Genomic DNA, 43,736 nt, shown 5'->3' with positions numbered 1-43,736 from the left:
GAAACAGTTGACGGCCAGCCGGTATTGCATGTTTCGGGTGAGATATTTGGTGGTTTTAGTACCAAACAAGAATTTGGCAACTATCATTTGAAAGTTGAATTTAAATGGGGCGAGAAAAAGTATGAGCCCAGGTTAACCGTAAAAAGAGATAACGGCATACTATATCATGGTAAAGAACCCCACGGGCAGTTTTGGCATGTTTGGTACCGTGCGCCTGAATTTCAGGTGGAGGAAGGTAATATGGGCGACCTATATACATTGGCCGGTGTAGGTGCTGATGTACGGTCAAGATTAAAAGATACTACCAACAAAAGATTAGGCTATATATATGATCCGGCTGCTCCGCCACGTGCATACGCAACAACCGGTACACCCGAAACCCATCTATCGCATTTAAAAGGTGATTTTGAAAAGCCAAATGGCGAGTGGAACACCATTGAACTTTATTGTTTTGGCGATAAAGCGGCTTACGTAGTTAATGGCCATGTGGCAATGATTCTGGAGAATATTCGTACTGTATTACCGGGAGTTGACCCAACGCCCCTTACTAATGGGCATATCCAATTCCAATCAGAAGGGTCAGAATGTTATTACCGTAATATACAGATAACTAAACTGGATAAAATGCCTGATTTTAAATAACGTGAGTTATAGAAAGAGACATTGACCCGTAGGGTCTACCTATTTGTAGAATATTTGTCCAAATGGATATTGCCCCGTTAGGGGCTACCCAAGTTTGAGAAGGGTAGACCCTATGGGTCATGATAAATTGTTTTAACGAGGTGCTACAAATAGGTAGACCCTACGGGTCATATTAAGTATCATAAATTTAAATATGGGGAAAGTTAAATCACCAAAAGTCAATTACGCCACTCCTGGAGACGTTATAGATCAACAGGAATTTGAGCAAATGATCCGTAAAGCTGAAAGCGGCCCCTTCCATAGTATTAAATCAGGTAAATCTGAAGTGGCGAAACGGAAAGCCAAAAATCTTAAGATGAGTACATAATATCTATTGTCATTTCGACGAGGTACGAGGAGAAATCTATACATAAACATCGCTTCATAGATTTCTAGCCATGCTCGATGACAAGGGGCTAGTAGTTGTATCCTTTACAATTTCACCCCTCTCAAAAACTCTTCAATCCCCATACGCTTTTTGCCTTCTAACTGCACATCAAGTACGTTTATAAAGCCATCCTGCGCGGCAAATTTTAAGTGAGTTTTGCCATCAGTTAAAAAGCCGCCGGGTTGTATGCCGGGTTGTTCATCCTGGTATTCGGCGGCATATATTTTAAAGGTTTTTCCGTTTAAGGTGGTGTAAGCAGTAGGTGCAGGGCTTAAACCGCGTATCAAGTTGTAAATGCTGTGTGCCGGTTTATTCCAGTCAATGTTGCAATGTTCTTTAAATATTTTTGGCGCGCTTCTCAATTCAACACCTTCAGCCAATTGCGCCTGCGAGTGTTCGTTATACCGCCCGCTCTCCACCGCTTTAACGGTTTTTACCAGAAGGCCCGCGCCCTTGTTCATCAGGCGGTCGTGTAGGTCGCCGGCAGTTTCGTGGCCAGTAAGGGTTATTTTTTCGGTAAACAAAATATCTCCGGTATCAATTTCCTGTTTTAAAAAAAAGGTAGTAACGCCGCTTTCTTTTTCGCCATTTATTAATACCCAGTTAATAGGTGCAGCGCCCCGGTATTGTGGCAATAATGAGGCATGCAAATTTAAAGTGCCCTTTGACGGCATGTTCCAAACGGCTTCAGGTAGCATCCTAAAGGCAACTACCACTTGCAGGTCGGCGTTTAAAGCTTTTAACTCTGCCAAAAAAGCGGGATCTTTTAAATTGGTGGGTTGTAAAACCCTTAACCCGTGTGCCTGTGCGTATTGTTTTACAGCCGACTCGCTAACCTTTTGCCCGCGCCCAGCTGGTTTATCGGGTGCGGTTATAACGCCAACAATGTTGCTGCCTGCTGTAATTAACTCATCTAATGATGGTACTGCAAATTGGGGCGTGCCCATAAATACAATTCTCATATTAACCTAACGTTTTTGTATCAAATTCAATTTTACTGATATAATAAATATTTTTTCCGCGTTTGTTTAAACCGGCTTAAGCCGGGTTCCCAGCTTTGGCGTATTTGCTGTTCGGTTTCACCATTCTCAATTTGCTTGCGTAAGGTTTCGTTACCGGCCAGTTTGGTAAAGTAAGCGTTAAAAAAATGCGCCTTATCCGGAAAAACTTTGTATAGTGCTATCAGCCATACTAAATTAAGCCGCCCGGTTAATCGTAACGTTTGCGTATTGTAATTTTTAAGATCAATGCCGTAACAAACCATGTTTTTTTGCGGTGGGTCCTCGCTCATGCCGGCAATACTTACCGGGGTAAATGAATAGCTGTATTTGCCCTTTAATGCCGGGTGCCCAACCACCTGAAACGGAAACATAGTGCCGCGCCCCAAGCTTAACATAGTACCCTCAAACAAGCATAAGCTTGGGTAAAGCAATACAGACTGATTGGTATTTAAATTGGGCGACGGGTTTACCGGCAAAACGTATTTTAAAGTATGATTATAATTAGCCACTTTAATGATCTTTAACCTGCATTTCTCCCTGTTTTGCAGCCAGCCCTCGCCGTTTATCATTTGGGCATATTCGCCAATGGTCATGCCGTGGGTAATGGGTATGGGGTGCATCCCCACAAATGATTTATATGCCGTATCTAAAACTGGTCCGTCAACCGAGTAGCCGTTGGGGTTTGGCCTGTCCAATATCATCAATTCAATATTGTTTTCGGCACAGGCTTCCATCACATAATGCAGCGTTGATATATAGGTATAAAACCGTGCGCCAACATCCTGTATATCAAAAATAACCAGGTCAAGTCCCTTTAAATCGTCGGCAGTTGGTTTAAAATGTTTGCCGTATAATGATATTACGGGCAGGCTGGTTGCGGGGTCGGTACTATCATTCACAGCAGCGCCGTTACTGGCAGTACCCCTAAAACCATGCTCGGGGCCAAATATTTTTTTTACGGCGATTCCGCGTTTTAGCAAGCTATCAACACTTACCATTCGGCGCTTGCCTATAACAGAAGTTTGATTAATAACCATGCCGATATTTTTTCCCTTAATATAGTTAATATATAGCTCGGTTTGGTCGGCACCGCAAATTATTTTTTGTGGTTTTACCGGACGTGTATTTGTTTGTGCCGAAACAGGGCTTAGCGCTGTATGACATAGGATAGCCAGCGTTAAAAAAAATCTTATTCTCACCATAAATAATAATACCGATCAGTTTAAAATAATGCTGTTTTTGCCCATAAAAACGCATCTTTGCTAAGATACAAAAAAACCATTGCTTTGAGTTTCGCCACCTTTATAGCCCGCAGGATAACTTTAAAATCTAAACGTACCTTCTCTAAGTTGATTGTGCGTATAGCTATTGTGGGCATTATGCTGGGTTTGGGCGTGATGATATTATCCATTGCTGTAGTTAAAGGTTTTAAGCGGGAGATACGGGAAAAAGCGCGGGGTTTTGACGGCGACATGAAGGTTGTAAAGTATGGGCCAGATAATTCGTACGAAAACTCGTCTTTTCAGGCTGACACTGTATTTGAAAAAAAGGCTATAAAAAATCCGCTTATTACTGCTGTTATGCCATTTGCCTCCAAGCCCGGTATAATTAAAGTGAATAATGAAATTGAAGGGGTAGTGCTAAAAGGGGTTAACAAAAGTTATAACTGGCAGTTTTTGAAGAAGAATATGGTGGCAGGTAAAGTGATAGACTTTAGTGATACCACACGGTCAAAAACCCAGCTTATGATATCTGACGTTACAGCCAACCGGCTAAAGTTGAAAGTGGGGGACAAAGTTTTGATGTACTTTATACAGCAACCCCTGCGTAAGCGTCCCTTTAAAATAACAGGTATTTATAGTTCGGGAATTGAAGATATTGATAAAACGTATGTTATAGGCGATATTAATTTAATAAGAATATTAAACGGTTGGGATAAAAATGAGATTGGCGGCTATGAATTAAAAATTGCCGATTTTAACAGTATGCCAGTTGCCGCGGCTTTTATTGACGATATATTGCCCGAGAAATTAAAAGAGTATACGGTTATGGAAACATATCCGGCATTATTTGAGTGGCTAAACCTGTTGGACGTTAACACCCAGGTAATGCTCATATTAATGGTTATTGTGGCGGTTATTAACATGATATCGGCACTGTTGATCATGATACTGGAACGTACCGCCATGATAGGTATACTTAAAGCTATGGGGGCCGGTAATTGGGGCATACAAAAAGTTTTTTTATATAACGCAAGCTATATAATTGGAATAGGGTTAATTTTAGGAAATGTGTTTGGTTTAGGATTAAGCTTTATACAGCTTAAAACACATTTTTTTAAATTGGACCCAGAATCGTACTATATGAACTTTATACCAATTAAACTTAACGTATGGGATGTATTGCTATTAAATGCGGGTACCATGACCATTTGTTTATTGGTGTTAGTTATCCCTTCCATGCTGGTATCGCGCATCTCGCCTGTTAAAGCAATAAGGTTTAAATAAGTGGGCGCTTTTATTTTTTTGTAGATTGAAAATTTGCCAATAGATATTATGATACTTGCTTCGCCCAAAAATCAAGCTATTATTGGGGTTGCAGATTATAAGAAACGTATAAAGTATCATTTGATGCACCAAACTGTAACCTGGTATCCGTATAAACATAATTGAAAATACCAGCCAGGTGTGTTTTGCCCGGATATAATGGGGTATTAGGCTTTAAAGTTTGATCTATAAATTGAATATTATAACCATCAACCACATAACTGCCATGGCTGCCCGCATGAACAGTAGTAGTATCGCCGGTAACGGAATAACCTGTTGAAGCAGAAAGGTTTAAAGTTAAATTGGCGGTTGCAGTATCCAATTTGTGGGTGGTATTGCTATAATGTATACGCGTAAAAACACCGGTAAATTTACCTACGGGCAATGGAGGTGGTGCTGTTGTGACTTTTTTACATCCTGCTGCTGAAACTAATGCGGTTAACAACAGTAAATACAAATTTTTTTTCATGGGATTTATTAATGTAACTAATCGTTAGTACGTACAAAAATATTAATACGCTACAATTATAATTTTATTTTATAAGTTTTTTGCCTCGTTCCAAAATACATCCATCTCGGCCAGGCTCATTTCATGTAGTTGTCGCCCATTTTCGCGGGCCTTATCTTCCAGGTATTGAAAACGTTTTATAAATTTCCGGTTGGTTTTCTCCAGCGCGTCTTCGGGGTTAATATTTATAAAACGGGCGTAGTTTATCAATGAAAATAAAAGGTCACCAAATTCGCTTTCGGCTTTCTCCTGGTCAATAGCGCTCCCATCTTCTGTATTAAACTCTGCCTTAAACTCTTGTAACTCTTCTTCTACTTTGGCCCAAACCTGACCTTTTTCTTCCCAGTCAAAGCCAACGCCACGAGCTTTTTCCTGTATACGCGATGCTTTAACTAATGCCGGTAATGATGCCGGTACACCGCCTAAAACCGAGCGGTTACCCTCTTTGAGTTTTATCTGCTCCCAGTTACGTTTCACATCATTTTCGTCATTTACATGGGTGTCGCTATAAATATGGGGATGACGGTTAATCAGCTTGTCGCAAATGCTATTAAGTACATCTGTAATATTAAAATCGTTGGTTTCTGATCCTATTTTGGCATAAAAAACCAGGTGCAGCATAATGTCGCCAAGTTCTTTTTTTATCTCTGGCATATCGCCGCTTAGTATAGCGTCCGATAGTTCGTAAGTTTCCTCGATGGTTAAATGACGCAGGCTCTCCAATGTTTGTTTTTTATCCCAGGGGCAATTTAAACGGAGGTCATCCATTATGGTTAATAAACGTTCAAAAGCGCCGGATGGAGTGGGAGAGGATATTGGTGGTATTATAGCCATATTTTATGATGTGCAAATTTTTTAAATGTGCAGATATGCAAATGTGCGGATTTTTTTAATGAGGGTCAATTTGAATAGACTATGGATAAACAGGCATCTGCACATTTGCACATCCACGCATTTGCACATCTATAACGTCGCCCGCAGCATTTCGCGTTTACCTGCCGCGCCGGGTATTTTTTGTATGGTTAGGCCAAGCGTTTTAAGCATACGTTTTAAATTGCCGGTTATAGCATAGGTTACAAACACCCCGCCGGATTTTAAAAATTTTATGGTGTGGGCAATTGCTTCTTCGCCCCACATTTCGGGTTGGTGTGCCGCGGCGAAGGCATCAAAGTATATGATATCATACTTGTTATTATTGTAAAAGTTTAATAATGGGGAGTTGGCAATTTGCAGTGTGCAGTTTGCATTTAATTGTATTTGCCCTTTTAAGCCATCTTCATATTTGTTTATAAAGCTTTCCCAAATTAATGCAGATACATATTGGTCATACCCGGTTTGTGCTATCATATCAGCACTTAAAGGATAAGCTTCTATGCCTGTATACGCTAAATTAATGTTATGACTGGTGCAATAATCAGCACTCAATAAAAAATTAAGCCCGGTGCCAAAGCCGACTTCCAAAATATTGGCTGTTACTGATCCCGAGGTTTCTAAAAAATAGGTTAATCCGGCTTTAATAAATACATGCAAACTCTCCTGTAGGGCACCATGCCGCGAGTGGTAATTTTCGCCTACCTGCGCGTTGTATATGGTGTTTGAGCCATCGGCGGTTGATACAATTTGTAAATCGCTTTTATATGCAGTCATGTAATTATTTAAGATAGCGAAGATAAGCATTCGCTGCAAAACGTTATTTTTGCAGGCTATGAGTATTTCTAAAACATATTTGCCTAAAGAGGCCGAAGAAAAATGGTACAGTTACTGGCTGCAGCATAAATTTTTCCGGTCGGTGCCTGATGACCGCGAACCGTACACTATTGTAATTCCGCCGCCTAACGTAACCGGTGTTTTGCACATGGGACATATGTTAAATAATACCATACAGGATGTTTTGATACGCCGGGCCCGTATGAAAGGTAAAAATGCCTGTTGGGTACCCGGTACCGATCATGCCAGTATTGCTACCGAAGCAAAGGTTGTTGCTATGCTGAAAGAGCGTGGCATAGGCAAAAAGGATTTAACCCGCCCCGAGTTTTTAGACTATGCCTGGGAGTGGAAAGAAAAATATGGTGGTATAATACTGGAGCAATTAAAAAAGCTGGGAGCATCCTGCGATTGGGACCGTACCTGCTTTACTATGGATGAAGAACTATCGGCAGCGGTAATAGATACGTTTATCCATCTATATAAAAAGGGTTGGATATACCGCGGTGTACGCATGGTTAACTGGGACCCGCAGGGAAAAACTGCTGTAAGTGATGAGGAAGTTATACGTAAAGAAGTTAACCAAAAACTATATTATATTAAATACAATGTAGTACCTGATGAGTTATCAATGATGAGTGAGAGCCTTGCTACTCACCACTCACCACTCACTACTCACTACTTAACCGTTGCTACCACGCGCCCGGAAACAATTATGGCTGACGCGGCAATATGTATTAACCCTAACGACGAACGCTACCTGCATTTGCATGGCAAAAAAGTATTTATACCATTAATAGGCCGCGAAATACCGGTGATTTTGGATGAATACGTAACTATGGATTTTGGTACAGGCTGTTTAAAGGTAACCCCGGCACATGACCTGAACGATTACGAACTGGGCCAAAAGCATAAACTGCCGGTTATTGATATTTTAAATGACGATGGTACGCTGAACGAAAAAGCTACTATTTTAATAGGGGAGGATCGTTTTGCGGCGCGCAAAAAAATAGCGGTATTGCTGGAAGAAGCCGGAGCGTTGGATAAGGTGGAAGAGTATAAATCGCAGGTAGGATTTTCTGAGCGTACCAACGCGGTTATTGAGCCAAAATTATCCATGCAATGGTTTTGCAAGATGGACGAAATGGCCAAACCTGCTTTAGATTATGTATTGAACGGCGAGGTAAAATTAATACCCGAAAAATTCATTAATACCTACCGCCACTGGATGGAGAATGTGAAGGACTGGTGCATCAGTCGCCAGCTTTGGTGGGGGCAGCAAATACCAGCCTGGTATTTACCTAACGGCGAATACGTGATTGCTAAAACTGTTGAGGATGCTTTGGTAGAAGCCAAAAAACTAACTCAAAACCCATCACTTACAACTCAAGACTTAAAACAAGATGAAGACGTGGTTGATACCTGGTTCTCGTCATGGTTATGGCCCATATCTGTTTTTGACGGGTTTAAGGACCCTGATAATGCCGATATTAATTATTATTATCCTACTAACGACCTGGTAACTGCACCCGAAATATTGTTTTTCTGGGTAGCCCGTATGATTATGGCCGGGCACGAGTTTAGGGGCGAAGCGCCGTTTAAAAACGTGTACCTAACCGGTATTGTTAGGGATAAGTTGGGCCGTAAAATGTCAAAATCATTAGGCAACTCGCCCGACCCGTTGGACCTGATTGAGAAATTTAGTGCCGATGGTGTACGGGTAGGTATGTTGCTATGCTCGCCTGCCGGTAATGACTTGATGTTTGATGAAAGCTATTGCGAGCAGGGCCGTAATTTTGCCAATAAAGTGTGGAACGCGTTTCGCCTGGTAAAGGGCTGGGAGGTTGATGATAAATTGGCAAATCCTAATAAAATAGCTATAAATTGGTTTGAAAGCCGCTTTAATCAAGCATTGGTTGAGATAGAAGATGACTTTGCCCAATACCGTTTGTCAGAAGCACTTATGGCTACTTATAGGTTGGTTTGGGATGATTTCTGCGCATGGTACCTGGAAATGATCAAGCCGGTTTATTTACAGCCAATTGATTGCGAAACTTATATACGCACCATAAGCTTTTTTGAGAATATACTGAAGATATTACACCCTTTTATGCCTTTTATAACAGAAGAGCTATGGCACGATGAATTGTTTGGAGGCAGGACTGAAAAAGATTGTTGTATTGTTGCCCAATTACCTGATAATGGGGAAGTAAATACACACTTGTTGAATGATGTTGAAACAGTTAAATTGGTTATCACTCAAATCAGGAATGTCCGTAATGGTAAACAAATATCACCCAAAGAAATATTATCCTTATCAGTAAAAGCAAATTCGGCAATAAACTATGATCAGTTTGAGCCGGTAATAAAAAAATTAGGCAATGTTGACAGCCTTACAAAAGTGGCTGATAAACCTGGCGGCGCCATCAGTTTTTTAATAGCTACTGATGAATTTTTTATCCCTTTCAGCGAAAATATAGATGCTAAGGCCGAAACGGAACGTTTGCAAAAAGAGAAGGAATACCTTAATGGTTTTTTAAAATCGGTTAATGCAAAGCTATTGAACGAACGGTTTATGAGTAATGCAAAGCCCGAAATTATTGAAGCCGAATTAAAGAAAAAAACGGACGCCGAGGCGAAGTTGAAAATACTGGACGAAAGTTTGGCTGGTTTGGCAACCTAATTGCATAACCATAGTGTTACAATGATTGGGATTTGTTTCAATCAGTCTATCGAATTATAGATTAGTAAACACAAATGGATAAAGGAATTAGTTTTTTTAACTTTTCTATTGCTAAAATTACGCCTAAGGACGAACTAAGTCTTGATAGCACGCGCATACGTATGCTGTATTATGGTTTGTTGATGGCTATTTATGTGCTTGCCGTACTGCAGGTTAATATATATTATCAGCAATTGGTTAAGCTTGCTGTTACTAACGCGATTATTCTTGGCGGGGCAATTATTTTATTTAAGTGGCTCACTTACCGGGCCAACTGGAAAGCCATTACCCATTTATTATTAATTACAGGAACCCTTTTAAATTTAGCGGATGTATTTATAGTGCTGCAAAAGGTTGATAAAGTTACCGTTGGTGTTATTTTAATGGTGATGGCATTTAGCTTTTATATGCTGGGTAAAAAAAATGGGTTTTTATATTCATTTTTAAATATAGTACCCATTGTGTTATTTGCAGTTTTGCAAAATTACTATACTTATAATATCGGTATAGTTGCGGAACATCCGGGTACTTCAACCCTCATCATCGGCCTGGTAAGTTGTTTCAGCATTATTGCTTTAATTCATAGTCATTTTTACAGTTCGTATTTGAGCACCAATAACCTGCTTAAAGAAAATTACGAACAGCAAAAAGCGCTAAACGAAAAATATAAGCTGGCTATTGAAAAAGCCGAAAAATCTTTTGAAGAGAAGGCCGAGTTTTTATCAACTATGTCGCACGAGATACGTACGCCGCTTAACGCGGTTATTGGTATGAGTAACCTGCTTATTATGGGCGGCCCGCGGCCAGATCAAAAGGAGAACCTTGAAGTATTAAAATTCTCGGCAAGCAATCTCCTATCTATAGTAAATGATGTGCTTGATTTTAATAAGATAGAATCGGGCAAACAGGTGTTTGAAAATGTAAAAATAAACCTGGGTGAACTGATGCAGAATATTTGTGCCGGCCAGATTATATCGGCACAAGAAAAAGGGCTGCATTTTAGTTTGGAAGTGGATGAAGTGTTGAGCCAAAAAGAAGTATTTGCCGAACCTACACGTATTACCCAGGTTGTATTTAACTTAATAAGTAATGCCATTAAATTTACCCACCAAGGTAATATACAGGTAAGAGTTAGCTGCCTTGAACAAAAAACAAGTTTGCTTACTGTTAACTTTGCTGTTAAAGATACAGGCATAGGTATTGAACAAGACAAACTAAAACTAATTTTTGAACCTTTTACCCAGGAATCATTAAGCACAACAAGGCAATATGGCGGTACAGGTTTGGGCCTTGCCATAGTTAAACGTTTACTTGAATCGCAAGGATTGCGCATACAGGTGGCCAGTAAACCGGGCGCAGGGTCTGAATTTTCATTTAACATGGAGTTCACGGTAGCTACCGAAGTTCAAAATGCTGCCGCAGAAATACAGGCCGACGCCATACAGGTAATTACCGCCGCTCGTGAAAATAACTTAAATGCCTTAAAAGTGCTTATTGCCGAAGATAACCCCGTTAACGTAATGCTGATGAAAAAGCTGCTTTCAAAATGGAAGATAGTACCTACCATAGCCGAAAATGGTGAACGGGCAGTTGAACTGATGCACTATGGAGAATTTGATATTGTATTAATGGACCTGCAAATGCCATTGATGAATGGGTTTGACGCAGCTGTTGAGATACGTAAAATGCACGACCCTAAAAAAGCAAATGTGCCCATAATTGCGTTAACCGCATCGGCTTTGTTTGATATAAAGGAAAAGGTTTATGCTTCGGGTATGAATGAATACGTATCAAAGCCATTTAAGCCAAGCGAGTTGCTCGAAAAAATGCAAATACTTACCGCTGCGGTTGCCTAAGTTTTTTTATCTGTACGCGGGTAGGTCATCAATAAACCTATACTGCTGTTTGTCAAAATCTATTTCGCAATAATAATGTTGCAGGCCGTTGCTTACTGCCAGTAATGCTATTTTATGCACAATGTTATAACGCGCTATCTGGTCAAAAACCCTTTGATCAATACGTACCGATGGCGCCTTGCACTCCACCAATAAAATTTTCTCCCCGGCAGGGTTAAAAATCAAAATATCCGATCGTTTAGCCATGCCATTTAACCGGTGCCCGCCTTCCAGTTTAATTAGTGTTTTAGGATAGTTTTTTTGATGTATAAGATATTGTACAAAATGCTGGCGCACCCACTCTTCGGGGGTAATAATAATATTCTTTTTCCTGATCTCATCAAACAAAGTAAGCTGCCCACCCTCGTCCGTTATTTTAAATGGATAGGGTGGAAGGTTGAGCGGCTGCAGTTGGTTCATGATTAAGTCAAAAGTAAAAATTCAAAATTAAAAAGCTGTTCTTTTTAAACCCCTCTCTAGAATAGAGAGGCTGGTCGAGCGAAGCTATGACCGGGTGAGTCAAGAATATATTTACAAACATACCTGATTTTTGACTTTTGAATTTTTACTTTTGAATTCAATGACTGCCGCTGATATAATTAAAGATCTTAAAAGTCGAAAATACAAATCCATTTACCTTTTACACGGCGATGAACCCTATTTTATTGACCAGGTAAGTAATTATGTTGAGCACCATTTACTATCAGATGCCGAAAAAGGTTTTAATCAAACCGTGTTATACGGCAAGGATACGGATGTAATGACGGTATTAGGCGCAGCCAAACGCTACCCCATGATGGCCGACTACCAGGTAGTGCTGGTAAAAGAAGCGCAGGATATGAAATGGGGTAATGATAGCGACGACAAAAAAGCTATTAACCCGCTATTAAACTATTTAGAGAACCCGCTACCCAGCACCATATTGGTTTTTTGCTATAAGTACGGCAAGTTTGACAAACGCAAAAAAACATACAAAGCCATTGAAAAATCGGGGCTGATATTTGAATCAGCTTCGCTATATGATAACAAGATACCTGCCTGGGTAGAGAGCTATCTTACCGAAAAAGGTTATAAAATTAACCAGCAAGCTTCGTTGATGCTGGCCGAATACCTGGGGAATGATCTATCCAAAATTGCCAACGAGTTGGATAAGCTGATGCTTAATGTATCCGCCGGGCAGGAGATCACCCTTAAGCATATTCATGATAATATTGGCATTAGTAAAGAGTACAATGTATTTGAATTGCAAACAGCTTTAGCTAAGAAAGACGCGTTTAAAGCCAACCAGATCATCAATTACTTTGAAGCCAACCCTAAGGCTAATCCTATAGTTTTGGTATTAGGTAACCTGAACAACTTTTTCAGTAAAGTGCTGGTATATCATTACGTGCGCGATAAATCGCCACAAAACCTGGCCCGCGAAATGGGGGTGAACCCCTATTTTATAAAAGACTACGAGCAAGCGGCCCGAAGCTATCCATTAGGCAAAACCGTACAAATAATAAGCTACCTGCGCGAGTACGACGTTAAAAGCAAAGGCGTTGAATCAAACACCGATCATGGCGGGTTGATGAAGGAGTTGGTGTTTAAGATATTACATTGAAGTAAACTTAGTATAAAGTATATGAATATAAAATTTGATAAATTAATTTGGTTGGTGTTGGTAATGGCATGTCAAGCCTGTAAAAAAAGCACTGTTCAAAATGTAGATGTAAAAGAGAAAACTGCCATCGTAAGTACGTTTGCAGGAAATACAAATATAACGTCATCAGTTGACGGAACGGGTGAACAAGCCGGCTTTGGATATATAACAGGGATTGCTTTTGATCCATCAGGTAACCTATTTGTCGTTGATGATGCTAATAAGATTAGAAAGATCACCGCTGGCGGAGTTGTAAGCACATATTTTTTAAATCTTGTTAATGGGTATGCAAATTTAAATATTTCGAATCCTGCGGATATGGTAGTGGATGGTGCAGGGAATATTTTTGCAACAACAAGTTACGGTAAGATAACAAAAATCTCGCCTGATAAAACGGTAACATTATTGGCAGGATATTCTGACGGGAGAAATGACGGTACAGGAGCCAATGCAAGTTTTAGAGAACCTTTCGGGATAGTACAGGATGTTTCAGGAAACTTTTTTATTGCTGATGCCGGAAATGGCTTGATAAGAAAAGTTACCCAGGCTGGGGTTGTTACTACTTTTGCTGGGAACATTACCTCTGCCACAATTGACGGAACAGGTACCTCTGCCAGTTTTAAATCGCCAACTGGAATTTGCATTGATAGTAAGGGTAACATCTTTGTGTCTGATAACGCAGCTAATGTGATCAGGAAGATTACCCCAGCTGGTGTTGTTACCACTTTTGCCGGTAACGGTACAAAAGGATTTGTTGATGGCACAGGTACTGCTGCAAGCTTTAGTATACCTCAAGGTATGACTATTGATGCCTTAGATAATTTATATATTGCCGATAGTGGTAATTATGCCATAAGAAAAGTAACACCCAACGGAGTTGTCACTACCGTGGCCGGTACCGGTAAATTTGGTTTTGTAAACGGTCCCGGAGCGACAGCTCAATTTTCAATGCTAATAGATGTAGCTGTTGACAAACAAGGTAATTTATATGTAGGAGATACAGGCAATAGGCAAATTAGAAAGATTACGTTTCAATAAAAAGTTAATAAATACTGATTGTAGCGTTTGTTGAAGGAGTGGGTGTTAAAATATTGAATTAACGATTGAAGATATTTTGTTTCCCATTGCCTGTTGCAATCAGGACATTAATCTTCTACAGTAAATTCTTTTTTTAATTTAATATCTTCTGATGAATGACCTATCATCACCTGAAACTTTCCGGGCTCTACCGTCCAGTTCATATTTTTATCTAATAAGGCCATATCATCGGGGTGCAAAATAAAGCGCACGGTTTTGGTTTCACCGGGCGTTAGTGTTACCCGTTCAAAACCACGAAGATCAAATTCATAAGTGGTAACACTGCTTAATTCATCTTTCAAATATAATTGCACTACGTCATCACCAACTAAATTACCGGTATTGGTTACATCCACACTTACTTCTACATCAGCCTGATTATGAACTTTTTCGGTTACCTTTAAGTTGCTGTAGTCAAATGTAGTATAGCTTAAGCCGTATCCAAATGGGTACAATGCGCCATTTACACTGGTTTTACCCCAGCCGTTTGAACCAGCTTGATTTGCTTGCGATGCAGGTTTGAAAGGAAAGTTTAATTCGATCTGACCTGTGGTTTTGGGGAATGTTATGGGTAGTTTACCGCCCGGGTTATTTTCGCCAAACAATGTTTCGGCAATTACTTGTCCACTTTGCGGGCCCGGGAACCAGGCTTCTAATATCGCAGGCACATATTTATTTTCCCAGTTTATAGTTAAGGGTTGCCCGTTTATCATAACCATTACAACCGGTTTACCAGTAGCCTGCAATGCTTGTATCAATTTTAGTTGCCTGCCGGGCAGATTTAAACTCGTCCTTGAAAGACTTTCGCCAACCTGATCAACACCTTCGCCTACCACCGCCACAATAACGTCAACATCTTTAGCTTTGTCCACAGCATCTTTTATATCTGCCTGTTCCTTTTCGGTTAATGGTGTTTCAATAATTTCGCTTTCCGGCCAGGTAGCATCAATTATATCACAACCTTTTGCACTAACTACCGTGCCTTTATTACCAACGTAATCTTGTATACCCTTTAATACGCTGGTAACTGGTTGATGGGACGGACCGTAACGGCTGGTAGCATATTCAACGTTTTCGGCAAGGGGGCCGGTTACTAATATGCGCGGAGTCTTTTTTATATCAAGCGGAAGCAGATTGTTTGAATTTTTAAGTAATACCATACTTTCCCGGTTCATTTGTAATGACATTGCTTTTGCCTGCTCATTGTAAACAATTTTGTCTGCCGCCTTAGGATCTTTTACGTAAGGATCATCAAATAAACCCAGCCTAAACTTTACCCGTAGCACATCCGCAACCCGTGAATCAAGCGTTTTTTTGGATACTTTACCTTCGGCAAGCAATTCCCGCAACGGTATAATATAAGTTTGTGGCATACTAAAGTTGGTACGCACATTCAACCCGGCTTCAAATGCCTGCCGCACTGCCTCTTTACGATCATTGGCTACATGGTGTTTGCTGTATAAATATTCCACGGCTTCGCTATCTGATACCACATAGCCGTCAAAACCAAATTTTTGACGTAAAAGTTCAGTTAAAAAATAATAGCTGCCGGTTATGGGCTCGCCATCCCAGTCGTTGTAACTACTCATTACCCCCATAGGGTGTGCCTCCTGTATAACACGTCTAAAAGGATATAAATAGATCTGGTACATTTCGCGCGGGGCAACATGCGGGTCAGTTCTTGCCGAACCGTCTCTGCCACCCTTTGGTACGCTATAAACGGCATAATGCTTTAAGGTAGATGCTACGCCTTCTTCTTGTATGCCCAGGGTCATTTGTTTACCCATTTCTGCAATATGGAAAGGGTCTTCACCATAACATTCAACTACTCGTCCCCAGCGTTGGTCGCGGGCGGGGTCTAATATAGGGGCATAAACATTGGTATAACCCAACGCCTTAGCTTCGCGGCCAACTACCTGGCCTGCTTGCCGTACTAATTGTTTATTAAAAGTGCTGCCTATGTTAATTGGTGCAGGTAGGGGAGTGGCCCGGTCATGATTAAGGCCATGTATACCCTCATTGGTAAAGTCAACAGGAATACCCATACGAGTTTCCTCTACAAACCACTTTTGTATAGTATTAATAGCGTCTGCATGTTTGCTGTAAGGAAAGCTATATTGGGTAGTTGCTGCATCGGTACGCGAAGTGAGGTTATTTAATTCTTCGTCTATATTGGCAATTCCATCTTTCCAGACCTCATTTTTCCACGACGGAGCGGGCATCTCTTCCTTTAGTACCCGTTTATAACCATACAGCGTGGCCAACTGACAGGTTTTTTCTTCAACAGTCATCTGACTTAACAAATCATTAACTCGTTTTTCAATCGGTTGCGACGGGTCCTCAAAAACATCCATTTTTCCGTTCTTGTTAAAATCAACCCATCCTTTATGGTATATAGATTTTTGTTGAGCGAAGGCAGGACTGCTGATGATTAGTAAGCCCATCACCAAGTTAGGTAAGGAAGTTCGAGAGAAAATCATAATAAAGTTAATTGACTAAAGACTAATCGATTTATAATTCAAGTACTAAGGTAGATTAAAGATGTACAACCCTGCAAATTTTGTTTACTGGGCGAACTTACTATTTGAAAAGAAAAGCCGTTGAATTAAATACCGATCATGGCGGGTTGATGAAGGAATTGATGTTTAAGATATTGCATTGAGCATTACTCTTTTTGCTTCCGTATAGCTACATTACCATATGTACTAATAATGGATATGAATGCACCGCCGCCATTGATCTTACCACTTATGGTGTTTAGATTATTAGATGCCCCATAAGTTTTAACAATATCCATATCCGAATAGATATCTCCGTTATCCACTTTTATATTTACGTTGGCTTTAATATCTTCCGGAAGCGATATGTCAAAATCACTCATGAAAGATGATAGGTATAGTAAAGCTTTTCCATCATTGAGGGGTGAGTTCTTGAACTTGATATTGCTGATGATGATCTTGGAAGTAGTAACAGCATTTGAATTTACTGTAAGTGGGCCTGTTATGTTATCTATTTCAATTAAAGGCATAGCCCCCCTAACATCCACTTCCCCAGTCAAATTTTTTAAAACTACCTTTCTGTCTTTTGACCCGGTAGCCGACAGTTTTAAATGAGTATTTCTGGGTATTTTTATCAAAAATGCTTCATGAAAACTTACTCCAAAATTTACAAGAACCCGGTCTGTGTATTCCTTTATAACAGGAGCTTGTTCCTGTTGTAAACGAAATGCAGGCGTAATTAATGACGTAATGTTTTTTAACCCCAATGAGTCCGCAATTATGTTTTTTGAAGGTGCGATATTATAAGGCTCAATAGTTAAATCGTCACCATCGTATCCTTCAATGTATAGTGATGGGCCGGTAATTGTTAGTTCTACAAGGTGGTCCTTTTTGTTTTTTAATGAATAATTTACAAGTTTGGGGGATGATTGAGCAGTTACATTTTGCGCGCTGATTATAGCAGCGAAAAATAAAATTATTAGTTTCATAGTTTTATATTTAATAATATGTCAAATTATTTTTGCTTCCTTATATAAAAGGTAGCATGCTGAAAACTGTAGCCGCCACTAAAAGTTGTTATTTTTATACCACCGCCATTTAAAGTGAGCGTTGATTTGGGTCCGGTTTCTAAATTCATATCTGAATATATTTCTCCTCCTGTAAATGATATGTTTGCTTTTAAATCTTCTGGTAGTGAGAGAAAAACATCACTTGATCCGCCATTAATAATGTAAGGTGATGGAAAATTTAAAGATGAAAAAGGCCACTCGATATTATCTTTCCATAAAATGTTGTATAGCACAACCTTCCCTTGTCTGCTATATACCTTAAACGGGCCTGCCACGTTACTGATATAAGTTGTTCTGATTGATCCCTCAGTTTGAAACGCGCCTTTAAGATCTTTAATCGCTAGATATGAATCTGTGCTGCCATCATTTGCATATATTGAAAAAAGATATAAATGGTTAGGTACTTTAATATGTAAATATTTGCATTTGGTAGTGATGTTAATTTGGTACAACAAACTATCATCCTGTAATAATTTATACCCAAGGGCATTGTCTTCTTTTGGACGGTTGCTTAATGGAATACGGTTTAATCCTTTTGCGTACTCTGGAACAGTTTTTGGAAACTTATCAGTTATAGCTTCTATTATTAGGTCGTCACCGTCATACCCTTCTATATCAACAGATGCACCATTAGTACCTAAAGCAATATGTCTTGTTTTATTTACCTGGATCTTTAAAATGTTGGTAGCACTTTTTTGTGCGAATACGCTTTCGCAACAGAAATATATTATTGATAAAAGAATGATTTTTTTCATGTCCAATATTTTAATTAATAAAGCTTTCAATACCACCCCTTATTTTGTTTTGTATAATTACATCCGTATTTTTATTATCAAGCAAGGCAAGCATTTGGGGAATGGCCTCTTTCGATTTTGTCTCCACCAATACATCAACCAGTAAACTTTGAACCAGCAGATTATTTTGGCGGCTTAAACCGCTAATTAATACTTGTTGCGCACCATCTATATTAATTAATGGCCGCATGGAGTTTATTACCATTAATCTAACATTTGGATTTGGGTCTTCATTTAAAGCCAGCTCCAGTAATTTTAATTCATCCTTACTTAACGTTTTTTTAGTAGATAATTTGCCGATAGCATCTATTCGTTCAGACACATACACCGACCGCAGTTGTTGTGCTAAAGCAGAAGGCTCTTCAACTTTAGCTTTTGGTTTTACTTTAGCAGGAAGTTTTGGAGTTATTGCTAACGGTGCTATTTTAACAACTTGCTGCTGAAGAGGCGCAGGTGCTGCCTGCTTTACTATAAGCGTTTTATATTTAATTACTTCAACCGGTGCAGCGGTAAACCTGCCTGCAAAAAACATAATTATACAAACTGCGGCAGCTGCGGCATAAAGCCATGCTTTTGATTTTAAATTTATGATTTTACCTGAGTTTTCATTTTGCTTACTAATATGTAGCATGTTGTAAAACTGTTCGTCATCATTTCCATCTACAATTGTATTATCCATCATTTGCCATAAAGCCACCATTTCATCAGCCTCTTGTTTTAACGCAGGGTCGTTAGCCAGTAAGTTTTCTAATAACAGCCTGTTTTGAGCTGATATTTTTCCGGTTACATATTCAGCTAATAGCTGTTCTATTTCTTCCTTTTTCATAATTGATTAATTTTAAAATAGGTTTCGCGTAAAGCCTGCATCGCCCTGAATACTCTTGTTTTTACTACACCAACCGAGCATCCATTAATAGTAGCTATCTCGTCGTATTTCATATCTAAAAACTTGCTCATCATTAATATTTCGCGATGCGTTTCGGGCAAGGTTTTTAAAGCTTGATGCAATGCCTGGTGCTCATCATTAATATGATCATAACTCTCCGGTATTTTATAATCAGTTAATCCGACATTCATACGTTGTTTTTCTTTTATGTCCTGGTACCTGATGTTTGAAGCAATACTGTAAAGCCAGGTATTAAAACTAGCCTCCTCTTTATAACTATTCCTGTATTTAATTAATCGGTAAAAAACCTGCTGAACATGGTCTGCACTCGCCTCTTTATCACCGTAGTTCCTGTGAAAAAAAAATTGGTATAGTTTTTTTTTGTAACGCCCGTAAATAATGGCGGCCTTATCCAGGTCGCCATTTTTTACAGAGAGCATTAAAAATTCGTCACTCATTTGTGATAAGGTTTATTATAAGAGTATTTCAAAATACATAAAAGGTTACGGAGATATCAAAATATCTTTACCTATTTAATTAACTTTGCTCAAAACATACAACAATGCAACATTGGCTGGTAAAAAGCGAACCTGTAAAATATAGCTGGGAAAAATTTAATAAAGATGGTCGCACCTTTTGGGATGGCGTGCGCAACTACCAGGCGCGTAACAACCTGCGCGAAATGAAGATGGGCGACCTGGTGCTTTTTTACCATAGTAATGATGGTAAAGAAGTAGTGGGGATAGCCAAAGTGGTAAAAGAAGCCTATCAGGACCCAACCACCGACGATAAGAATTGGTTAGTAGTTGATTTGGAACCCGTGCAATCGTTAAAAACCCCGGTAACATTAGAAACTATTAAGGCCGACGAACGCTTAAAAGATGTAGGTTTGGTACGTCAGGGTCGCTTGTCCGTAATGGGCCTTAAGCGCGAGGAGTTTGACCGTATTGTTGAATTAGGAAGTTAAATATTACATCTACATCATATGAATTACAGAGATTTTAGGGGCACCAGCGTAGCAGAAGTTGGTTTGGGTACCTGGCAGTTAGGTAGCTCGGAGTGGGGCAATGTAAACGAAGAAGCAGCTTTTGAAATATTAAAGGCTTACACCGACGCCGGTGGTAACTTTATTGACACTGCCGATATTTATGGTGGCGGGGTAAGTGAAAAGGTTATAGGTAAGTTTTTAAAAACTATTGACCAGGAAATATTTGTAGCCACCAAGTTAGGTCGACGCAGTGATGGCGAATATGGCTGGCCGCAAAACTTTACTTATAACGCTATGAAGCGCCAGGTAGAAGATTCATTAAACAACCTCGGCGTATCACAGTTGTTTTTAGATCAGTTTCATTGCATCCCAAAAGAAGAAATGCAGGCGGGTAAAGTATTTGATAACTTTCGCAAATTACAGCAGGAAGGATTGATCAAACATTTTGGTGCCAGTGTAGAAACATCCGAAGAAGCGCTGATCTGTTTAGAACAGGAAGGGTTAGCCTCATTGCAAATTATATTTAACCTGTTTCGCCAGCATGTGGCTGATGAAATATTTGCCAAAGCCAAAGAAAAAAATGTAGCGCTTATTGTGCGTGTGCCTTTGGCCAGTGGGTTGTTATCAGGCAAATTTACAGCCGATACTCATTTTGATGCCAAAGATCACCGCAACTTTAACGCCAACGGCGAAGCCTTTAATGCCGGCGAAACATTTTCGGGCATTGATTTTAAACAAGGTGTGCAATTGGTTGACGAAATTAAAGCCATGTTACCCGACGAGCGTACACCGCAATGGGCCATCCGCTGGATATTAGATCATCCGGAAGTTACCACTGTAATACCCGGCGCAACCAAAGTAGCCCAGGTACATAGCAACGTAGCAGCATCGGCACTACCGCCCTTAACACCGCATACGCATAACGAACTAAGGAAGCTGTATGACGATAAGATATACAATTCAATAAGAGGACATTTTTAAGTGGTTAGCCGCTGGTCAAAAACAAACGGCGTGGTACCTGAAATTTTAACCGCACCGGCCTCGGGATGTTGTGGGTTTAGCAAATAATTATATTCTTCTTTTACAATAGCCGAAGGCACCTTTAACAAAAGGTGCTTTTTTTCTGCCAGGAATTTATTGCCTATTTCTTTTAAGTTATTAGGCTCGGGATATTCATACCAATGCGCCGGTAATTGTTCAACAGTTATTGCTGCCACATTATAAGGCGCATCAATAGTCATGATACAAAAGTCATCGGGTAAATTAGTGGGACTTAAATGCACCAAAGCCTCCAGTACAGCTAATGATCGTGAGGAGGTTAAATATACCATAGCTCGTCCCTCGCTGTTCCACCTGCCGCCATATAAACGTGCCCCCGTTCCGGACAGATCGGCATAAGCACATTTAACAATGCGGTAAAGTATCATCAGGCAAAAATACCGTACTCAATACGGCCTAACTCTTTAAAAACCATATCAAAACCTATAGAGGTATCTAAAAGAGAAACCGGTGCCTCGCCTTTAAAAACATGAAGCGGGGTTTTCATCCAGGTTTTAAATTTATCTAAAGTGCCAAAAACTTCTGCGCCGCGTGTGTATAAACGAGCTAACTCAATGGCTTTTTCTGAATATTCAGTTTTAATGATAGTATCATCCTCGTAGCGTTGTAAAGTGCGCTCAGAGATATGCATAATATTGGCAAATTCCTGGAGAGTTAATGATATTTTTTTAGCAAGGGCCATTAAACCACGCTTAGGAAGGCCTTTTCGACTGACATTTAATATTTCGTAATCACCCATCCTTGAGTTGCCCATTACATTAAAATCACGAGCAGCATTACCTATTACAGTAGAAAATAAATCAAATGGATTTGATTTTATATTGTATTCAACAGTAGGCTCATTTACCAAACTATTGGTAATGGCTTCAGATTTATATTCTTTTTTGTGCGACATTTATACAAAAATAAACACATTTTGTCGTATTTTCAAATTATTCAGCAATAATTAAAAAATAATTTTTTTTGCCTTTTTGTACCACTAAAAATTGGTTATTTATAAGTGAATCAACTGAGTATATATCTTCTCCGGCCCCAATTTTAACTTTATTTATAGCTACGCCGCCACCTTGTATCATTTTTTTAGCTTCACCTTTTGATGAAAAAACCGCAGTATTGCCAGCCAGCAAATCAATGGCGTTAATACCTTGTTGTAGATCATTTATTGCGATGGTAAATTGAGGCAGTCCCTCAAATAAACCTATTACCTCATCGTTATTAAGTTCGTTTAAAAACTCAATACCGGTATTGCCAAACAAAAAGTCGGATGATTTGATAGCCTTTTCATATTCAGCTTCACCATGTACACGTATGGTAATATCTTTTGCCAAAGCTTTTTGCAGTGTGCGTAAATGTGGCGCGGCATCTTGCTCCACTTCTAATGTCTCAATAGTGGCTTTATCAAACAAGGTAAAAATGCGTACATAAGTTTTAGCATCCGTATCGCTGGTGTTTAACCAAAACTGGTAAAACTGGTAAGGCGATGTTTTAGCCGGGTCAAGCCAGATGTTGCCGCCCTCGGTTTTGCCAAACTTGCTGCCGTCAGATTTTTTGATGAGTTGCGTGGTTAAAGCATAAGCTTCGCCTGCATCTTTACGGCGTATCAGTTCGGTACCGGTTACAATATTTCCCCATTGGTCCGATCCGCCCATTTGTAAAGCACAGTTATGATTCTTCCATAAATAATAAAAATCATATCCCTGTACCAATTGGTAAGTAAACTCAGTGAATGACATGCCCGTATCGCCATTGATGCGGTTTTTAACCGAATCTTTAGCCATCATATAATTTACGGTGATATGTTTACCTACATCGCGTATAAAATTCAAAAAGGTAAATTCCTTAAACCAATCGTAATTATTAACCATTTGCGCGCTGTTTGCGCCGCTGTTAAAATCTAAAAACTTTTCCAGCTGGTTTTTAATACCGTTTAGGTTATGCTGCAATACATCTTCTGACAGTAAATTACGCTCGGCTGATTTGCCCGAAGGATCGCCAACCATACCTGTAGCACCGCCAACCAGCGCATAAGGTTTATGCCCGGCGCGCTGAAAATGTATCAGCGTCATGATCTGGGCCAGGCTGCCTACGTGTAATGAGTCGGCAGTAGGATCAAAACCAATATATCCGGAAACCATGCCTTTATTTAACAGGTCCTCAGTTCCGGGCATAATATCATGCAGCATGCCTCTCCAGCGTAATTCTTCAACAAAGTTCATTTAGTGCTCTTTTATAGGAGGCAAAGATATATTAAAGTGTAATATAAGGAAACACACCTCTTTAAATCAAATTGGATATGTGTGAAAATATGCGAAAAGAAATTATTGTTTTGATTTATAAATAGTGTTTTTGATAAATATTTTTTGCCATTTTAATGCCAATTGCTCTATGTATTTGTTAAACAAAACAGCAATGGATAATGATGATATAAAGCCTGTTATTACCATTATAACTATAGGTAATCTGCCGTTAAATTCAAAATAAATAAATGCCCAAACAGGAAGATGTACTAAATATAAACTATAAGATATCTTACCTAAAAACAGTGGTATCCTGTTTAAAAGAAAGGTGTTAAATTTATTAGCATTAATAGCTGCGATTACAAAACAACACGACCCTAATGTCACTAACAGATCCTGAGTTTGTGAATCTGAAAAATATTTAACAGCTCCGGGTAAGTCTACTCTTTTTATAACCTGAGGATACAAATGCGCATAGTTGTAAGCAAATAAACCTGTTAAAATCAATACTATTTTTGGACCTTGTTTTAACCAGTTGTATGCGTTAAGCAATATATTCTGATGCTTTGCAATTAAGCCACCCATAACAAATATATAAAGGAAATGCAATGTCGAATTATAACTATTAAGATATCCGATTGGAGGATCAAGATTATAGATGTTTGCTATTGTTGAAATAATGCTAATACCAAAAAGTATAATTAATGTATAAATTGGTTTTAATCTTACCAAATATAATATTACAGGAAATATAAGCGCTATACGCATTTCATGTACCAACGACCAGATAACGGGGTTAATGCTATTGGTGTTAAACTTATTGATTAATATTAAATGATCAATTATCGTATTGAGGTTGATAGGTTGTTGCCAAATTGCACTCACCCATGCCAAACCGATATGATTGTGTGCGGTTAACGAAAAGAGAAAAACGCTCAGTGCAATAGCCGCAGTATATGGAATGTATATTCTTACAAAACGTTGAAATATAAAACGCATATAAGTGTAATCAGGGTTTGATTCGTATTGGTAAACCAACACATACCCGCTCAATAAAAAGAAAAAAATAACGGCTTCGTCACCACCTGTTAAAAAGTGTATAGGAGAAAACGCGTCCATAATTTTATAACTGACTATCCCGCCTAAAAGATGGTTTAGTAATACAAACAGCGCAGCTAAGCCCCTTAAGGAATCAAGAGTTTTAACGCGCGGTCTATAAACGGGTTGTATAGTCAACATGGTTTTGCTTCTGCAATAATATTATAATTTACTAAATAGTTAGACTATATAAATATCAACATAGCTGCCAGTTATCTGATTTTATATTATATTGCATATATCACTATGAATTTTTTATCGCACTATTATTTTGACCGCCACGAACGCAACTGTTACCACATACTGGGAACGGTACTGCCTGATCTTTTAAAAAATGCCGATAAAACAATTGTGCTTCATCCCGAAAAAATAAAACATGCCGATGATGATATCAATAACATAGTTAACGGCTGGAACAAACATTTAGCTGTTGACCGCTATTTTCATTCTTCGGCGTTTTTTTTGGAGCATTCTCATCAGCTAAAAAAAATGCTGTCACCGGTAATTACAGGATCACCTGTAAAGCCATTCTTTTTGGGCCATATAGGGGTGGAGTTGATTTTAGATAACCTGTTGCTCACAACAAATAAAATTACCGTGCAGGATTTTTATGATCATTTACAAAGTTGCCAAACTGATAAAATCAAAAGCTTTTTAACTGTTGCAGGCTTAAAAGATACTACCAGATTTTTTAGGTTTTTTGAAGGATTTAAAAAGGACGGGTACCTGCATACTTATGCCGATACCAAACAAATAGCTTATGCTTTAAAGCGGATATGTATGAGAGTATGGAATGAACCTTTTACAAATGAACATGAAGCCGACATCAATGAGGTAGTTATTACCTACCGCCAAAATTTGCTGAACAATTTTATGGATGTTTTTAATGAAATTGAGCATAAAATTGGTGACTGATGAAGGACAATTTGGCCGTTACGGTAACATTTTAAGTAAAATAGCTTCTACAGCGATATAAAAGGCTTAAAAATCAGCATTTAACATCAAATTAATTTTTTTGATATAAAATTATATATCTACCTTTGCAGTCCCAATTAGAAAATTGGGAAAAGGAGATAAATTATTTAATGGCAAAAAAACAAGAAGCAGAAAAAGAATTAAAAGCTAAAGAAGCTGAACTGGGTACAGTTACAGCAACAGGCGAAAAAGAAACAATTGAATCAGAGGCTGATTCAATTTCGATCGAAGAGATCAAATCTCAGATTGCAACAGCACCCCGCGAAGATTTTGACTGGGACGCTGATGACAAGAAGTTTGGTAACTACAGCGACAGCGAACGTGAAAAAATGGAGAAATTGTATGATGGAACTTTTAGCTCTATCACCAAAGGCGAAATTATCACCGGCACTGTTGTAAGTGTTAACAACAAGGATGTAGTATTAAACGTTGGTTTTAAATCTGACGGTTTGGTATCTGTTTCTGAATTCCGTGATACACCTGACCTTAAAGTAGGTGATACAGTTGATGTATTTGTTGAATCGCAAGAAGATGCTAACGGACAGTTAGTACTTTCTCGTAAACGTGCAAAAACTCAAAAATCATGGGAAAGAATTAATTCGGCTTTAGATAACGATGAGATCATTACCGGTTTTGTGAAGAGCAGAACTAAGGGTGGTTTGATTGTAGATATTATGGGCGTTGAAGCCTTCTTACCAGGTTCACAGATCGACATTAAACCTATACGGGATTATGACGTGTATGTGGGCAAAACAATGGAATTTAAAGTTGTTAAAATAAACCACGAATTTAAAAACGTAGTGGTATCGCACAAAGTGCTTATTGAAGACGACTTAGAAAACCAAAAAACCGAGATAGTTGCCAAACTTGAAAAAGGCCAGGTACTTGAAGGTACCGTTAAAAACATTACCGACTTTGGTGTATTTATTGACCTTGGTGGTGTTGACGGTTTATTACACATCACTGATATTTCATGGGGACGTATTGAACACCCACGCGAAGTATTAGCATTGGACCAAAAAATCAATGTGGTTGTTCTTGACTTTGATGACGAGAAAAAACGTATTGCTTTAGGTTTAAAACAATTAACAGCTCATCCTTGGCAAAGCCTTGACGATACTATCGTTGTAGGTTCAAAAGTTAAGGGCCGTATAGTTACTGTTGCTGATTATGGCGCTTTCTTAGAAATTATTCCGGGTGTTGAAGGTTTGATACACGTGTCAGAAATGTCATGGTCTCAAAACTTACGCAATCCTCAGGAATTCCTGAAAGTTGGCGACGAAGTTGAAGCACAGGTATTGACATTAGATCGCGACGAGCGTAAAATGTCATTAGGCATTAAACAACTTACCCCTGATCCTTGGCAAAATGCTGCCGACCGTTATGCGGTTGGTACGCAACACGTAGCTACAGTTAAAAACATGACCAACTTTGGTGTGTTTGTTGAACTGGAAGACGGCATTGACGGTTTAATTCACATCTCCGATCTTTCATGGTCTAAAAAAGTAAATCACCCTAATGAATTTACCAAAGTTGGTGAGAAATTAGACGTGGTTGTTTTAGAACTGGATGTAGAGAACCGCAAATTAAGCCTGGGCCACAAACAACTGGAAGAAAACCCTTGGGATACTTTTGAAACCATCTTCACTATTGATTCAATACATGAAGGTACCGTGTTAAAAGTAACTGAAAAAGGTGCTATAGTTGCTTTACCTTATGGTGTTGAAGGCTTTGTGCCAACCAAACACCTGGTTAAAGAAGATGGCAAGAGCTTAAAAGGCGAAGAAGTTGCTGAGTTCAAGATCATTGAATTTAACAAGGAAAACAAACGTATCGTTATTTCACACTCACGTATATGGGAAGAAGCTCGTGCTGATGCCCGTGTGCAGGAATTTGAAAACCGTAAAAAAGAAGCAAAATCTGCAACTAACGCGGTTAAGAAAGTGAAAGACTCAGTAGAGAAATCAACTTTAGGTGATCTATCTGTTCTTGCTCAATTGAAAGAACAAATGGAAGGCGCAGAAACTAAAGCAGCTGTTAAAAAAGCAGCAGCCAAAAAAGCTGAAACCGCACCAACTGACGAAGAGGCTAAATAAGCTTCGATACTTTTAAATTATACAAGCCCCCATGGTAATCCGTGGGGGCTTTTTTGTGATTTATAAAGTATTATTGTAAATTTGATTATAGAAAGGGGCATAAAGTGGAAAGAAGAAACAATAAAATATCAGAAGAAGTTAGTCCGTTTCCCGGTCATCGATCATATTCCATAGCTGATATAATAGCTGCCGGTGGCGCAACTGCTTTTGCCAATAAAATGGGTAAAAGTCCTGAATCTATCGGGAGCCGGTTGAAAGCATTACCAAAAGATGCTTTTCTTACTGAAGAGGAGGCCTCTGAAGCGATAAAAATGCTGAGTGAAGGCAAATGAACTTATTGCTCGATACCAATATTCTAATTTATCTTGCCAAAGATCCAAGTCGTAAGTTTTTGGCACAAATAATTGATCCTGAGAATCAAAAGATATTTATTTCTATCGTCTCAATTGGCGAATTGAAATCAATTGCATTACAAAATAATTGGGGCAAAAAGAAATGGCAGGTAATAAATTCAATATTAGATGAAGCTATAATTGTTGAGGTTAACGAGGTTTTAGCAGATACCTATGCCGAGATAGATTCTTTTTCTCAACGACGAAATCCAGCTTATTTAAACTATCCTTTTGCAACACCAAGAAATATGGGGAAGAATGATTTGTGGATAGCCTCCATTGCAGCATTGCTTGGTTTGAAATTAGTAACTACTGATACCGACTTTAATCACCTGCATCAAATATTTATAGAAGTTGAATTGATAAAGCCAAATGCATAACACATAATAAGCTTTAGGACAACTTTTAAATTATACAAGCCCCACGGTTTAACGTGGGGGCTTTTTTGTGGCTTTGATTTAATAAGAAACTCAACACTCATAACCTAAAACTCAAAACTATTTTCTACATTTGCCCAAATCCACCCAAACGATGCAAAACCTTACGCTGCTCGACGGTCAAAAATTTCAAATCACTATTCAGCGTTTATGTCGTCAGTTAATTGAAAATCATAATGATTTTTCAGGTTCGGTATTAATAGGTATACAGCCCCGTGGTATTTACTTGGCCAAGCGTGTAGCTGAAGAATTGCGCAAAATATTACCGGATAGCAAAATTGAGCAAGGCGACCTGGACATCACCTTTTACCGGGATGATTTCCGCAGGAGAGAATCACAGCTGGTGCCCAATCAAACCAAGATAGATTTTATTATTGAAGGCAAAAAAGTGATCATGATGGATGATGTGTTGTGGACAGGCCGAACCATACGTGCCGCTATGGATGCCATGCTGGCTTTTGGTCGCCCGGATAAGGTAGAGTTGTTAACCCTGGTTGACCGCCGTTACTCGCGCCATATACCGGTAGCTGCAGATTATGTGGGTATCGAAGTTGATTCAATTGCATCGCAAAAAGTGGTAGTAAGCTGGAAGGAAACAGATGGGGAGGATAAGATAGTATTGATATCAGAGAAGTGATTTCGAATTTCGGATGTTCGATTTCGGATTTAAAATATAAAATGAAAAACAAGCGTCATTGCGAGGAGTGAAACGACGTGGCAATCTCTAAATAGGACATTCCCTTGTGCAGGTTTGCGACCTGTCGTGTAGAGATTGCCACGCTGACGCTCGCAATGACGCTTGAAAAATAGATAAATAACCAATGGCTGGACTTAGCACGAGACATTTATTAGGAATAAAAGATTTAAACCGACAGGATATCGAGCTGATATTTGAAACAGCTGATAATTTTAAAACGGTATTAAACCGCCCGATAAAGAAAGTCCCATCGCTGCGCGATGTAACCATTGCCAATATATTTTTTGAAAACTCTACCCGTACCCGTTTATCATTTGAGCTAGCCGAGAAGCGTTTATCTGCAGATGTGGTAAACTTCGCCGCTTCCTCCTCATCAGTAAGCAAAGGCGAAACCTTGATAGATACCGTAAATAACATACTGGCAATGAAGGTGGATATGGTAGTTATGCGACACCCTTATGCAGGGGCTGCTACCTTTTTATCCAAACATGTTAAGGCCCAGATAGTAAATGCCGGTGATGGCGCGCACGAGCACCCTACACAAGCCTTGTTGGACGCCTTCTCCATCCGCGAAAAATATGGCGATGTGGCAGGCAAAAAAGTAGTTATTGTGGGCGATATATTGCACTCGCGGGTTGCCCTTTCCAACATACTTTGCCTTAAGCAATTGGGTGCCGAAGTAATGGTTTGCGGGCCGACCACGCTTATCCCCAAATACATTGACTCCTTAGGGGTAAAGGTTGAGCACAACCTGATAAAAGCCCTTAACTGGTGCGACGTAGCCAATATGCTGCGCATACAGTTAGAACGTCAGGATATAAAATATTTCCCTTCGCTGCGCGAGTATACCATGCTTTATGGATTGAACAAGCAAATACTGAACTCGCTGGATAAAGAGATCACCGTAATGCACCCCGGCCCAATTAACAGAGGGGTTGAAATAACGAGTGATGTAGCCGATAGCAAGCAATCCATTATACTCGACCAGGTAGAAAATGGTGTGGCTATACGTATGGCGGTACTTTTTTTATTGGCCGGTCAAACTCCGTAAATTTAACGCATGAAATTTATTTCCCGGTTTATCGCTATCGCGTTATTGGCTTGTATGTGCGTAATAGCATCGGCACAAAGCCGCCAGCAACTTAAAACAGATTCGGTTTTTAAATTGGTAAAAGCCCGTATTAATGATAAAGATGCAGCGGGTTTATACGCGCTTATGGGTAGTAAGTATAAAAGTGTGATACACTCCCAAACTTTGCGGGATATAATGGAAAGAGATATGTTCCCTTATGGCCAGATCAAGTCCGACTCGCTTATCAGCTTTATTAATAATAACCAGGCGATGTATAATGTGCAGTTTGACGCGATTACTTATCACCTGATAATGATATTGGACGAAACCGATAAAATACAAACGCTTGTTTTTCAGCCGGCAAGAAATAAGCCAACCATTAAAAATTATAAAGTGCCTACATCAAACCCGATGGTTTCGGCGATGGATAAGCTTGTAGATTCATTAGCGCGGTTATACATACAAAAATCAAATACGGTTGGTCTTAACATAGGTATTATTAAAGACGGCAAAACCAGCATTTACAGTTATGGCGAAACGGCCAGAGGTAATAAAAATCTGCCTGATAATAATACCATATTCGAGTTAGGATCTATCACCAAAACATTTACGGCTACGCTGCTGGCTTATTATGTTAATCAGGGCAAGATCAGCTTAAATGATCCTATCATTAAGTTTTTACCGCCGACAGTAGCTGCTAACACGGCGCTGGCTAATATAAAGCTGGTTAATTTAAGTAACCATACATCAGGTTTGCCAGGTATACCTGATAATTTTAGCTTACAAAGACCTTACGATCAGGGTAATCCATATCAAAATTATAACCGGCAATTACTGTTTGATTATCTGGCAAAATGCAGCCTTAATAGCAAACCCGGCGAAAAGTACCAATACTCAAACATGGCTGTTGGGCTGTTAGGGGTAATCCTGGAAAAAGTGAGTGGCAAGTCTTTTGAGCAAATGGTTAGCGAGATAATTACTAAGCCGTTGGGCATGAAAAGCACTGTACAACACTTATACCCCATGATAGCCTCGCGGTTTGCGCAGGTTTATGACAGCGATGGCAATATTACACAGGCCTGGGACTTTGATGCCCTGGCTTCGGCGGGCTCTTTACGCTCAAGTATTGGCGATATGCTGTTATATGCAAAGGCCAATATGAATACTAAAGGTACTGGGCCGCTTTACAAAGCTATTAACTTAACGCACCAGATCACTTTAAATAATGATGCCCGCGTGGGTTTGGGCTGGCATATCAGTATTATAAACGGGGTTGATTATTATTATCATAGCGGGGGTACGGGTGGCAGCAGCAGTTTCATTGCTTTAAACCCGGTTAAAAACCTTGCCGTAGTAATTTTATCAAATGCCGATGAAAGCACCGATAACTTAGGTGTTGATCTGGTAAAGAAACTGCAATAAATCATTATAGTTTTTATGCTATGGTTATGCTATCTCCCGGCTGGTAAATTTGATGGAATTTGATGCCCTGCTTATCAAAATGTTTGGTATAAGCCTGGTAACGCTGTTTAATAAAAAACTCCTTAGCATAGCCATCATGTACAGGTAGTATTTGTTTGGGTTGTAACTTATCAGCAAAGGCAGCTATGCGTGGTTCAGTAGTAAAAGGTGCCATGGTTACCATCAAAAGCAATTCAACGCCTTTATATTTCAATAGGCTATCTTCTATCGAATCAACCGGGTGCAGCACCTTGTCGTTTATTAACAGCCCTGTCATTAAGGGTAGCGGGTTATCCAATATTAATTCATGTACAACCGTAAAGGCTTCTAGTTTAAAAGGGCCCAACTGCTGCGTGCCATTGCATAATAATTCAAAGGGTATGTTTGCCTCGGTCAGCTTTTCGCCTACCTGCTCATTAGCTAAAATGCTTGCACCGCTTAGCTTAGCTATTATGGTCAGGTTTTCGGTATCTAAATGATCGGGATGGATATGTGTAATAATGATACTGTTTACATCGGCAAAATGCTCAGGCTTAACTATACCCTCGGCGAAGGTAAACTTACCCGGATCTATCAGTAGCTTATAGCCATCCTCTTTAAAAACAAGGCATGAATGGAGGTATTTGGATATTTTCATAACGCTCAATTTAACTCACCCGGTCTTTGCTTCGCTCGACCACCCTCTCTATTCTAGAGAGGGGATTTGAATGAGTTTTGTTTTTATGGTAACCTTATTCTTAACAAAAAGGTTTACAACAATCCCTTCAACTCATTAAATTGAGTTAACGTAGCTATCTGGTCCTTTTCAACCTCGCCAAAACCATAAGCGGCAAATATAAATGGCACACCTGCCTCGGTGGCGGCATTATAATCGCCCATGGTGTCGCCAACATACACCGGGGCCTGCAAGTTATGGTCTTTTACTATATCGCGTATATTATGGGCCTTTGGTAAATTTTTGGTGCCGTAACATTGGTGCCCGCCAAAATAATGTTCCAGACCACTGGTTTTAAAAAACACTTCAATATACCCACTTTGGCAATTACTCACAATGTAAAGCTTGTAATTTTGGGATAAATGTTTTAGCGTATCTTCCAGTTCAGGATAAAGTTCGCCACCCACAGTATATAGGGTCTCCAGTTCATATTTAGCAGCTATGGCCTTAAATGCTTCGCGTTTTTCTTCGGTCAGATAGGGTAATAGCTTTTCAAAAATGGCCTTGTAGGTCATCCCTGTTATGGAGCGTACGGTTTCCCTGGTAAAATCATCCTTCACATAACCAACTTCTTCTTTAGCCTGTTGCCAGGCTTTGGCCACATTGCTGGTGCTGTCCCAAAGGGTGCCATCCAGATCAAAAATTATGCTGTCGTATTTGTTTTTCAGTGTAGTATTCATTGAAGGCAAAAGTAGGATTTATAATTAAATCGCTCAGCTATTTAGTTACCAAAACTACTTCCATTAAACTCAATTCGGTTCCCCGGGTTGCCTCGTTTAAAAAGGCTGGTTTTAAACGAGTAACCCAATAACGTTTAAAGGTTTTAAGCGATTGTATGTGCCAGCCTTTGGCGGTTAACGCAGTAATAACGGTACTTGGGGCATATAGTAAAAATGCGCCTTTAGGTAAGGGGCTATTGCCATCCGCATCTAAATTAATTACGGGTGTATTGCTATAAAACCCCATGGCGGTGGGGTAGTAATCGTCTATTTGTGCAATGGGGTACTTTTTATCATTATGCTCATTTATCCAAACTGCCGCCTCGCTGCCCGCCTGGTAATGCGCCAGGTTTGGATAAAATACCATGTTTAAATATATATTAACGATGAATGAGGTAAGCAAGGTTTGGAAAATGATTTTCTGGATGAGGTTGTCTGTAAGTCTTTGCGGTAAAAACAACAGCGCCCCAAACAACAGCGCCATCCAAAACCTGCTGGGGTCGCTAAAGGTAGCGGCGTTAAAATAATACTGTAAAGCTGCTATAGCTGTTAGCATGAGTGCGATAACAATCAGCTGTGTAATACGAATAGCATTTAGGTTGTTTTTTATGTTGGATAGATATTGTGCCGTAATTATGGCGAAAAACGGGAACACAATATTTAAATAATGCGGCAGTTGGAATTTGGACGCCGAGAATAATAAAAAGGTTAATAGCGCCCCGCTAATGCAATACCACTCATGCGCCTCAATATTTTTACGGCCTTTTTTAATAAATTGAAATATAGCCGCAAACAATAATAACGACCAGGGCAAAAACGCCCATAAGGTGGTATGTATAAAAAACGAGGGGTCGCCGTGCCCTCTTATGGGGCCGGTATTAAAAAAGCGGCCAAATTGGCTATCCCAAAAAAAGAATTTTATGCCGGATACGTTGTGGTGGTCAAAAACCAGTTTTTCGGGGTGGAGGTCAAATTGCTGATAAAGGCAATATAATTCTGGTAGGATGAAAATAAATACCAACACAGCCGCTATAAGCCATCGCCACGCGAACAACCGTTGCCATTGTTTGGTAATTATAAAATGCCCAACTACAGCGCCACCTATTGGTATCAGCGCAAACATACCCTTGGTCATGATGGCACCGGCGGCAAATAAACAGCCCGCCAGCAAATGCCAAAAATTATGAGGTGTATAGCTTTTGTAAAAGTGATATACCGAAGCTATGATGAGCCCGGTTAAATAAGGCTCAGCACGCACGTCGTTATTTGACAGGACGATGTGCTGGGCAGTTAGCAATATCAACACTGCCCATAAAGCAATTTGTTTATTGTATAAAGCCTTTGCAAACAAAAAGGTATACCAGGCACCCATCAGCATAAATAAAATGCCGGGCAGTTTATAGGCCCAGGTAGTAAAGCCAAACAGCTTGAAAGACAGGGCCGTTATCCAAAAAGGGAAGTGGGGCTTATCCAGCCAATCCTTGCCGTAGGCAAATAGGTCAACATAATTATTGCGCTGCACCATGGTTTTGGCAATAGTGGCGTACAGCGTAGCATCTGGCCCCAGTATGGGCGTAAACAATCCAGTTAAATTAATAACTATAGCAACGCCTGTAAACAGGTATAACCATTTGGTATAATTAACAGATTGGAGTTGTTTCATTAACGAAGATAATTATATTACTTCTTGTTATTTAATAACCGGTAACCTATCAACTCTTCCCAGCGTGCGCTGGCAGGGCGGTAATACACCAGTATCTGGTATTCGTTTTCAGTTTCAAAATAATTGCCCTCTAATGCTATATCGTCGGGCTTTTTATCGTGGCCAACCCAAACGTATTGGTAATCATATACGCCTTGTTTTAAAAAAAGGTCGGTATAAAAGCGGCCCTTTACGGGTTCGTATTGTAGTTTGCTGCGCTCGTCAATTTTAAAATCGTTAAAGCGGCCCACGATATATGCATCACCATCTTGCGGCGTTTTGTTGGCAGCCAGGCTAAAATAAACATGGGCATAATCGCCATCGCGCTTAGCATCGTAACCGTCTTGATTTAATATAAAGAAGTTGCCATCATTATCATATAAAAACGAATAGTTGGGCAGGTTACGGCTCGGGTCGCCCAGCAGCATTACCGTGTACGATGTGTCGCGATATATCTGCCCAATACGGTCTGATTTTAATTTTAATGTCCTGGTATCAAAATGCCTGAACTCATTTCGCCCTGCAAAATCATTGGTATACACATCATCGTATACCAGCTGCGATCCTCTGATGGACGATGGCTGTGTCGTCCATTGCCCGGTTTCGCTCCGGCCATTTTGCATGATCAATGCCCGCACATCATTGTTAGGGTTTTGCACCTGCAGGTTGCCCAAATCAACCTGGAAATTTATTTTTTGGTTGGTTTGCCTTAAGGAGGGATTATTGGTAGGTACAATTTCGCCCGACAATGAACCTTTAGCACCTACAATATACAGCCTGCGGGTAAGTATGGGGTTTGCCTGATCGCCGCTTTCATAAACCTTTAAAATATAGTTGCCTGCTATTTTAGGGATAATGTTGGCATTGGGTAGCTTAAGTTCGTAGTGAGTATATTTTTGTTTGGTATTGGTTGAATAGGTGTAATCGGTTATCTGGTCCTCGGCAAAACCCTGCAGATATTCGGCAGGCGAAATGTTAGACAAGTTCCATTTACTATCGCAATGCTGTATGGTATAATAGTAGTTACGGCTGCTACCCCGCAGGTCGTCAAAGGCCAATAAAACCTGCTCTTTAGAGTTTAATGCAATAACCGGAAATGAAGCCACTTTGGCTGTGTTGTAAAACTCCACACTTTTTATGGCAGGGTTATATACATTGTTGTCAAAAGACTGTGCAAAACTCCTGGTAGACAGTAAAAGTAAAACGAAGCAGATACACTTTTTCATACTGCAATAATACTTAAAAAAGGGCTTTATATGCTCGAAATGAAATAGGGCAATTACGCTACTACGCCTCCAACTCCATTATCTGCTCGGCTAATGCCTCCCATTTTTCCTGTACCTGTTTTAGCTCGGCCTGTTTTGCGGCGTAGTCTTGCTTGGTGCTTTTCAGTTTTACGGTATCGTTATATATTGATTTGTCAGACAGCTTTTCATTAAAAGCCCTTACTTCGCCCTCTAATACACCGGCCTGTTCTTCTAATTTGGCCAATTCCTGATTCAGTTTTTTTAGCTGCTGATGTTTATTCTCTCCGGCTTGCACTTTTGCAGGCTCCGGCTTTTTTTCTTCCTTTTTAGGCTGAGGTAACGCCGCCTTTGGTTCCAATTTGCGCTTGGCGTACCAAACATCATACTCGGCGTATGTGCCCGGGTAAACCTTTATTTTTTGGTCCTCAATAAACCATATTTTATTGGCCACATTATCCAGGAAATACCTATCGTGCGATACCACGATCAATGTGCCTTCGTATTGTTGCAGTGCCTGGATCAATATATTAACCGATGCCATATCCAGGTGGTTTGTAGGCTCATCCAGTACCAGGAAATTGGCATCAGCAGTTAATGCTTTGGCTAATGCCACACGTGATTTTTCACCGCCCGACAATACTTTGATCTTTTTAAATACATCATCGCCTGTAAACAGGAATGATCCTAATATCGAGCGCAGCTCGGTATCGGTATGTTTTGGGGCGAAAGCCTGTAATTCTTGTAATATTTGGTGCTCTAAATGCAGGCTCTCCAATTGGTGCTGCGCAAAGAATGTTTGGGTAACATTATGGCCGGTAATAGCTGTGCCTTCAAAATCTTTATCAGCACCTGCTATAATACGTAACAAGGTTGATTTACCCTTGCCGTTTGCACCTATCAGGGCTATTTTATCACCTTTTTCTATAATGGCTTCGGCATCATCCAAAATATCAATTGCAGGGTATTTTTTGGTGATATGCTCCAAAGTGCTTACATGTCGACCTGATTGCCTGCTAAATTTAAAGCGGAAGTTAACCTCAGGATTATCATCGTCCACATCATCCACACGCTCCATTTTATCCAGCATTTTGATACGCGACTGTGCCATTTTTGCTTTGGATGCTTTGGCGCGGAAACGCTCAATCAATCGCTCTTCCTGTTTTATTTTTGACTGCTGGTTTTTAAACTCACCACGTTGTATCTCTGCCCGCAGCGCCTTCTCCTCTAAATAAAAAGAATAATTGCCCGAGTAAACATTCAACTTGCCTTTGCGCGATTCAACCGTACGGTTGATCACTTTATCTAAAAACCACCTGTCGTGCGATACGATTACTATGGCGCCTTCAAATGCTTTTAAATAATCTTCCAGCCATTGTATGGATGGTAAGTCTAAGTGGTTGGTAGGCTCATCCAGCAATAAAATATCAGGGGCCTGTAAAAGTATTTTGGCCAGCATTACGCGCATGCGCCACCCACCCGAAAATGTGCTTAGTTTGCGCTGACAATCAGCCTCGCTAAAACCTAAACCCGCTAAAATTTCATGGGCCTTGTATTCAATATTGTATCCGTCAAGCAGTTCAAACTCGTGCTGCTTGTCGCTTAGTTTATGTAGTAAATCCTCGGTATAATCGGTTTCCAGCTTTTGTAGCAATACCTCAATCTCATCATGCAATTGGTTTTGGCGCTCAAAAGCCTCCATAGCCACATGCACAATATTTTTATCGGAAGAGTATGACAACAGATCCTGGTTAAGGTAACCCATGGTGAGGTCCTTAGCCATTGATATGGTGCCCGATGTAGGCTTATAATCGCCTACAATAATTTTTAAAAGGGTGGTTTTTCCGGTACCGTTAGCGCCAATAAGGCCAATTTTTTCTCCGGGTTTAATATGCCAGTTGGCTTCATCATATAATGCCCGCGCGCCAATCTCGAACGTAAGGTTATTAATAGCAATCATTTCGGCCGCAAAGATACGGTTTTTAAGCGGGCTTAAAAAGGGAGATTAGTGATTGGTGATTAGAGATTAGTTGTTTTGAACTATCTATTAATAAACCTGTCATTAAACTTACTATAAAGCCTATTTCCGAAATTTAATGCCAAACAATTCATCGTAGCCCATACTAAGGCAAAAAAAGGAATAAATAAAATTGCTATTATAAAACCTTCAAAACCATATCGTTTTGTGTCATTAAAAGTCACAGCAGATATATTAAATAATGCTAAAATTCCTCCAAGAACACATAATGGCATGAAGCAAAATGTATAAATCCAAAACAACTTTTTGAAGGAATATGGTTTGTTTTCCATGTACTAATCTCTAGTTAACCAATCACAAATCACTAATACTTCACCGCTTCCAACCACGCCTGCGCCATCAATGCTGCCCCGGCAACTGAGGGGTGTACGCCGTCTACCGTCCAGTAGGCGGGTGGTGCCAGTTTTATGGCTTTATCAAAGGCGGCCTGGTAGGGTACAAACGGGGCTTCGTATTGGTTAGCAATGTCTAATGCTGCCTGCCTGAATAGGTCAAACGTGGGGTACCACTTTTCGTCGACAGATTTTACACCCAATACCGCGTAAGGTTCGCAGATGATGAGCTTTACATCGGGCAACTGTCGTTTGGTGGAATCCAGCAGTTTTTTATAATCGTCAATATAAGTTTGTATAGTGCCTTTATAATTGTTTGTTATGGTATGCCAAAAATCATTAACGCCAATGTGGATGCTTAAAATGTTGGGTTTAATATCAATACAATCGGCCTGCCAGCGGTCGGCCAGTTGGTAAACTTTATTGCCGCTTATGCCTCGGTTATGTATTTTAAGGTCCTTCTCCGGGTTTTTCAATAATAACGTACCCGCCACATTGAGGGCGTAGCCATTACCTAATGATTGAGCCATATTAGCTTCCTGACGTTGTTTGCTGCGCCCGCTATCGGTTATCGAATCGCCTTGCAGCAGGATAATGTCACCTTTTTGAATCGTTACCTTTTTTCCTTTCGCATTAGCCTCGGCAAAGGCCGATGCGGCAATTTGGGGTAAACTTATAGCGGCAAGCGTACCTATTGACGCGGTTTTAATAAAATTACGACGGTTGTTTTTTGGGTTCATAGTTGTTGGTTCATAGTTCATGGTTAATAGTTCATGGTAATTGGCGCCCATGAACTTGATAAGCTAATATAGGTATTCTTTTAATTCAAAATAAAATTCTTGTATGGAGGTAGACTCACCCGGTCTTTGCTTCGCTCGACCACCCTCTCTATGCTAGAGAGGGGATTGCAATAGGTAAAGAGGGGCTTGTGGCCTGCGCACGTGGCTCCCCTCTCTAGTATAGAGAGGGGCGGGGGTGAGTAAACAAACGGGTTAGTAAAACGGCTACATTTAAAAACCAGGATCTAAAAACTATGAACCATCATCTATGAACCATGAACCAAAAAAAGTAACTTCGCGGCATGTATTCGCTTATCAAACCCATACTATTTCAGTTCGACCCGGAAAAGGTACATTATTTTGTAACCCGTAACCTAAAACGGTTTAATAAGTTTCCGGGTGGAGCGGCATTGAGTCGGGCGCTTTGGGATGCAAAAGATGCAGGTTTAGAAAGAGAAGTATTTGGCCTCAAATTTAAAAACCCGGTAGGTTTGGCCGCCGGTTTTGATAAAAATGGCGAAATAATTAACGAAATGGCTAACCTTGGTTTTGGCTTTATTGAAGTAGGCACGGTAACGCCGTTGCCGCAACCGGGCAACCCCAAGCCGCGCATGTTTCGCCTGCCCGCCGATGGCGCGCTAATTAACCGCATGGGTTTTAATAACCTGGGGGTTGATGTGGTGGCCCAGCGCATTGCTACTTACCGCAAAAATCGCCCTGCTGCACAGCAAGGTGTGATAATAGGTGGTAACATCGGAAAAAATAAGGTAACACCCAACGAGGATGCTGTTAGTGATTATATTAAATGCTTTGACCGCCTGTTTGATGTGGTTGACTATTTTGTGGTGAATGTAAGCTCGCCCAATACACCCGGCCTGCGCGAATTGCAGGAAAAGGAGCCGCTAATGCAGTTGTTAAACACCTTGCAGCAGCGTAATCATAAAAACGGCATAAGCCGCCCCATCCTGCTAAAAATTGCCCCGGACCTAACCAACGAGCAGTTAGACGATATTGTAGAGATAGTAACCGGCAGCGGCATAGCCGGACTAATAGCTACCAATACCACCATCAGCAGGGAAGGGTTAACCTCATCCGCAAAAGATGAGACTGGCGGCCTAAGCGGCAAGCCGTTAACCCAACGCTCAACAGAAGTTATAAAATACATCGCCCAAAAATCAAAAGGCGCGTTCCCCATAATAGGGGTAGGGGGCATACATTCGCCTGAGGATGCTATAGAAAAACTAAACGCCGGCGCATCGCTTATACAATTATACACCGGCTTTATTTATGAAGGCCCCGGTTTGATAAAAAGGATAAATAAAAGGATAGCCCGGCAATGAGTAAACCCGGTAAGCCACAAATATTTTCTATCAGCAATAAACAGGAGTTTGAAGTCGCCGCATTAAAGGTTTTTAAGCACCAGGCCGAAAATTGTGCGGTTTATCGCGATTTCATCAAAGGATTGAACATAAACCCTGTTGAAATAACATCAATACAACAAATTCCTTTTTTGCCTATTGAGTTTTTTAAATCGCGCGATGTATTGAGCAGTACGGATAATGTACAGGTTACGTTCACCAGCTCGGGTACTACGGGCATGATAACCAGCAGTCATAAGGTAACTGATGTTAGCTGGTATGAGGATAGTTTTCGCGCTGCTTTTAAGCTGTTTTATGGCGATATAAAAGATTATACCATACTGGCCCTGCTGCCATCGTACCTGGAGCGCGACGGCTCGTCGCTTATTTATATGGCTAATGATTTGATACAGCAATCGGCTAACCCTGATAGCGGTTTCTTTTTATATAATCATGAAGAGCTGGCCCATCAGCTTAAAAAACAACAGGAAGCAAAAAAGCCAATATTGCTTATTGGTGTAACCTTTGCCCTGCTTGATTTTGTTGAGCAATACAGCTTTAACTTTCCTGAATTGATCGTAATGGAAACAGGTGGCATGAAGGGCCGTCGTAAGGAAATGATACGCGAGGAACTACACGAAACCTTATGTAAGGGCTTTGGGGTGGATGCTATCCATTCGGAATATGGCATGACGGAATTATTATCGCAAGCTTACTCCAAAGGTAACGGCATATTTAATTGCCCGCCCTGGATGCGCGTTATTACCCGTGATACCAACGACCCAATGAGTTTATTAAACACCGATAAAGCCGGCGGCGTTAATGTGATTGACCTCGCCAATATTAACTCCTGCTCGTTCATTGCCACGCAGGATCTGGGCAGGGTTTATGCCGATGATAGCTTTGAGGTATTGGGGCGGTTTGACAATGCGGATATCAGAGGGTGTAATTTGTTGGTGGGGTGAGTGAAAATGCCATACAGGCATGTATATTTTTATATATTTTCACTATACTTGATCAATCAACCTGCTTACGCGTGCAAAACTATAATAACAACATCAGTATAAAGGCCTGGGCCGAGGAAGACCGTCCGCGCGAGAAGCTAAGCAGCAAGGGCAGACGCTCATTAACTGATGCCGAGCTGATAGCTATCCTGATAGGGTCGGGCAGTCGTACCGAAACCGCGGTTGAGCTAAGCAAACGCATACTGCACCATTACGGTAATGACCTTAACAATCTGGGCAAGGCATCCATAAACGAACTATCCAAATTTAAAGGCATCGGCGAAGCCAAAGCCATATCCATAATTGCCGCGCTGGAGATTGGCCGCAGGCGCAACGACGCCGAAGTTAAGCAGCCGGATATCATCAAATTTAGCGCGGACACTTACAATATTATGCGCCGCCACCTGGTTGACCTTAACCACGAGGAGTTTTGGATTGTGCTGCTGGCACAATCAAACAAGGTTATAGCTAAAGAACTGATAAGCAGGGGAGGCATAAACGGCACCGTGGCCGATCCTAAAATTATATTTAATATAGCGTTGCAGCATAACGCGGTGGCTATAATATTGGTGCACAACCATCCCTCGGGTAGTTTAAAGCCCAGTCAGCAGGATATCGACCTTACCAAAAAAATAGCTAATGCCGGTAAAATGCTGGATATAGGCGTGTACGACCATTTAATTATCACCAACGAAAGCTATTACAGCTTTGCCGACGATGGTGTTATATAAAGTATAACTCAAATACGTTTTTAGTATAATTGCGCTATATTTATTCCATTAAACCAATTAAACCAATATATGTACAACCAATTTAAAACAAAGCTACCTGCGGTAGTGGCATTAGCTGTGCTGATTAGCGCGGCAGGATGCGAGCAAAAAGCAAAAACAGCTTCCACCGCTGCGGACTCGACCGCGGCTAAACCGGCTCCCAAATATTTGAGCGAGCCCTTGGTAAAGAATATTTACACCGCCGACCCATCCGCCCATGTGTTTAACGGGAAGATATATGTTTACCCGTCGCATGATATTGACGCGGGTATTGCCGATAATGATAACGGCGACCAGTACGCCATGCGCGATTACCACGTACTATCAATGGATAGCGTTGGCGGTAAGGTTACCGATAACGGTGTGGCTTTAGATGTTAAGGACGTGCCTTGGGCAAGCAAGCAAATGTGGGCGCCTGACGCGGCTTATAAAAGCGGCACTTATTACCTGTATTTCCCGGTGCGCGATAAGCAAGGTTCGTTTAGGATAGGAGCGGCTACCTCAAAGAGCCCTGTTGGTCCGTTTAAGGCCGAGCCTAAGCCTATTGAGGGCGCATACAGTATTGACCCTGCCGTATTTACTGATGACGATGGCAGCAGCTATATGTACTTTGGTGGCATTTGGGGCGGTCAGCTGCAAAAATGGGCCACCGGCAAGTACGACGCTAACGGCTCAAAAACCGATTTGAAACAGGATGATAAACCGGCCCTAAGCTGTAAAGTAGCCAAGCTAAGCAAGGATATGCTGCATTTTGACGGTAAAGCACAGGATGTGGTGTTGGTTGATAAAGACGGCAAGCAACTGCTGGGTAAAGACCACGACCGCAGGTTTTTTGAAGGATCATTTATGCACAAGTTTAACGGCAAATACTACTTTACCTACAGCACAGGCGATACGCATTATTTATGCTATGCCATTGGCGATAAACCGATGGGTAAATTTGTGTACCAGGGTGTGTTTTTAAAACCTGTACAAGGCTGGACAACCCACCACTCTATCATCGAGTTTAAAGGCAAATGGTACCTGTTTTACCATGATACCGAGCTATCAGGCAAAAACCACCTGCGCAACGTTAAAGTAACCCAACTGGATCATAAAGCTGATGGCAGTATCGGTTTGATTGATCCGTTTGTGAAGTAATTATAAATAAC

The 43,736-nt window shown here is 40.4% G+C and carries 42 protein-coding genes; 20 read left to right on the top strand and 22 right to left on the bottom strand.

Annotated elements, in window-relative coordinates:
• Both ABI367_RS07335 and ABI367_RS07330 read left to right on the top strand, forming a co-directional pair.
• On the top strand, positions 1-642 hold a 642-nt coding region (locus ABI367_RS07335; protein WP_462228988.1), incomplete at its 5' end, for a 3-keto-disaccharide hydrolase.
• Between the two features lie 193 nt (positions 643-835).
• Positions 836-1,009 (top strand): hypothetical protein, encoded by a 174-nt coding sequence (locus ABI367_RS07330; protein WP_462228986.1) that lies wholly within the window; start codon positions 836-838, stop codon positions 1,007-1,009.
• 104 nt (positions 1,010-1,113) lie between these two features.
• Here the strand turns inward: ABI367_RS07330 and fmt are convergent, their stop codons facing one another.
• Both fmt and ABI367_RS07320 read right to left on the bottom strand, forming a co-directional pair.
• Positions 1,114-2,031: a methionyl-tRNA formyltransferase gene (gene fmt, locus ABI367_RS07325; RefSeq protein ID WP_462228984.1), complete on the bottom strand. Its 918-nt coding sequence runs from the start codon at positions 2,029-2,031 to the stop codon at positions 1,114-1,116.
• A gap of 32 nt (positions 2,032-2,063) precedes the next feature.
• Entirely contained in the window at positions 2,064-3,272 is a 1,209-nt protein-coding gene (locus ABI367_RS07320) for an exo-beta-N-acetylmuramidase NamZ family protein (protein ID WP_462228982.1), read from the bottom strand.
• Between the two features lie 57 nt (positions 3,273-3,329).
• On the opposite strand from ABI367_RS07320, the gene ABI367_RS07315 reads away from it, so the two are divergent.
• On the top strand, positions 3,330-4,577 hold the full coding sequence (locus ABI367_RS07315; protein ID WP_462228980.1) for an ABC transporter permease: 1,248 nt from the start codon (positions 3,330-3,332) through the stop codon (positions 4,575-4,577).
• Positions 4,578-4,656: 79 nt separating this feature from the next.
• Here ABI367_RS07315 and ABI367_RS07310 read toward each other — a convergent pair whose 3' ends face one another.
• The 3 genes from ABI367_RS07310 to mnmC2 all read right to left on the bottom strand — a co-directional run bounded on the left by ABI367_RS07310 (position 4,657) and on the right by mnmC2 (position 6,771).
• A complete protein-coding gene (locus ABI367_RS07310) occupies positions 4,657-5,085 on the bottom strand; it encodes a hypothetical protein (RefSeq protein ID WP_462228978.1) in 429 nt (142 codons plus the stop codon).
• Positions 5,086-5,154: 69 nt separating this feature from the next.
• A complete protein-coding gene (gene mazG / locus ABI367_RS07305; protein WP_462228976.1) occupies positions 5,155-5,958 on the bottom strand; it encodes a nucleoside triphosphate pyrophosphohydrolase in 804 nt (267 codons plus the stop codon).
• Positions 5,959-6,087: 129 nt separating this feature from the next.
• Positions 6,088-6,771 (bottom strand): tRNA (5-methylaminomethyl-2-thiouridine)(34)-methyltransferase MnmC2, encoded by a 684-nt coding sequence (mnmC2, locus tag ABI367_RS07300; RefSeq protein ID WP_462228974.1) that lies wholly within the window; start codon positions 6,769-6,771, stop codon positions 6,088-6,090.
• A gap of 58 nt (positions 6,772-6,829) precedes the next feature.
• Here mnmC2 and ABI367_RS07295 point away from each other — a divergent pair, with 58 nt between their 5' ends.
• Positions 6,830-9,511, top strand: coding sequence for a valine--tRNA ligase (locus ABI367_RS07295; protein WP_462228972.1), 2,682 nt, complete (start codon positions 6,830-6,832; stop codon positions 9,509-9,511).
• Positions 9,512-9,585: 74 nt separating this feature from the next.
• Positions 9,586-11,406, top strand: a complete 1,821-nt coding sequence (locus ABI367_RS07290; RefSeq protein ID WP_462228969.1) for an ATP-binding protein — start codon at positions 9,586-9,588, stop codon at positions 11,404-11,406.
• Positions 11,407-11,412: 6 nt separating this feature from the next.
• Here the strand turns inward: ABI367_RS07290 and ABI367_RS07285 are convergent, their stop codons facing one another.
• Positions 11,413-11,865 carry a type I restriction enzyme HsdR N-terminal domain-containing protein gene (locus ABI367_RS07285; RefSeq protein WP_462228967.1) on the bottom strand — a complete coding sequence of 151 codons (453 nt, stop codon included), beginning with the start codon at positions 11,863-11,865 and terminating at the stop codon, positions 11,413-11,415.
• A gap of 160 nt (positions 11,866-12,025) precedes the next feature.
• Here ABI367_RS07285 and holA point away from each other — a divergent pair, with 160 nt between their 5' ends.
• Together holA and ABI367_RS07275 are read left to right on the top strand one after the other, a co-directional pair.
• Positions 12,026-13,048, top strand: coding sequence for a DNA polymerase III subunit delta (gene holA / locus ABI367_RS07280; RefSeq protein WP_462228965.1), 1,023 nt, complete (start codon positions 12,026-12,028; stop codon positions 13,046-13,048).
• 21 nt (positions 13,049-13,069) lie between these two features.
• Positions 13,070-14,125: an NHL repeat-containing protein gene (locus ABI367_RS07275; protein ID WP_462228963.1), complete on the top strand. Its 1,056-nt coding sequence runs from the start codon at positions 13,070-13,072 to the stop codon at positions 14,123-14,125.
• Positions 14,126-14,232: 107 nt separating this feature from the next.
• Here ABI367_RS07275 and ABI367_RS07270 read toward each other — a convergent pair whose 3' ends face one another.
• The 5 genes from ABI367_RS07270 to ABI367_RS07250 form a co-directional block, all read right to left on the bottom strand.
• Positions 14,233-16,608, bottom strand: a complete 2,376-nt coding sequence (locus ABI367_RS07270) for a glycoside hydrolase family 3 N-terminal domain-containing protein (RefSeq protein ID WP_462228961.1) — start codon at positions 16,606-16,608, stop codon at positions 14,233-14,235.
• A 221-nt stretch (positions 16,609-16,829) separates the two neighbouring features.
• The gene (locus tag ABI367_RS07265) at positions 16,830-17,651 is read right to left on the bottom strand and encodes a DUF4097 family beta strand repeat-containing protein (RefSeq protein ID WP_462228959.1); all 822 of its coding nucleotides are present in this window, start codon (positions 17,649-17,651) and stop codon (positions 16,830-16,832) included.
• Positions 17,652-17,677: 26 nt separating this feature from the next.
• The gene (locus ABI367_RS07260) at positions 17,678-18,487 is read right to left on the bottom strand and encodes a hypothetical protein (RefSeq protein ID WP_462228957.1); all 810 of its coding nucleotides are present in this window, start codon (positions 18,485-18,487) and stop codon (positions 17,678-17,680) included.
• A 10-nt stretch (positions 18,488-18,497) separates the two neighbouring features.
• The gene (locus tag ABI367_RS07255; protein ID WP_462228955.1) at positions 18,498-19,352 is read right to left on the bottom strand and encodes a HEAT repeat domain-containing protein; all 855 of its coding nucleotides are present in this window, start codon (positions 19,350-19,352) and stop codon (positions 18,498-18,500) included.
• Positions 19,349-19,870 carry an RNA polymerase sigma factor gene (locus ABI367_RS07250; RefSeq protein WP_462228953.1) on the bottom strand — a complete coding sequence of 174 codons (522 nt, stop codon included), beginning with the start codon at positions 19,868-19,870 and terminating at the stop codon, positions 19,349-19,351. Before ABI367_RS07250 ends, ABI367_RS07255 begins: the two co-directional genes overlap by 4 nt.
• A gap of 104 nt (positions 19,871-19,974) precedes the next feature.
• On the opposite strand from ABI367_RS07250, the gene ABI367_RS07245 reads away from it, so the two are divergent.
• Positions 19,975-20,379 carry an EVE domain-containing protein gene (locus ABI367_RS07245; protein ID WP_462228951.1) on the top strand — a complete coding sequence of 135 codons (405 nt, stop codon included), beginning with the start codon at positions 19,975-19,977 and terminating at the stop codon, positions 20,377-20,379.
• Positions 20,380-20,397: 18 nt separating this feature from the next.
• Positions 20,398-21,381 (top strand): aldo/keto reductase, encoded by a 984-nt coding sequence (locus ABI367_RS07240; protein WP_462228949.1) that lies wholly within the window; start codon positions 20,398-20,400, stop codon positions 21,379-21,381.
• Here ABI367_RS07240 and ABI367_RS07235 read toward each other — a convergent pair.
• The 4 genes from ABI367_RS07235 to ABI367_RS07220 all read right to left on the bottom strand — a co-directional run bounded on the left by ABI367_RS07235 (position 21,378) and on the right by ABI367_RS07220 (position 24,935).
• Positions 21,378-21,827 carry an RES family NAD+ phosphorylase gene (locus tag ABI367_RS07235; protein WP_462228948.1) on the bottom strand — a complete coding sequence of 150 codons (450 nt, stop codon included), beginning with the start codon at positions 21,825-21,827 and terminating at the stop codon, positions 21,378-21,380. The two genes, ABI367_RS07240 and ABI367_RS07235, sit on opposite strands and share 4 nt — an antisense overlap.
• Positions 21,827-22,354: a type II RES/Xre toxin-antitoxin system antitoxin gene (gene parS, locus ABI367_RS07230; RefSeq protein WP_462228946.1), complete on the bottom strand. Its 528-nt coding sequence runs from the start codon at positions 22,352-22,354 to the stop codon at positions 21,827-21,829. The genes ABI367_RS07235 and parS overlap by 1 nt, the downstream gene beginning before the upstream one ends.
• Before the next feature lie 37 nt (positions 22,355-22,391).
• Positions 22,392-23,675: a tyrosine--tRNA ligase gene (gene tyrS, locus ABI367_RS07225; protein ID WP_462228944.1), complete on the bottom strand. Its 1,284-nt coding sequence runs from the start codon at positions 23,673-23,675 to the stop codon at positions 22,392-22,394.
• A 102-nt stretch (positions 23,676-23,777) separates the two neighbouring features.
• Positions 23,778-24,935 (bottom strand): acyltransferase family protein, encoded by a 1,158-nt coding sequence (locus tag ABI367_RS07220; protein WP_462228942.1) that lies wholly within the window; start codon positions 24,933-24,935, stop codon positions 23,778-23,780.
• A gap of 105 nt (positions 24,936-25,040) precedes the next feature.
• Here ABI367_RS07220 and ABI367_RS07215 point away from each other — a divergent pair, with 105 nt between their 5' ends.
• The 7 genes from ABI367_RS07215 to ABI367_RS07185 all read left to right on the top strand — a co-directional run bounded on the left by ABI367_RS07215 (position 25,041) and on the right by ABI367_RS07185 (position 31,885).
• Entirely contained in the window at positions 25,041-25,709 is a 669-nt protein-coding gene (locus ABI367_RS07215) for an ACP phosphodiesterase (RefSeq protein WP_462228940.1), read from the top strand.
• Between the two features lie 170 nt (positions 25,710-25,879).
• Positions 25,880-27,865: a 30S ribosomal protein S1 gene (gene rpsA, locus ABI367_RS07210; protein WP_462228938.1), complete on the top strand. Its 1,986-nt coding sequence runs from the start codon at positions 25,880-25,882 to the stop codon at positions 27,863-27,865.
• Positions 27,866-27,969: 104 nt separating this feature from the next.
• Complete coding sequence (locus tag ABI367_RS07205) at positions 27,970-28,197, top strand: hypothetical protein (RefSeq protein ID WP_462228936.1); 228 nt, start codon at positions 27,970-27,972, stop codon at positions 28,195-28,197.
• The gene (locus ABI367_RS07200) at positions 28,194-28,637 is read left to right on the top strand and encodes a type II toxin-antitoxin system VapC family toxin (RefSeq protein ID WP_462228934.1); all 444 of its coding nucleotides are present in this window, start codon (positions 28,194-28,196) and stop codon (positions 28,635-28,637) included. Before ABI367_RS07205 ends, ABI367_RS07200 begins: the two co-directional genes overlap by 4 nt.
• A 151-nt stretch (positions 28,638-28,788) precedes the next feature.
• Complete coding sequence (gene pyrR, locus ABI367_RS07195) at positions 28,789-29,331, top strand: bifunctional pyr operon transcriptional regulator/uracil phosphoribosyltransferase PyrR (protein ID WP_462228932.1); 543 nt, start codon at positions 28,789-28,791, stop codon at positions 29,329-29,331.
• A gap of 184 nt (positions 29,332-29,515) precedes the next feature.
• Entirely contained in the window at positions 29,516-30,442 is a 927-nt protein-coding gene (locus ABI367_RS07190; RefSeq protein ID WP_462228930.1) for an aspartate carbamoyltransferase catalytic subunit, read from the top strand.
• Between the two features lie 9 nt (positions 30,443-30,451).
• Entirely contained in the window at positions 30,452-31,885 is a 1,434-nt protein-coding gene (locus ABI367_RS07185) for a serine hydrolase domain-containing protein (protein WP_462228927.1), read from the top strand.
• Between the two features lie 13 nt (positions 31,886-31,898).
• Here ABI367_RS07185 and ABI367_RS07180 read toward each other — a convergent pair whose 3' ends face one another.
• The 7 genes from ABI367_RS07180 to ABI367_RS07150 all read right to left on the bottom strand — a co-directional run bounded on the left by ABI367_RS07180 (position 31,899) and on the right by ABI367_RS07150 (position 39,435).
• Complete coding sequence (locus tag ABI367_RS07180; protein WP_462228925.1) at positions 31,899-32,561, bottom strand: MBL fold metallo-hydrolase; 663 nt, start codon at positions 32,559-32,561, stop codon at positions 31,899-31,901.
• A 113-nt stretch (positions 32,562-32,674) separates the two neighbouring features.
• Positions 32,675-33,319: an HAD family hydrolase gene (locus tag ABI367_RS07175; protein ID WP_462228923.1), complete on the bottom strand. Its 645-nt coding sequence runs from the start codon at positions 33,317-33,319 to the stop codon at positions 32,675-32,677.
• 37 nt (positions 33,320-33,356) lie between these two features.
• A complete protein-coding gene (locus ABI367_RS07170; RefSeq protein ID WP_462228921.1) occupies positions 33,357-35,021 on the bottom strand; it encodes an ArnT family glycosyltransferase in 1,665 nt (554 codons plus the stop codon).
• 17 nt (positions 35,022-35,038) lie between these two features.
• Positions 35,039-36,286 carry a type IX secretion system plug protein gene (locus ABI367_RS07165; protein WP_462228919.1) on the bottom strand — a complete coding sequence of 416 codons (1,248 nt, stop codon included), beginning with the start codon at positions 36,284-36,286 and terminating at the stop codon, positions 35,039-35,041.
• 61 nt (positions 36,287-36,347) lie between these two features.
• On the bottom strand, positions 36,348-38,264 hold the full coding sequence (gene abc-f, locus ABI367_RS07160) for a ribosomal protection-like ABC-F family protein (protein WP_462228917.1): 1,917 nt from the start codon (positions 38,262-38,264) through the stop codon (positions 36,348-36,350).
• Between the two features lie 80 nt (positions 38,265-38,344).
• Positions 38,345-38,614: a hypothetical protein gene (locus ABI367_RS07155; protein WP_462228915.1), complete on the bottom strand. Its 270-nt coding sequence runs from the start codon at positions 38,612-38,614 to the stop codon at positions 38,345-38,347.
• 32 nt (positions 38,615-38,646) lie between these two features.
• Complete coding sequence (locus ABI367_RS07150) at positions 38,647-39,435, bottom strand: SGNH/GDSL hydrolase family protein (RefSeq protein WP_462258061.1); 789 nt, start codon at positions 39,433-39,435, stop codon at positions 38,647-38,649.
• 320 nt (positions 39,436-39,755) lie between these two features.
• On the opposite strand from ABI367_RS07150, the gene ABI367_RS07145 reads away from it, so the two are divergent.
• The 4 genes from ABI367_RS07145 to ABI367_RS07130 all read left to right on the top strand — a co-directional run bounded on the left by ABI367_RS07145 (position 39,756) and on the right by ABI367_RS07130 (position 43,725).
• Entirely contained in the window at positions 39,756-40,793 is a 1,038-nt protein-coding gene (locus tag ABI367_RS07145) for a quinone-dependent dihydroorotate dehydrogenase (RefSeq protein WP_462228911.1), read from the top strand.
• Complete coding sequence (locus ABI367_RS07140; protein ID WP_462228909.1) at positions 40,790-41,776, top strand: LuxE/PaaK family acyltransferase; 987 nt, start codon at positions 40,790-40,792, stop codon at positions 41,774-41,776. The genes ABI367_RS07145 and ABI367_RS07140 overlap by 4 nt, the downstream gene beginning before the upstream one ends.
• Positions 41,777-41,847: 71 nt before the next feature.
• Positions 41,848-42,546: a RadC family protein gene (gene radC, locus ABI367_RS07135; protein WP_462228907.1), complete on the top strand. Its 699-nt coding sequence runs from the start codon at positions 41,848-41,850 to the stop codon at positions 42,544-42,546.
• 69 nt (positions 42,547-42,615) lie between these two features.
• The gene (locus tag ABI367_RS07130; protein WP_462228905.1) at positions 42,616-43,725 is read left to right on the top strand and encodes a glycoside hydrolase family 43 protein; all 1,110 of its coding nucleotides are present in this window, start codon (positions 42,616-42,618) and stop codon (positions 43,723-43,725) included.
• Positions 43,726-43,736 lie beyond the last annotated feature (11 nt).

The sequence above is a fragment of the Mucilaginibacter sp. genome, assembly GCF_039935595.1.
GTDB lineage: Bacteria > Bacteroidota > Bacteroidia > Sphingobacteriales > Sphingobacteriaceae > Mucilaginibacter.
Note: the sequence above shows the minus strand (reverse complement) of the source record. Positions and strands in the feature narration are given on the sequence as shown.

Coding starts and splice junctions, on each gene's coding strand:
- ABI367_RS07330 (WP_462228986.1), top strand. CDS start 836: ATGGGGAAAGTTAAATCACCAAAAGTCAATTACGCCACTCCTGGAGAC.
- fmt (WP_462228984.1), bottom strand. CDS start 2,031: ATGAGAATTGTATTTATGGGCACGCCCCAATTTGCAGTACCATCATTA.
- ABI367_RS07320 (WP_462228982.1), bottom strand. CDS start 3,272: ATGGTGAGAATAAGATTTTTTTTAACGCTGGCTATCCTATGTCATACA.
- ABI367_RS07310 (WP_462228978.1), bottom strand. CDS start 5,085: ATGAAAAAAAATTTGTATTTACTGTTGTTAACCGCATTAGTTTCAGCA.
- mazG (WP_462228976.1), bottom strand. CDS start 5,958: ATGGCTATAATACCACCAATATCCTCTCCCACTCCATCCGGCGCTTTT.
- mnmC2 (WP_462228974.1), bottom strand. CDS start 6,771: ATGACTGCATATAAAAGCGATTTACAAATTGTATCAACCGCCGATGGC.
- ABI367_RS07295 (WP_462228972.1), top strand. CDS start 6,830: ATGAGTATTTCTAAAACATATTTGCCTAAAGAGGCCGAAGAAAAATGG.
- ABI367_RS07290 (WP_462228969.1), top strand. CDS start 9,586: ATGGATAAAGGAATTAGTTTTTTTAACTTTTCTATTGCTAAAATTACG.
- ABI367_RS07285 (WP_462228967.1), bottom strand. CDS start 11,865: ATGAACCAACTGCAGCCGCTCAACCTTCCACCCTATCCATTTAAAATA.
- holA (WP_462228965.1), top strand. CDS start 12,026: ATGACTGCCGCTGATATAATTAAAGATCTTAAAAGTCGAAAATACAAA.
- ABI367_RS07275 (WP_462228963.1), top strand. CDS start 13,070: ATGAATATAAAATTTGATAAATTAATTTGGTTGGTGTTGGTAATGGCA.
- ABI367_RS07270 (WP_462228961.1), bottom strand. CDS start 16,608: ATGGGCTTACTAATCATCAGCAGTCCTGCCTTCGCTCAACAAAAATCT.
- ABI367_RS07265 (WP_462228959.1), bottom strand. CDS start 17,651: ATGAAACTAATAATTTTATTTTTCGCTGCTATAATCAGCGCGCAAAAT.
- ABI367_RS07260 (WP_462228957.1), bottom strand. CDS start 18,487: ATGAAAAAAATCATTCTTTTATCAATAATATATTTCTGTTGCGAAAGC.
- ABI367_RS07255 (WP_462228955.1), bottom strand. CDS start 19,352: ATGAAAAAGGAAGAAATAGAACAGCTATTAGCTGAATATGTAACCGGA.
- ABI367_RS07250 (WP_462228953.1), bottom strand. CDS start 19,870: ATGAGTGACGAATTTTTAATGCTCTCTGTAAAAAATGGCGACCTGGAT.
- ABI367_RS07245 (WP_462228951.1), top strand. CDS start 19,975: ATGCAACATTGGCTGGTAAAAAGCGAACCTGTAAAATATAGCTGGGAA.
- ABI367_RS07240 (WP_462228949.1), top strand. CDS start 20,398: ATGAATTACAGAGATTTTAGGGGCACCAGCGTAGCAGAAGTTGGTTTG.
- ABI367_RS07235 (WP_462228948.1), bottom strand. CDS start 21,827: ATGATACTTTACCGCATTGTTAAATGTGCTTATGCCGATCTGTCCGGA.
- parS (WP_462228946.1), bottom strand. CDS start 22,354: ATGTCGCACAAAAAAGAATATAAATCTGAAGCCATTACCAATAGTTTG.
- tyrS (WP_462228944.1), bottom strand. CDS start 23,675: ATGAACTTTGTTGAAGAATTACGCTGGAGAGGCATGCTGCATGATATT.
- ABI367_RS07220 (WP_462228942.1), bottom strand. CDS start 24,935: ATGTTGACTATACAACCCGTTTATAGACCGCGCGTTAAAACTCTTGAT.
- ABI367_RS07215 (WP_462228940.1), top strand. CDS start 25,041: ATGAATTTTTTATCGCACTATTATTTTGACCGCCACGAACGCAACTGT.
- rpsA (WP_462228938.1), top strand. CDS start 25,880: ATGGCAAAAAAACAAGAAGCAGAAAAAGAATTAAAAGCTAAAGAAGCT.
- ABI367_RS07200 (WP_462228934.1), top strand. CDS start 28,194: ATGAACTTATTGCTCGATACCAATATTCTAATTTATCTTGCCAAAGAT.
- pyrR (WP_462228932.1), top strand. CDS start 28,789: ATGCAAAACCTTACGCTGCTCGACGGTCAAAAATTTCAAATCACTATT.
- ABI367_RS07190 (WP_462228930.1), top strand. CDS start 29,516: ATGGCTGGACTTAGCACGAGACATTTATTAGGAATAAAAGATTTAAAC.
- ABI367_RS07185 (WP_462228927.1), top strand. CDS start 30,452: ATGAAATTTATTTCCCGGTTTATCGCTATCGCGTTATTGGCTTGTATG.
- ABI367_RS07180 (WP_462228925.1), bottom strand. CDS start 32,561: ATGAAAATATCCAAATACCTCCATTCATGCCTTGTTTTTAAAGAGGAT.
- ABI367_RS07175 (WP_462228923.1), bottom strand. CDS start 33,319: ATGAATACTACACTGAAAAACAAATACGACAGCATAATTTTTGATCTG.
- ABI367_RS07170 (WP_462228921.1), bottom strand. CDS start 35,021: ATGAAACAACTCCAATCTGTTAATTATACCAAATGGTTATACCTGTTT.
- ABI367_RS07165 (WP_462228919.1), bottom strand. CDS start 36,286: ATGAAAAAGTGTATCTGCTTCGTTTTACTTTTACTGTCTACCAGGAGT.
- abc-f (WP_462228917.1), bottom strand. CDS start 38,264: ATGATTGCTATTAATAACCTTACGTTCGAGATTGGCGCGCGGGCATTA.
- ABI367_RS07155 (WP_462228915.1), bottom strand. CDS start 38,614: ATGGAAAACAAACCATATTCCTTCAAAAAGTTGTTTTGGATTTATACA.
- ABI367_RS07150 (WP_462258061.1), bottom strand. CDS start 39,435: ATGAACTATGAACCAACAACTATGAACCCAAAAAACAACCGTCGTAAT.
- ABI367_RS07145 (WP_462228911.1), top strand. CDS start 39,756: ATGTATTCGCTTATCAAACCCATACTATTTCAGTTCGACCCGGAAAAG.
- ABI367_RS07140 (WP_462228909.1), top strand. CDS start 40,790: ATGAGTAAACCCGGTAAGCCACAAATATTTTCTATCAGCAATAAACAG.
- ABI367_RS07130 (WP_462228905.1), top strand. CDS start 42,616: ATGTACAACCAATTTAAAACAAAGCTACCTGCGGTAGTGGCATTAGCT.